Origin of the sequence: Bradyrhizobium sp. CIAT3101, from assembly GCF_029714945.1 — a bacterium.
In the GTDB taxonomy this organism is placed as follows: Bacteria; Pseudomonadota; Alphaproteobacteria; order Rhizobiales; family Xanthobacteraceae; genus Bradyrhizobium.
Genome location: NZ_CP121634.1, coordinates 1,075,001 through 1,132,671, shown reverse-complemented (window position 1 = coordinate 1,132,671; position 57,671 = coordinate 1,075,001). Strand labels below are relative to the sequence as shown.

The following is a 57,671-nucleotide window of genomic DNA, read 5'->3' as shown; positions in this document are numbered from 1 at the left end:
AAAAATACCGTGGTCGACCTGGATGACTACACAGCTTTCGTGGGCCCGAACGGCGCAGGTAAATCTACCGTTCTCTGCGCGCTGAACATCTTTTTTCGTCAGACGGAGGAAGCTCCGACAAATCTCATCGAGCTTGACGTTGAGGATTTCCACAACGGCAACGTAAAAGAGCCGATCGAGATTACATTGACTTTTCACGATCTTGAGCCTGAGGCGCAAGCAGATTTCGCCGAATACTACCGGTCAGGTATCCTGGTCGTGTCAGCGGTTGCGGAATTCAGCGAAACGACGCGCAGGGCTACGGTTCGCCAGTTCGCCAAACGCAGCGCAATGAAGGAGTTCAGCGAGTTCTTCCGAAGATTCAACGACGGAGCTCCTGCGGGTGAATTGGCGGGGATCTATGAGGAGATACGAGAGACTCACCCCGAATTCGGTCTTCCCAAAAAAGGCAGCAAAGAAGCCAATCGCCAAGCTCTTCGATCATACGAGGAAGACCACCCGGAACGATGCGTTCTGATTGATAGCGAAGATCAATTCTACGGCTTCAGCAAGGGCGGCGATCGTCTGTCCCGCTATATCCAATGGGTCTACGTGCCCGCGGTCAAAGATGCGACCAAGGAGAACGTCGAAGGGCGCAACACGGCCCTGGGCAAGCTGCTCGCCCGGACAGTTCGTTCAAAGGTGAATTTTGATGGAGAGATCGCCTCACTTAGAGACACCACCCTCGATGCTTACAAGACAATCATCCAGAAGCAGCAAGCCGCGTTAGACGACCTCTCCCAAGCGCTGACCGCTAAGCTCGGCGAATGGGCCCACCCAGAGGCGGTTGCGCGGCTGGAATGGACCGAGGATCCGGTCAAGTCTGTGCAGATAGCCGATCCTGCGGCGCGGCTATTCGCGAGCGAGGGAACGTTTTCAGGTGACCTCGCCAGATTTGGGCACGGCCTTCAGCGATCCTATCTGCTGGCTCTCCTTCAAGAGCTCGCCGCGACGAACGAGACGTCGCAGCCTCGGCTGATTCTGGGATGCGAGGAGCCGGAGCTCTATCAACATCCCCCGCAAGCACGTCATTTGGCCTCTGTTTTCAAAAGGTTGAGCGAGGGAAATGCGCAGATCCTGGTTTCAACCCACAGTCCGTACTTTGTATCCGGAAGGCATTTTGAACATGTGCGTCTGGTTCGAAGGGATGAGACAAAAAGGGAGTCCAGCATACGCTGGACGACCTGCGAAAAAGTCGTCGAGAGGCTATCTGAGATCTCCGGAGAGAAGGTGACGCCGATTGAGGCAGAGCGTGCGCAGCTCCATCAAGCTCTGCAGCCACACCTCAACGAGATGTTTTTCACCCAGAAGCTGGTGCTGGTCGAGGGTTTGGAAGACACGGCTTACATCACCGCGTGGATGACATACTTGTCTCTCTGGGACGACTATCGCAAATCAGGCTGCAACATTGTTGCAGCGAATGGAAAGAGTTCGCTCATTGAGCCGCTGCTCATAGCAAAGGAACTGGGCATTCCGACCTTCGTCGTCTTTGATTCCGATGGCAACGAACAAAATCCGGGACGCCGCAATCTTCACAAACTTGATAACCTGAAAATTCTAGCCCTGCTGGGCGGTGATGTTGCCACGCCTTTCCCCGACAATCCGGTGTGGACCAGCAGCTATGCGATATGGCCGGAGAATCTCGGCTCGATCCTCAAGCAAGAGGCAGGAGCCGCGCTTTGGGAGAGTTCCTATTCAGCGGCCACCAAGGGATTGGGCAATCCGTCCGGCAGCTTTGTCAAGAACACCGTCCACATTGGGGATCATTTGGCGATCCTGAGAGAGAAAGGCGCAAAGATGCCGACGCTTGATAGCCTTTGTGCAGCGATCCTGGCGTTGACTTGAGACATTGGGGGCAACAATGGACTACGTGGAAGTGCGATCCAGCACTGTGAGCGCAGTTGGATACGATGAGGAAACAAGAGTCTTGGGCGTACAATTCCGCAATGGCAGTGAGTATCACTACTTTGCTGTACCCGAGGCGCTGTTCAAAGGCCTCAAAGCGGCCACCTCGGTGGGTAGCTACTTGAACACATTTATCAAGGATGCCGGTTTCCAATTCAAGCGAGTCAGATAGAGGAGCTGCAGCGAAGAACGGACGGTACTATGATCGAGCCAACTATCACCTGCCCAAAATGCAGCGGCGAGATAAAGCTGACCGAATCGCTCGCGGCGCCATTGCTGGAGCAGGCCCAGAAACAATTTCAGAGCCAGCTAGCAGCCAAAGAAGCCGAATTTGCAAGGAGATCCGAAGAAGTTCGGACACAGCAGGCTGAGGTTGCGAGAGCGCGGGAGCAGATCGACGAGTTGGTCGCCACCAAGTTGAAAGGTGAACGGTCGCAAATCGCAGCCAACGAAGCCAAGAAGGCTCGCGAGGCGGCCGCCCTGGAGCTCGAGAACAAGGACAGGGAAACGACTGAGCTGAAAGAGCTGTTGGCGAAAAATAACGAGAAGCTCGCCGCGGCCCAAAAGGACCAGGCAGAGCTCCTGCGCAAACAGCGCGAAATTGAGGACGCCCGGAGAGAGCTTGATCTGACCGTTCAGAAGAAGGTCCAAGAGGAGCTTGCCGGCGTGAGGACGAAGGCCAAGCAGGAGGCCGAGGACGAGCTAAAGCTCAAGGTTTCAGAAAAAGATCAACAGATCGCCGGCATGACCCGCACAATCGAGGAATTGAAGCGAAAGGCCGAGCAGACCTCACAGCAGGCTCAGGGGGAGGTCCTGGAGCTTGAACTGGAAGACGTACTCAGGGCGCGCTTTCCGACGGACGTAATTGAGCCAGTGGCGAAGGGCGAACTCGGCGCCGATGTTATCCAGCGTGTTAACGGCGCCATCGGGGTGGCTGCGGGCGTGATCTTGTGGGAATCAAAACGCACCAAGAACTGGTCCGACGGTTGGCTGCCCAAGTTACGGGGTGATCAAAGACGCTGCGGCGCCGATGTTGCGTTGGTCATCTCGAACGCCCTTCCAAAGGACATCGAAAACTTCGATTTGGTGGACGGCATTTGGATAGCTCATCCGCGCTGCGCGGTCCCGGTGGCGGTAGCCCTCCGGCAGTCCCTTGTAGCCGTCAACAGCGCGCGTACCATGCAGCAGGGCCAGCTGAGCAAGGCTGAGGAAGTTTATCAGTATCTAACCGGAAAGAGATTCCGGCAACGTCTAGAGGCTATCGTTGAACGCTTCAATGACATGCGCGAGGATCTGGATAAAGAACGCAAGTTTATGACACGCGTTTGGGCAAAGCGCGAAAGTCAATTAACGAGCGTGATTGAGTCCACGATCGGAATGTATGGAGATTTGCAAGGCATCGCTGGGAAAGCCATGCCTGAAATAGAGAGCCTCGACACGCCATTGCTGGACGGCCCTGGAGCCGAGGCATAGTGACGCTAGATCACTGTCACACGACGCTTTCGGCGTGTGGCGCGAACTAAGCGCGAATCGGATAAAATCCGAGTTCGTCACCAGCAATCCCCTGCGACCGGCCTATCGGCCGGGCTCCTGAACCGGGGACTCGGCGTTCCGCGAGTCCGAGCTGGCGGGCTGTAACCCGCTCAAGCAGAAAGGGAGGCGGCCATGGCAAATCATGGCGGCCAGCCAAAGTCTGTTTACGTCAATGCCTACTTGCGTTGGCGTTTCGGCAAGTTAGAGCATGTGTGCTCCCACTTCCGGTCCCTTCCGGGACAACTTGACTTCGGCTTTTGACGATTTGGGCATGGCTCAGATCGGCCAGTGACGACGCCGGGGATACGTCCCCCGGTGAGTGTTGCGTAGCGAGACCTGACCTCTCGGTCCGGTCTCGTTTCGCAGCTCTGAGAAGTGCTTTTCGTCGTCGGCTTGTTGCCAACTTCATGCGAACTTGGACCAAACGGAATCCGTAACGGCAGGTTAAAGTGGATTAGTTAGCGATGACGTATCCTCTGCATCTTCTCGGCTGGAAGGCTTTTCAAGATCTTTGCATTGCGCTTGCCGAGGAATGCCTGCGTCGTCCTGTCCAGAATTTTCTGCCTGGCAATGACGCCGGTCGCGATGGCGCGTTTATTGGTCGATGGGACGGGGACGATCCGGCTGCAGGTGCGTCAACGATCCAGTGTAAATTCACGTCGAAGCCCTCGAATCTGACGATGAGTATTCTCGGTGATGAGCTGGAGAAGGCAAGAAGGCTTGCGAAGCGGCGATTGGCAGCCGACTACATCATCCTGACAAATCATTCCGTATCAGGCGCAAGCGAACTAAAGATCAAGGAAGCCTTCGAGAAGCAAGGGGTGGGACGCTGCCGCGTGTTTGGCTATGATTGGATTGTAAGGCAGGTCCGGTCGTCTCCGCGGCTGCGGATGATGGCTCCGCGGCTGTACGGTCTGGGCGATCTCAACGAATTCCTCGATGAGCGCGCCTACGCGCAGGCGCAGTTGATCCTGTCGGCCATGGGTAACGATCTCCAACGCTTGGTCGTCACGGAAGCACATCGCAAGAGCGTGCGAGCCATCAGTGCGCATAACCTGGTGCTCCTGCTGGGGGCGCCTGCCGCTGGCAAGTCCACAATCGGAGCAAGTTTGGGAATTGGTGCTGCTGACATCTGGCAGTGCGCCACTGTCAAGGTTACTTCGCCCCAAGAGCTTCAAGAGCGCCTGGCTCCAGGCGGTCGACAATTCTTCTGGATTGATGATGCGTGGGGAACACCCAGTATCAGCGGCAGACGTCCGAAGCCTGGAACCAAGTATTCCCGCTCATGCAAGCGGCAGTCGCCTCGGGCGCGAGATTCTTGATGACCTCCAGAGACTATATCTGGCAAGCAGCAAGAAGCGACTTGAAGTTTCAGGCGCTGCCGATCTTGAGCAAGAGTCAGGTCGTCATCAACGTGCATGAGCTATCCACGCAGGAAAAGGCTCAAATCCTTTACAATCATGTCAAGCTTGGCGATCAGTCGCCGACTTTCCGCGCACAGATCAAGCCTGCCTTGCCAGAGATAGCCGAGCGGAAAGATTTTCTGCCCGAGACAGCGCGCCGGCTGGGGTCGAGCTTCTTTGCGGGGTCCATGAATACATCGAGAGACTCGTTGCTGAAGTTCTTTGCGGAGCCCGAACAATTCTTGTTGGAGAAGATCACCAACTTATCCACTGACTGTCGAGCTGCCATTGCGGTGGTATTCATGAATGGCGATCAGGTGAGATCGCCTGTCTCCGAGAAGGACATTGCGCCGGCAGCGACAGCATTCGGCGTGACGATCGGTTCTGTGCGTGAGCAGCTCGTCGCACTGAATGGCAGCCTGCTTCTGCTGTCCGCCGACGATCATGGACAATTTTGGACGTACAAGCATCCGACGGTCGGCGATGCATTCGCCCATTATGTTGCTCAAAACGCTGAGCTCGTGGACATCTACCTAAGAGGGGCAAAGCCTGATTCAATTGCAAGGGAAGTCGTTTGTGCGGGATGTGTCGTCGCAGGCGCCCCGGTGATCGTGCCCGACAGCTTGCATGACCTTCTGGCGAAACGTCTCTCCTCGCTCGAGGATTACCAAATTGCAAGCTTTCTCTCCTACCGCTCAAACAAGAGCTTTTCACTGCTGATGCTTGAAAAACGTCCAGATGTCCTGGATCGACTTCGCCACTATCACGTGCCAATTAAGGATGACACTGACGCCGATCTTGCAATCAAACTGCACGATCAGGGCTTGCTTCCCTCCGAGCATCTTCAGAAACTCAAAAGCGCTTTGGAGAACGCCGCAATTGAATATGCGGACGCAAGTCTTCTCCAAGAGCCTCGACTGGGTGCGCTTTTCACAGAGGATGAGCGCGAGGCTCTCATGGACCGGATCGAGACGGAGCTCTTTCAAAGCGTTGATGATCAAATACGCCGCTTACGAGGAGAGTGGGACGCCGATACCCCGCCTGACGAATATTTTGATCTCTTTGAGTCCGCATTGAAAATCTTCGTAAGCGCATTGTCTTGTAGAGGGGATTATAGCGGCGTTCTCCGCGCTGCGTCGGACGGGATAAGCCGCGCACTCGGCGACATGTATGACGATTATCAGCCGAGTCCGTCAACGACAGCGCCGACGAGTTCCTCAACTCCTCAGCATGCAGCTCTCTCTTCCCTTTTCCGCGACATTGACGAGTGAGCGTTCTGGTCTGGGCGACTCGCGCATCTGTGCCTGACGTAAAGTCTGCAGGTAACGCGCAGCACTGCCCATATCGTGAGTGATTGCACTTAAATTCTAGTTCGCGCACCGAAGCCGGCTTCGAACGGCATCCAACCTTAGGAGTTGCTTGGGGCGCGGGAACACCGGATCTCAGCTATTGATCCCGAGAAGGAAGCCGCTCTGCTCGGGCTGAAACGTACACGTCAGGATGTTGTCCGCCTGCGCCTCCACATCAGGTGACCTGGTTCGCTCGCTTCTCGATACTTGTGCGGCGTTGCATCAAATGATCGAAGAGTTCGGCCTCATCGAGCAGAAGGCTGTCTTCGACCATGCGTTGGTAGTCCTGCTCCAAGACGGTTCGTGCCTCTCCTTCGGAACCAGCTCCAATGCGCCGCGAACTGCCTTGTGATAGTCGATTGCCGTGCCGAAGTGTCTTTTTCAGAGAAGTACCAGGTCTTGTGCTCGGCCGCGCCATACGGCTTCGGTGGCGAATGGCTTCGTCTTCTTCATCTGAAAATTCGTCGTCTGCCCAAAATTTTTTCAGGCGAGGTCCTCCCGCCTAGAAGCATTTTCCCTAGCCGATTACGTCACGGCCGCCGCGACAGCCGCCACCAGGCCACGATGCCCCTGACTACGATCAGGAGCATCGCCAGAAATCGCTCGATGATCCGCCGCCGCCGGCCGCCGGCCTTTCGGCCGCAGCGTTCTATCAGTTTTATCGGCTCAGCTGTAACCAGATTGGCGGCAGCGGTCCGAGGAAGGAAGTGGCGGCTGATTGCAGGCCAGGTCGCGGCTGCAGACAGCGCTTACGTCACCGCGATTAAATACCAGGGTAAGCGAAGGAACACTCACTAAAACTCAAAAGTGGCACAGCGACGAACATCGGGTACGAGAGGAGTGGTGAACCAAAGCATCGCCGGAGGCAGGCAATGAATGACGATCTTCGTTGGGATATTGGACGGACTCATGAAAGAGCATGGCGTCGATAGTGGAGCGTCGTTTGAGCCCAACTTTTATGGGCCCGAGGGAAATCTCACCCACATCCTAACGAGATCCTCAACGGCCAAAACCGATTGACCAGCTAGCGCCGTGAACCTAATGCACTTAAGCGCTCAAAGCCGCGGCCTGAGAACAAGCGCTTACCATCGCGTCATGTCCCTACCGCGTCAAGATGCGCAGATCTCCTCGCCATTTCCGAGGATCTACACGTTTTCGTCCCAAGAGCTCAAACTCTAGTCTCATGCGAGCTCTGGTCGTGCCCCCGGTGGTGGTGTAGCTCGGTAGAGCAAAGCCGCCCGGACGCGCGCCTCAACTAGCGCCGTAGCGGGCGGGCGGCTTTACGGTGGTCACCGGCAGTTCTCCGGTAGGATCGGGTTGCGACACGCCAACGCAACCGAGGAACCACCGATGACCGACGATATGATGAACCTGCGCACGCTCGTGGAGAAGACCCCTGATGCCGATCTCTTGCGCGAGATGATCGGCTTTGCCGCCCAGCGGCTGATGGAGCTGGAAGTCGAAGGCCAAACCGGTGCAGCCTACGGCGAGAAGAACCCCGAGCGTCTGGCCCAGCGCAACGGCTACCGCGACCGGACCTGGGAGACCCGGGCCGGCACAGTCGAGCTGCGCATCCCCAAGCTGCGCAAAGGCTCCTATTTCCCGGGCTTCCTGGAGCCACGCCGGATGGCCGAGAAGGCGCTCACTGCCGTGGTTCAGGAAGCCTATGTGCAAGGCGTTTCGACCCGCTCGGTCGACGATCTGGTGCAGGCGATGGGGATGAGCGGCATCTCCAAGAGCCAGGTAAGCCGGCTCTGCGCGGAGATCGACGACAAGGTGAAGGCCTTTCTCGCCCGTCCGATCGAGGGCGACTGGCCGTATCTGTGGATCGATGCCACCTACGTGAAGGTGCGCCAGAACGGGCGCATCGTCTCGGTCGCGGTGATCATCGCGGTCGGCGTCAACAGCGATGGCCGGCGCGAGGTGCTCGGCATGGATATCGGCCCGTCCGAGGCCGAGACGTTCTGGACCGCGTTCCTGCGCAAACTCGCCCGCCGGGGCCTGCGCGGCGTCAAGCTGGTCGTCTCCGATGCCCATGAGGGCATCAAGGCCACCGTGACCAAGGTGCTCAATGCCAGCTGGCAACGCTGCCGCGTGCACTTCATGCGCAATGCATTGGCCCATGCCGGCAAGAGCGGCCGCCGCGTCGTCTCCGCCTTCATTGCCACGGCATTCGCCCAGGACGATGCCGAGGCCGCACAAGTACAGTGGCGGAAGGTCGCCGACCAGCTTCGCCCCAAGCTTCCCAAGCTTGCCGGTTTCCTCGACGAGGCCGAGACCGATGTGCTCGCCTATATGACGTTCCCGCCGCAACACCGGACCAAGCTGCACTCGACCAACCCGATCGAGCGCCTCAACGGCGAGATCAAGCGCCGCACCGAGGTCGTCGGCATCTTCCCCAATGAAGACGCCATCGTCCGCCTCATCGGCGCGATCCTGCTCGAGCAAAATGATGAATGGGCCGTCCAGCGCGCCCGCTATATGACGCTGGAAACCATCGCGCCGTTGAGCGATGATCCCACTGTCAGCCTTCCGGCGATCGCCAGCTGACCTGCCCGGCTCTTGCCGGCGAACGCGGTCTCCCGCCGCCAGCTACACCACGCAACGGGACACGATCCGAGCTCTCTCTAGTCGATGGTCTGAGTGCAGTAAGCCCGCCAGCCGATCTGGTCAGTTCCTGGACACCCAGATCGCCGAACAAAAACTGATCGAATTCTTCCTGTTGTGCAGCGATGTTCGCGAGATGCTTGCGGGCCTTAACCGTTAAGAACAACTGCATGACACGTGCATCCTGAGCGCTAGATTTGCGCCGCAGGAATCCTTTTTTTCCAGCAGTTTCGATTGTATCGTTATGAACGACGGGTCAGCCGTCAGCAATTTCGCAATCGCGCTGCCCGGAACGCCTTTGTCCCTGTCCAGTCAGTCAGAGCCATCAAGATCATCAATTGTGGCCCGGTAATTCCGAGTGCACTGCCCCAGAAATGGCGAATATCTTCGAGACATACATTAATCGATCTAATCTCACACGCGAATCGCCGCACCATCTCCTGACTCTCAGTAGAGCCATTTCCGGATTGTGTTGCTAACTTAGGCAAATTCGGCGCCATTCAAGGCAAGATCGCTGTCGGAACAATCCAAGAAAGTGCCACTGTTGCTCGCTTGCACTTGGCCCGATGTCACGCCCTCACCCAATCCGGGGCGACGACCGGTTCATGGCCTGAAGCGTTCCGACAACGCACGACCATGTGAAATAGATTCGCACGGGCACTGTGGGGAAATCCGTCAAAAATGGTCGCTCTTCCGTGAAAATCCAGCGCACCGGCGCGCAGTGCGAGCAAATAGCAGACTCGCAGATCGACTCCGCATCCGGTAGGTGGCCACTGAACATCCGCTTACTCGGGTCGGCGCTCGGCCGCCTAGGCGAGCCGATGCGGGGACACGGGCGCTAACCGGGCTCGACGCTCTCCGCCCTTGGCGCGATCCAGCGCGATCCAGCGCGATCCCACGCATCTGCGCTTTATTTCGCTGCCGAAAGCGAGAAAAGTGCAGCGAAAGTAACCTGGAGATGTACCAAGGTACATGATCTAAGTTGCTGATTTAAGCGAACGCTGTTGGGGCTTTGATATGAAGAGAATTCTGTCACTTTTGCTGCTCGCCCAATTCTTCTTTCTTTCCGGCGAGGCCATGGCGCAGGGGCTTCCTGCTCCGTCATACTGGAAAAACGAACGGGGTTCGGAACTGTTTGTTTGGTCCGCCAATGGCGGGGCACTACAAGGGACTTTCACGAACCATGCTCAAGGGTTTGCGTGCCAGGGCATTCCTTATCCTGCATCGGGCGCCGTTCGTCGAACCGGCTTGTATTTTGTTGTTACTTTTGCCCAGTGCAATTCTTTCACCCGTTGGATTGGAAAAATTAACGGGTCTCAAATGCCGACGTCATGGACGCTGCTCTACGTTGATAAGAACGGTAAGCCTAGCAAGTTGAAGGGCGCCGATACATTTACGCGGATATGGTAGTTTTCAATCTTCTTGCAACGTCGCGACTTTAGATTGGAAACTCGCTCGCGCAAGTTTTGGCGTGGCTCTCGTTGAGCCATGTAAGCTCTGCTTGCAAAGCTCTGGGCTGTCCAGGATCAGTCAAGCTCGGTGTTTGACAGCCCGAAGACCCTGCCGGAACGGCCCTGGAGTAGCATCAAAAGGCCCCTCCCAGATCCGAAAGGACAGTCTAAGCTTGCATCCAAATTGCGGGACGATCCGTGCATTAGCATTCCTTTTCAGAGTCTTTTTGAAGCCAAGCGCGGGTTCAAGCAGGTGCCGTTAGCATGTGCGGCGTTCGTGTTGGTGCCTTTGGTTGGCGGATGTGAGTTTTCAGCTCTCGATACTAAAGATTCTCGCCGGCCAACCGGAGGGCCGAGGCAGTCTCGCTGTCCTGAAGGATTACCTGGCGGTGTTCTACACCAGCGGTCCGGAGTGGACGGCTCGTATGAAGCGATTGGCAGATCGGGCGCCGGATCTCGATATTTTCGGACAGAAGCCGGTAGCGCGAGAATCCGGGCAATGGATCATAACGGAGGGGGGCCGGGACTTTCTTGCTTCGCTGGAGCAGGCGGCCTTACCGGCCACTCAGGAGCGAGCGCTCGACAAAACGACTGAGAAGCCTCACGCAAGTAAGCTTCCCATGCTGCCTGTGGCGCCGCAACGCCGCAGCGCCAGTCGACGCATCGCCCCCGGCAGCAGCCGATGGTGCAAGGCCGGTCGGCCTAGCCATTCTGCGAAGCTAGGGTCAGGCCCCATAAACCGAGTGAAAGCGTCAGATGACCGCTGCTCGTCCATAGCGGCCAGCGATCTTGAGGTGGTAGTCAATCGCGAGCCGCCCGAATCATGTGGCATCGGAGTGCGACTCTTAACGCGCGTCTACCTTTCGCGCCGAGACCAGGAGCATCATTGGCCGCTCCAGCTCTTCGGCCAGTTCGGGCAACTGCTCGATCTGTTCGCGCACCGGGGCGAATTCCTCGACCCGGCGCAACTCGAAGCCCACACCGATCAACGTGTTGAGCGTCGTGCCGAGAGTCCGGTGGTACTTCACCACACCTTTGGCGAACCAATCCGTCCGGCGTTCGCCCTCGACCGAATAGCCATTGACCGGCCAGGTCATGCGACCGTCTTCATCGGCAACCCAATGCGGATGCGCTGCCGCCATGAAGATCGGATGCTCGATCGTGAAGATCAGATCTCCTCCGAGAACCAGCGCGTTTTGGATCATGCGCGCAAAGCGCCCGAAATCTCGAATGTAATGAGATGTCAGGGAGCTGTAGACGAGGTTGAAGGCCGCCTTGGCCAGTTCGATCGTCTCGAGGTCTGCGATCTTGTATTCGATGGCCAGGTCCGAGGTATCGGCCTTGGCGCGAGCGATCATGTTCTGCGAAAGATCGACTCCGAGCACCGAGGCCGCCCCCTGGATTCTCATCCAGCGCGAAGCCCAGCCGAAGCCGCAGCCCAGATCGGCAACGCGTTTGCCGGGCAGTTCGGGCAGCATGGCCCGGATTGCCGGCCATTCCGGTGCGCCGTCCAGCCCGTGCACCTGTCGGGACAATTGACTGTAACAAGCGAAGAAATCAGGATTGTCGTAGATGTTTTGTGCCATGTTCATCTCCTCCTTGAAGGGAGGACGAGGCACGTTTCCAAGCGGAAAGACCTCGTCCGCGAGGGCGAGGCCAGGGTTGGCGATCCGCGTGTTCAGTTTGCGTGGTCGACATCCCGGCACCCCGCCTTGGGGATGCCGGCCAACCGGGCGACAATATGAATGTCCTTCTCAACCATGGCCAATATCTCGGCGAATCCTCAGGCGAAGTCAAGCTCGCGGCATTGCCATGATGGCTGCCTTATCCGCACAGCCGCTTTGGCAGGGCAGGATTCCATCTCATGTCGCATCGTGATTCAGGTGCGGAAGGAGGACCTGCCGATGTCTGATAAATTCTGGCTCACCATGGCTCAGCACAAGCGCATTGAGCTATATTTCCCAAAGTCGTGCGGCGCCCGCGCGTGGACGACCGGCGTGCACGAGCGCGCTTGTAGATCCGCGAATTCGGCTGTCAATCGGCGTCCGAAATGGCATTTTGATTCCACTCGAGGGCTATCGTGTCGCGCTGTTCGATCACGAAGCTAAAGCTTGTCGCCAAGATTGGGCCACGATCATCGCGAACTTCAACTGCCATTCGATGTTGCGGCCTGCCTCTGGCCCATTCGCGGGCTATCTCCGAAAGCGCAGCGGTCGCCTCCTGCCGCGCAGACTCGATGTCCGGCAGCTCTAGACCTTCATCGTCACGGATGAATTGGCTGCCGTCGCGGATATCAAAATAGTATCTCTTCATTGCAACCGACTCACGAGGGACCATCGAACATCTCTTGCAGTTCCAGATGATCTGCCTGTGTCCTTGGGCTCGGCTGCATGGCCGAGCGCCAACCATTTCCTGCAGCGTGAAAGGCAGTCAGTATGTTGGCTTTAGATCAAGGCAAAGGCGAGCAGGCTAGAGCAAGCAGCGCAACGCCAGCCGCAGTCAGTGCCAGGAGACTTCCCGAGATAAGGTCGTGATTGGGCATGCAACGCTCTCGATTACATCACAGAGTGAGAGCAGCACTCGCTGCCGTCGCCGCTTGCCGGCCAACCATAGATTACTATTTGAATCGAGTGCACTATTCCTGCTGTTACTATGAGTAAACGCATTTTTCCCGCACGATCGCGACGCCGCTCGCCGCCTTGCGGCGAAGAAGACGCATAGGACTATAGGACTGATGCTTGAGCTGCTGCGTTTTTCAGGCAGCCTAACCTTGGGTCTGAATGCTGGACATTGCGCGCCAATTCCCTGAGCTTACCCGACTTCTCGATCAGTCATCCGAGATTTGCCATGGCAGTTCGTTCGCAAGTTGAATTAAGGGCGCGACGCGGTATCCAAAGGGCGAAGCCAGTGGCTCGGCACGCAAACTTCGGCGATATCTCTACCGTCTCCCGACGGGGAAGTCGGATCACGTAGGTGAAGCCAATAACGATTAGCGACCGACTGTCGCTCGTCATCTCATGCTCCGTCGAAGCCACCGATGCCGTGTCGCGTGGTCATCCTGAGTGCGCTCCTCGCCCTTTTTCGGACTTCACGCGAGGTCCGGATTCGCGGCCGAACATGCGGATCAAAGCGTAAGTCCGCCAATCACTCTGGATTCATAAGTTCATATTTCTGATTCTGTGGCTTGGGATCTACGGGTTGAGAACGTTTGCCATTTCGTCGATATGGGCGTCGATCCGGGTGAGGACCTGCTTAGGCACGACGTCGCGTTCTGGAAGAACCAACCACTTGTCTCGCACGGCCGCCGCAGTCTCGGCCACGGCTGTTATAACGGCCCCCTCCGGAAGACGGCTGCGGTTTGCGAAATTGCGCCAGCGCTCTGGAGTTAGCGCCTTGAACGACTTTTCGCCTGCGAGGCTCAGGGCTAGTCCGTCTTTCGGGATGTAGGGAATTGTTGAAAGTACGTCGTAGACGGGCGATAGCGTTGGGGTTCGGCCATCACCGAGATAGAGCAGCGACCAATTCTTGAGATGCATATCGCCGTTTCCGGTAATCGCGGTGAGCGCGAGGCGTCGAACAAAATCAATTGCTGAATCGAAGGAGACGCCGCTGGTCAACGCTGCGGCGATATTGTGATACGCTGCACCCGTGTATTTCTCGGAGGGATAGCGGCCGAAGACTTGCGCAAAGTCTTCCATATGCACACGCGCACCGTCAGCGCCGCGGTCGAAGCGGCGGACAAGCAGCACCTTGCCTGTGGACGTGGTGTTGAATTCTTCCGGAATGCCAGCGAACTCCGACTTGTCGACGAGTTCGCGGTCCGGCACTTCCATCCCGAGGGCTTCCGCCAAGGCCAGGATTGCGAATTCGTTTTCCGAGAGCCCGATGTGTGTGAGGGAGGGAAATTTCGCGATGTACTGCCCTTGTTCGTCGTCGACGGCGAGTGTGATGCCCCCCTCCTTTCCGGAATTTTTTATAACGGAAAGCTTCATTTGGACGCCGGCGAGCGAGAAACGCGCCTTCTTCTTACCCTCGGCCTCGGGACCGGCTGGAACGGGGATGCCATCACTTGGTAGGGCGCGCACCGCTCCTGGTAGGTTGGTACCCAGCGCAGCCAACAGATCGAAGTCATTTCCGGGTCTTACTGACGTCGCGTGGTGTTTTTCCATCGCTTCGCGGAGTTTCTCTTCGGGCAGCAGGTTCGCAAAGAATGGCGGCAGCGCGCCGCGTATAGGTTTGGGATCCCGGCGGAGGCCGCCATCCGCTGAGCGAAGCGACAGGCTGAAGATTGGCGGGTCACTCAAGCTCCGATAAGCGGGTAAAAGATTGAACGCGTTGTAGTCACCCGGCGTTCGGACGAGCGTGCCGACTGCAAGACCGTCCAATGAAATATCGAGGGATTGGATCCGTTCAGCCGCGAGGACAGCCCGATTCATGATCCTTCCTCCTCTTCGACGTCTGACGTGAAGGCGGGACGATCATCGTCGGCATTGGCTGGCTGCAGCATCGACTGTATGGCGGGCACCATTGCCTGCGGGATCAACATCATTTCCATGCCAAGGGCCCGAGCAACGTTGACGAGGGTCGTTGCGCGGGCGGCGGCGGCGCCCGTTTCAATGTCGCGATAGCGGGGTCTGCTGATATTCGCCCGAAGGGCGATTTGCTCTTGGGACAAGCCAGCAGCCTTGCGCGCTTTTCGAAAGCGCAGACCGAGTTCCTTGAGAAGGGGGTCGGGGGCGACGGAAGGCATGATATGCTCTCGGATCATGTTTAGCCAAAATGATATGTATACAGATCAAATTCGTATCGTCAAGAAGAAGCGTATGCAGATCTTTCCAGCCAAAGATGATCTGCAAACATATCATTTCCGAACGTAATGCCATCACGCCGGGCCGGGACCCGGCGATCCAATATTCTAGCGACGGCGGCGGTCGAACCGAGCCGTGGAGTACCGGTCCCCGGGTAAGCCCAGGCATGACAACGGAATATTGGGCTGGTGTCGTCCACTATTTCTTCTTCGGCGTCGCCTTCGCGGATCTCAGCGCCTGCGGGTCTAAGCCGACATAGAAGATGTAGGAATCGGCAATCGCGGCCGATGGTGCCTGATAGACCACGTCATCCGCGACGAAGCTGAAGGGCACGCCGCCGTACTCCGACCTGGCGACCGTCGTCCGATAGGCTCCGACGCGATCACCTTCTCGCCGATGCCGCCCTGCACCACACCGATACGCAGGCGGATGGCCGAGCACGCGCTCGACCTTGAGGCGCGGCCTGCCGGCGAGACCGTTCTTGAACAATCGGAAGATCTCGACGGATCGACCATGCAGATAATCAGGCTTGGAGGCGGCAGCGAGACGGTTGGCCGGTCGAAGCGGTGCATTCACTGCGGTCAGGCTGGCCCCGACGGCCGTTGCGATCCTCAGAGAAAATGCCGTCGGGCAACAGGGCTTGAGGGCAAGTGTCCCTGAACCGGGTGGTCGCATGGCCGCGGCGCGCCGCCAAGCGTGGCCGTCCCTTCCGCTGTCTAACACGTCTTCGTGCGCAGAAAGCGCAGAGCCTCGGTGACGACTTGGAGAAGGTTGTGACCATCTACGACGACGGCTCCCGTACTGTCTCCGGCCATCGAAAGGCCTGCCATCATCCTGCCTGCCAATGCGGGAGGTCGCTCATACACCTCGGCTGCTTCGAGGCCCCTTTTGCTGGTGGTTTTCACGTGCTTGAATGCGTTGGCAGCCTCACTTGCCAATCGAAATTGCTCGTTTTCTTCCCTAAACTGCCTTCGAAGGGCCGCACGCTTATCGCGATGGTCCTTTCCATCCCACAGGGCACGGTCTCCAGGGAACGCCAAATAGTCGACAGAATGATCTATTGCTACGCAGGTCAGGAAGCCGGTCCTCACACTTGAGGGCTTTGAGCGAAAATCGTTCACTGTCGGCTCAACGATTTCATTGAGATAGCGTTCAAGGTCTTCCATCGTGCCTCCGTCTCTTAGGCCGTCCACTCGTTGGCGTGAATTAACCTTTCTTTCCCGGCCTTTTACGCGGGCAAATTCAGGAGCACCTTGAACGTCCCCTCTCCTTCTACTCGCGCCGTCGCCGGAGTTGCGGCAATTGGTGCATCAAGAGCTGGATTGCCCGAAGAGAAACCGCGCACGAGTTGGTATCTGTAGTCGAATGCGAGCACCCCAACAAATGTGGCCCCGTCTACATAGCCGGTCGCATAGGTTGATACGGTGAACTTAAATCCGGGGACAGGAATCGGCGGCAGTCCAGGCAGCAACTGGGCTTTCTGACCCGGTGGAAGTTCGCCGTTCACCACGTTCTGCAAGATCGTAGGTCCTTCGGCGTTTCTGGAAATAAATTCGTCCGCACAAAAGAAATTGAAATCCTCAAGCCCCGCGAGCTTGTTCAAGGCCGCAAGCTGCTGATAGGGGCTCCTTACGCTCACTGAAGCCAGAAGCCGTCCATCTTCGTTCCGCTTGACGTGACCGCCCGTAACTCCTCCCACTAACCCCTTCAACACGTTCGTTTGAAACAGAGGATGGTCGGAGTAGTGCTCGCCGTACAATACCTCCCCGCCAACAATCTTTACTTCGGAGGGAAGGCCAAACCCGAGAGGCTTATTGACGTCGGGGCGGTTTATCTCGGTCAGCCTTCGTATAGCGTCGTGACCCACGACGTTGAAGAGGTTCATTATTTTCTGTTCCGTTTCTTCGAACGTCCAAGTCAAATAGGGCTGTGTCAATTGCGCTGTAGCGTATAGCCTAAACTCCCTCCCGTTAGTCAGTAGGAAGTATGCCGCACTAATCTCTGGGTGAGCACAGTAGGTGTGAGCCTGCTCAACATCATCTTGAGTGAGCGAGTGCGAAGGCGCTTTAACTTCCACAGTCCAGCGCCCGTAGGACGTCGCATCGCAGATGTAGTCTGCTCGACCAGCCAAGGGAGGGTCTTTCTTCGGCTGCTTCCGTCCCAGGAAAGCCCTGTCGTAGCGTAGCGGGACTTCGGTACGGATATTAGCAACCGTTCCATGTGCGTAGCCCAGTCGGTGCAAAAGCGGACGCACGATGATTTCGCGCACGTCTGTCTCGTTCATCGCATCGAAGTTCGGGGTCATTGGTCATTTCTTTTCGCGTGGATGCGCCTGCCGCTGTGGCCTCACTGCGGAAACGAATCGTTATGTTGGCAGGATACCCGATCGCCTAAAGAAGCAAGCACCTATGCAATTCCGAATTCCCACGATTCCAGATGTTGAGCGATGTACACATGACGGCTTTCGGCCGTGGCACAGGGAAATTCATCTCCTACCTGCGGGTCTCGACCAACAAGCAGGGTCGTAGCGGCCATGGGATCGATGCCCAGCGCGAAGCGGTCACGAGCTACCACAACGGCGGGCCGTGGACGTTGGTGGCTGAGTACGCCGAGACGGAGAGCGGTTGCAAGTCCGATAGAGTCCCTCCCCTTGTTCGAGAGAGCCGCGCGTTGCCACCGGCTTCGTGCGAGCGCTCCATCGTTCTCAAAGCGAATGAAGGCTGCGACGCCGGAGCCAAGGGCGAAACCGGCGGCTGTTTGGCATTCGCTCGTAGGGCTATGCGGATTCCCGACGCGGAAGTCGGATCACATTGGAGCCGCTCGCAACGTATCGACCCCAAGCGTCCATCAACTGTCGTCGCTTCTTCAACGCATTGCCACGCCGATAGGCTTGTTCCGTTTCATCGCCAACCTTGTGGGCCAAGGCCATTTCCGCAATTTCGCGCTCGAAACGCGTTTCGTCACCTGCCCAATCGCGGAAGCTTGATCGGCACCCGTGCGTCGTCATCGCCGGATAGACACTCTTCAGTGCGTGGAGCACGGCGTTCATGCCGAGCGGCTTCGTATGGTCGTTTGACCATTGGCCGGCGAACACGTAGGCGTCGCGCGCGGCCCCCTTCGGGATGACCGCTTTCAAGATCTCAATTGCGCGGTCGCAGAGTGGCACTTCGAAATCTTTGCCTTCTGGATGATCTTCTGTCTTCATCCGGTCCGCCGGGATGGTCCAAAGCCGCTCTGCGAAGTTCACCTCGCGGACGCGCATCAAGAGAGCCTCGCCGGTTCGCACCGCCGTCAAGATGATGTATTCAGCGGCGAGGTTGACGGTCGTGTCCGCGGCTTCGTGCTTGGCCTGAAGCGCCTGGACAACGCCGGGGATGTCCTTGTAGGGCGCGGCCTTATGATGGCGCTTCGACCGTTTCGACTTCGGCAAGAGCGGCTTCAAGGTCTTCCACATCGCGGGGTTCTTCCCGAACCGAAGTCCCTTCGCCTCTGCGGCATCGAGCACGCGCTCAATCCGGCTTCGCGTTTCCCGGGCCGTGCGATTGATCGTCATCCAGATGGGCGACAGAATCCCCAACACGTCGTTCACGGTGATGTTGGCAAGGTCCATGCCTCGAATGGGTTTGCATCGCACCTTCAGGTCGCGCGTCCAGTCGGCGAGCGTATTCTTGCCTTTGAAGCCGGCCTTGATCGATGCCAGAAAGTCGTCCGCGAATTCTCCGAACTTCGTGGCTGCCACTATTTCAGCGCGCCGGTCCGCCGCTAGGTCCTTGCCCTCGGCCAATCTCTTCCGCGCATCCGCAGCCTTCAGCCGGGCGTCAGCGAGCGAGATCCCGTCTTTGCCTTTGCTCTTGGCGGGACCCAGCCCCATTTCTCTGCGCTTGCTGGTGCCACGCACGCGATACAGGAAAATCCATTGGCGCCGCGCGTGCGCACCCGTCTCAATCGCGAGGTAAAGCCCACCGCCGTCACTGTGACGCCCAGGCTCAGCGATGGTCTCCGCTTCCCGAGCCGAGAGCTTGTGCAACTGTCTTTTGGCCATCTCCGCCCCACTATCCGCCCCACCATTGAACACGGTTTGCAGCGGATTGCGGCGAACATCCGTGAACAGCTGCGGATTTTCAGTGGCACGATTATATCATATCTTACAGCGAGTTAGAAGCCTTCCGCGAACGATCGAGGACAAGCACGAAATTCCACCACGAACGTGGTGATGCCAGTCGCGCCTTACTTTTTTCTCGCGTTCGCTTGCCCGCAGTCTATTTGGCCTTCCCCGCAAGCCAGTCCCGCCCCTCGCCATAGAGCTTCTCGACCTCGGGGCCGATCAGGCCGGGCATGTCGCGCTTGACCTTGTAGCCAATCAACTCCTGCATGTAGGCGAGGTGACGGTAGCCTTCGGGCAGCGCGGCGAGCGCCTGCTGGTCGAGGCGAAGCATCGCGGCAGGATCGACGGGGTCGATCCGATCCTTTTCGTAGATCGGCTGGCGGCGGACGATGCCCCACTTGCCTTGCCGGTTCTCCAGGAAATCGTAGAACCGCCCGGTGCAGACGACGTCGCACAGCACGTCGTGGACCAGAGCCCGCTGCGAGATCGTCATCTTGGTTTGCGTAATGGCCCGCTCGCCCGCAAGGTCGATGCTGGTGCCGCCGAGGAAATGCAGGATGCGCACGCCCTTGGCAAAACCCTCCTGGCTGACGCGCATGAAATCCCGCGCCGGCCCCTGAAACCAGGTCGCCGACATCCAGCCCTCTTCATGCCAGACGGTGGCAAACCGCTCCCAGTCGCCAGCGTCGCGCCACACCGCCCAGTTCTCGACGAGGTCGCGGATGGCGAGGCGGTCGAGCAGTTGCTGGTCCATGGGCACGTCTCCGGTGGCTTGAAGCGGCGATGGGTGTCATCGCGGCGAGATACCAAGGGGGCAAGAAGATTGCCGTCAAGCGGTGATGTTTCGCGATAGCTCGAATAGCCCACAATGACGAGAACGCAATACGAGCGCCATGGCTTGCAATCAACCGTAACGCGATTAGTATCTGCACCGATGCAGATGAGATTCCCTTTGCTGGCTGCGTTTTTCGGATTGCTGTTGATCCCGTCGCCGCTGGTATCTGCGCGGCAGACCAGCTCAAATTCTCGACAAGCTCAGCAGGAGGGACCTCGTCAGAGCCACACGGTAAAGGTTGCCGTCGCGATCGATCGCACGGGCAAGGTCATTTCCGCGACCTTGGCGGAGAGCTCCGGCTCTAAAGATTTCGATGACGCGGCTCTGGCGATGCTGAGGAAGGCCGCGCCGTTCCCAAAGCCTCCGTCCGAGATGGAAGGCGATATCCTGAATTTCACCGTGCCTGTCACCTTTACCCCGCGAGGGTCGAAAGTCCCACTCTTGTCGGACCGGAAGGCGGCTCCATCGACCCCAGACCAAGGGCGGCCTGATGCAGGCGCAAATGTACATAGCATCTGCCGCGGCTGCTGAATCCTCCCTGCCATTGCATACAAAGCCCCCTCCCCATGCAGATCAAAGTACATTTGTCAGCTGCACTCCTCGGATTGCTGTTGGCTTTTCCTGCGCTTGCGCAGACTGACACGCCGACCGAGAACGTCAGAGCCTGGCGAGCAAGGATCGCGGCACATATCGCCAGCAACAAATATTTTCCAGCTAACGGACTAGGGCAAACCGGCCATGCCAAGGTCGCATTCACCTTCGACCGGTCCGGCAAATTGATCTCGCGGGCGCTGACTGAGAGCACTGGCTCGCAGGCGCTCGACGATGCAGCACTCATGATTATCGCTCGCGCCGAACCTTTCCCGGTCCCGCCTTCGGAATTAGGGGACGAGTCGTTCTCGTTCACCGTGCCGATTAACTTCGCCGGTCGGCAATTTCACGTGCCGCCGTTCGCGCTCCTGGTGAACAAGCCGGCCCCCAATCTCACGGAATCCGATCCGACGGTCGCTTGGCGCAAGGCAGTTACCGACCATGTCTGGCACAACAGGGCGTTTCCTCCGGAGGCGGTCGGACAAAAGGCCAATGCTGGCGTAACATTCGTGGTCGACCGTTCCGGCAAACTAATCTCGAACGCTTTGGTGGAAAGCACCGGCTCCGCACCGCTGGATGCCGCAGCCCTCGCCATGGTCGAGCGATCCGCGCCGTTCCCGAAGCCACCCGAGGTGGCAAAGGATGATCTGCTGAGTGTCACCGTCCTCATGGCTTTCGATGGGACCCAGCTAAACCCCGGGCTGTCGCCGGAGCGAGAAAAATTGCTCCAATCCTGGATCGCGGACCAGGCTAAGCTGAATGCGAAATCGCCCGGGCCGAGCGATACCAAGCTGAATTCGATGCTTCACAGCATTTGCCGCAGCTGCTGAGTCGGAGCAAAGCCCCAAATGCAAAAACGGCGCGCCATAAGACGCGCCGTTTGCTCATTCGATGCGAATCTTATCAGGCCGCCGGCGCCTTCGGCGCGCGATTGCGCGAGTTGCGCTGGAAGAACAGCGCCTGGCTCGCCACCGCCGACACCATCGCGGGCTGGAACGGCTTTGAGATCAGGAACGCCGGCTCCGGACGCTCGCCGGTGAGGAAGCGCTCCGGATAGGCGGTGATGAACACCACCGGCACCTCGAAGGTGCGGAGCAATTCGTTGACGGCATCCAGGCCCGACGAGCCGTCGGCGAGCTGGATGTCGGCGAGGATGAGGCCCGGCCGCTTGTTCTTGGCCAGCGCTACCGCATCGGCGTGGGTGCGCGCGACGCCGACGACGTTGTGGCCGAGATTCTTCACCAGGCTTTCGAGGTCCATGGCGATGAAGGTCTCGTCCTCGATGATCAGGACGTCGGTCGCAATCTCGGCCGCCATCTCGCGGCCGGCGGCATCAGCCAGCCGGCGCGTCTCGGCGACGTCGGTCGCGAGAACAAAGGCGACTTCCTCTTCCGAAAATCCCTCGAGCGAGAGCAGCAGAAACGCCTGCCGCGGCAACGGCGTGATGTTGGACAGCCGCCGCTCCGGCGGCATCGGCAGCGTCGCCACCTCGGCGTCGTCATTGACCGAGACCGAATTCCAGATCTGGGTGAACAGCCGGAACAGGCCGGCGCGCGGCCCGTGGCTCTCGTCGAGCACCGACGGATCACCCAGCATGGCTTCCAACATGGCTGCGACATAGGCGTCACCGGAGGCTTGGCTGCCCGTCAGGGCGCGCGCATACCGGCGCAACAAGGGCAAGTGCTCAGCAACAAGCTGCGAACGGGACATCCCCACTCCATTCATTTCGGGCCAACCTTAAAAATAGGGAACTGCGAGGGGAGGCCCGGGTTCCCCTACTGGGGCTGATTACGCTTCAGGATAAGAAAAGTTCCCACGGCTTGGGAACTTTTTGCCGAACCTGGAATTGAACTCATCCAGGGAACGGCTCCCGGTTGAGAAAACTTCTCGATTTTGCAGTCACTTAACTCGGGGAAACGTGGAACAGGTCATGAAAGATCTCAAGTCTCAAGCCAGCAAAAGCACGACCCCCGGCAAGGGAGGCCTAACTCCGGAGATCCAATCCCGGATCGGCCATCAACTGCGCGCCATGTACGACGACGTCGTGCGGCAAGGGGTTCCGGACCGGTTCGCGGAGCTCATCAAAAAGCTTGATGCGCCGGGAGGATCCCAGAACGAGAATGGGGCTGGGGGCTCCAACGACAACAATGGGAGGGATTAATGCCTCTCACGAACTCCCTGCGTGACGACATCCTCGCGGCCGTGCCGAGCCTTCGCGCGTTCGCGATCTCGCTCAGCGGCAATGCCGACCGCGCCGACGATCTGGTGCAAGAAACGCTGTTGCGTGCACTTGCCAACATCGACTCGTTCCAGCCCGGCTCCAACCTGCCGGCATGGCTGTTCACGATCCTGCGCAACCTGTTCCGCTCCGACTATCGCAAGCGGCGGCGCGAGGTTGAGGACGCTGAGGGCAACTATGCCAAGACGCTGAAGACGCAGCCCTCGCAGAACGCCCATCTCGAGTTCGAGGAGTTCCGCGGCGCGCTCGAGAAGCTTCCGCAGGACCAGCGCGAAGCGCTGATTCTGGTCGGTGCCTCCGGCTTCTCCTATGAGGATGCGGCCTCGATCTGCGGCTGTGCGGTCGGCACCATCAAGAGCCGCGTCAACCGCGCACGCTCGAAGCTCGCTGCGCTGCTCTATGTCGACGGCGCCGAGGACTTCGGACCCGACGAGACCGTGCGCGCCGTGATCGGCGGCAGCGGCGGGTAGCGCGTCAATCGACCTCAGGCGACAACGGTGAAGGCGGCCGTCTTGCGCGGCCGTCTTCGCATGCGTGTGAGCAGGGTATTTCCGCCCGATTACTTCTCGACGAACGTCACGGTGTCGGCGACGGTTGCGCGCGAGGTGCGGTAGCTGTTGACCTTGTGCGCGTTGTCGGCATAACCGAACGAGATGCCGCAGACGACGCGACGGTCGTCGGGCAGGTTGAAGTGGCGGCGGATCAGGCCCGAATGGCGCGCAAGTGCCGCCTGCGGAATCGTGCCGAGCCCGAGCGCTTGTGCTGCGAGCATGAAATTCGACACATAGGCCCCGCAATCGATCGCGCCGTAGATGCCGAGCGGCTCATTGGTGTGAATGATCGCGACGTGCGGCGCGCCGAAGAAATTGTAATTCTCCAGCGCCTGCTTGGCGTAGCCGCTTCTGTCGCCGCGCGGGATGCCGAGCGTGTTGTAGAGCTGAAAGCCGCTCTCGCGGCGGCGTTCGAGATAGACGCCGACATATTCGCGCGGCGGGGTGAAGTCGTAATCGTCGCCGAGCCCGCCTGACGCCTCCTTGTAGATCAGTTGGCGGAAGCGCTCCTTGGCCTCGCCGCTGGCGATGATGACCTGCCAGGGCTGACTATTGCACCAGGACGCGGTGCGTTGCGCCGTCGTCAGCACATGCTCGATGGTGGCGCGGTCGACGTCCTTGGGGAGAAACGCGCGAACGGAATAGCGCTCGTTGAGGAGCTCTTCGAGCACGCCGATGCGGTCTTGGGTCTGGCTCACTTTTGCGTCCATGAATTCTTCTCTTGTAGGGTGGGCAAAGGCGCGTAGCGCCGTGCCCACCAACTTTCTCCGATCTTGAGACATGGTGGGCACGCTTCGCTTTGCCCACCCTACGAGATACCGCGGGAGGCGAGATCACCGCCCCTTGGTCGGGATCTTGTTATACGGCACGTCCTTGTCGACGCGGATGTCGCCGGGCAGCCCCAGAACCCGCTCGGCGATGATGTTGCGCAGGATCTCGTCGGTGCCGCCGGCGATGCGCATCGAGGGCGAGGACAGCAGCATCTGCTGGAACTGGCCGTGCACCGTCTCCTCGTCGCTCCCTGTAAGAACACCGGCCGCGCCCTGGAGGTCCATCGCGTAGGTCGCGATATCCTGCAGCATCATGCCCGACACCAGCTTTCCGATGGAGTTCTCCGGTCCCGGCCGCTCGCCTTTCGACAGCGCCGAGATCGCGCGGTAGCTCGTGTATTTCAGCCCGCTCGACTTCACCGCCCAGCTCGCGAGCTTCGAACGCACGGCGGGATCGTCGATGGCGAGCCCTTCCTCCAGCATCAGGTTCGAACAGAACTCAAATAGTTCGGGCACGCCGGTCGCAAGACGCGCCCCGATCGACATGCGCTCGTTCATCAGCGTGGTCAGCGACACGCTCCAGCCCTCGCCGACCGCGCCGAGCCGCTGGCTGTCAGGGATCACGACATCGGTGAAATAGACCTCGTTGAACTCCGGCATGCCGTTGGCCTGCTTGATCGGCCGCACCTCGACGCCCGGGCTCTTCATGTCCAGGAAGAACATGGTGAGGCCATTATGCTTGGGCACATTCGGATCGGTGCGCGCGATCAGGAGACCGAAGTCGGAATAATGCGCGCCCGAGGTCCAGATCTTCTGGCCATTGACGACCCAATTGTCGCCCTTCTTCTCCGCCCGCGTGCGCAGGCCCGCGACGTCGGAGCCGGCCGACGGTTCGGAGAACAGTTGGCACCAGATCTCCTCGCCCGCGGCGAGCTTCGGCAGATAACGACGCTTGGCATCCTCGCTGCCCCAGGCCATCACGGTCGGGCCGCACATGCCCTCGCCGATCTGGAACGGCTGCGTCAGCTTGCCGTAGACGCCCTCCTCCTGCTGCCAGATCACGCGCTCGATCGGCGTGGCGCCGCGACCGCCATATTCCTTCGGCCAGTGCAGGCAGGCCCAGCCGCCCTCCGCCTTCTTCTTCTGCCAGGCCTTGCCGACCTCGACCATGTCGTGCTTGGCAAGCCTGATGCGGCCGAGCGAGGATTTTGACAGCTCCTGCTCGAACTCCTTCGGCGCGTTGGCGGCGACCCATTGGCGTGCGGTCTCGCGGAACGCGGCTTCCTGCGGGGTGTCGTCGAAATTCATCTCCGAACTCTCCTCTCTCTCGCCCCGGACGCTGCGCAGCGCGAAGCGGTGCGCTGCAGAGCCGGGGCCCATTTCGGCTTTCTGGGTCCCGGCTCTGCGAAGCAGCACTACGTGCTGCATCGCGTCCGGGACACGAACTCATCTTCCCTTGGTCGGGATCTTGTTGAACGGCACGTCCTTGTCGACACGGATATCGCCGGGCAGGCCCAAGACCCGCTCCGCGATGATGTTGCGCATGATCTCGTCGGTGCCGCCTTCGACGCGCGTGCCGGGCGCGCGCAGCAGCATCGCCTGGAAACGGCCTGCGAGCTCGGCATCCTCGCCGCTGACCACGCCGCTCGCGCCCTGCAAATCCAGCGCGTAGGTCGCGACGTCCTGGATCATCGAGCCCGCCACCAGCTTGCCGATGGAATTCTCCGGTCCTGGCCGCTCGCCCTTCGACAGCGCGGAGATCGCCCGCATGCTGGTGTATTTCAGCCCGCTTGCCTTCACCGCCCAATTGGCCAGCTTCGAACGGACCGCGCGATCCTCGATCGCCGGACCGTCGTCCAGCATCAGGCTGGAGCAATATTCGAACAGCTCCGGAAAGCCGGTCGAGACGGCCGCACCGATCGCGCTGCGCTCGTTCATCAGCGTGGTCAGCGACACGTTCCAGCCGTCACCGACCTCGCCGAGGCGCTGGTGATCGGGAATCCGGACATTGGTGAAATAGACCTCGTTGAAATCGGAAGCGCCACTGGCCTGCTTGATCGGCCGTACCTCGACACCGGGGCTCTTCATGTCCAGGAAGAACATGGTGAGGCCCTTGTGCTTGGGCACGGTCGGATCGGTGCGGGTCAAGAGAATGCCGTAGTCGGAATAGTGCGCGCCCGAGGTCCAGATCTTCTGGCCGTTGATCACCCAGTCGCCGCCGTCCTTTTCCGCACGTGTGCGCAAGCCCGCAACATCCGAGCCACCGGCGGGTTCGGAGAACAGCTGGCACCAGATCTTTTCGCCGGACGCGAGCGGCGGCAGATAGGTGCGCTTATGCTCCTCGCGCGCGAACGCCATCATGGTCGGCCCGCACATGCCGTGGCCGATGATGAACATGCGGGAGAGTTGGCCGAACGGCCCCTCTTCCTGCGACCAGATCACGCGCTCGATCGGCGACGAGCCGCGCCCGCCATACTCCTTCGGCCAGTGCAGGCAGGCCCAGCCAGCATCCGCCTTCTTCTTCTGCCAGGCTTTTGCGACCTCGAGAATGTTGGCGTTCCTGAGCACGGTGCGGCCGAGCGAAGACTTTCGCAACTCGTCCTCGTACTGCTTGGGCGCGTTGGCACCGATCCAGGCGCGCGCCAGGCTGCGGAATTCGGCTTCCTGCGGGGTGTCGTCGAAGTTCATATTCGTGCCCTTCGCTTACGCCGCGTTCTTCTTGCGCATGCGGTCGATCAGCTGGTCTTCCCAGTAGGACAGGCTGCCGAGGCCGAGCGCCATGGCGTTGGCGCGGCGGTAGTACATGTGGCAGTCGAACTCCCAGGTGAAACCCATGCCGCCATGGACCTGGATGTTGTTCTTGGCGCAGTGCTGGAACGCCTGCGTCGCGCTGATGCGCGCAGCAGCGGCGGCTTCGGGCAGCTCAGCCGCGTTGGTCGAGAGCGCCCATGCGCCGTAATAGCTATTGGAGCGCGCCAGCGTCGCCGACACATACATGTCGGCGAGCATGTGCTTGACCGCCTGGAACGAGCCGATCTGGCGACCGAACGCAATACGGTCGAGCGCATAGTCGCGGCCCATCTCCAGCGTGCGGTCGGAGCCACCGACCTGCTCGAAGGCGCAAAGCACCGCAGCGCGGTCGAGCACCTGGGTCAAGATGCTCCAGCCGTCGCCGGCGGCCCCAAGCGGCTCGGCCTTGCAGTCCTTGAAGGTGATCTCGGCCTGACCGCGAGTCGGATCCAGATTGGTGAGGCTCTTCACCTCGACACCACCCGCCTTGAGATCGACCAGGAACAGCGAGATGTCGCCATCGCGCCCGCTCGAGCCCGTGCGCGCCGCAACCACCGCGAAGTCGGCGATTGCACCATCCGCCACCGGCTTCTTGACGCCGTTGAGCACGCCGTTCGCAGCCGCGAGCTTGACGTTCTTCGGCGCCGGATTGCCCTTGCCCTCGAACAGAGCCAGCGTGCCGATCGCCTCGCCCGAGGCGATCGCGGGGAGCCACTTCTTCTTCTGCGCGTCGCTTCCGGCGATCAGCAGCGCTTCGGCCGCGAGATACACGGTCGAAGAGAACGGCACCGGCGCGTTAGCCCGGCCCATCTCCTCGGCGATCACGCAGAGCTCGAGATGACCAGCACCGGCGCCGCCGAATTCCTCGGGGATCGCGACTCCCAGAAAGCCCATCTCGGCGAGACCCTTCCAGAGCTCCTTGTCGTAGGGCGCCTTACCGTCGAGCACGACGCGCACCGCCTTCGGCGAACATTTCTCGGCGAGGAATTTGCGCGCCTGGTCGCGGAGCTGCTTCTGGTCGTCGGAGAAATCGAAGTTCATGGCGGGCTACCCTGCTATTGCTGTTCTGTAGGATGGGTGGAGCGAAGCGATACCCATCAATTATCTGACGAGAGGCGATGGGTTTCGCTGCGCTCTACCCATCCTACGATCTTCATCTCAGCACGATCACGTCCTGGTCCGGCTTGTCGGCATAAAGCCGCTCCACCAGCACCGCGCGGCGCTCGAGGCCTGCGCGCTGGTTGATGTAGCCCTTGTCGGTGAGCTCGTTGCCGTCGATCGAGGGCGGCTCGGCCATCAGCATGGCGCGCGCGATGATGCGACTGCTGGCGCCTTCACATTCCCTGTTGTGCGCCTCGAGCCCGCGCTTGAAGCAGGCGATCACCTCGGGGTGCTTCACCGCGTCCTCGAAGCTGAGATCAGGATTGCCAACGAGCTGGCGGCACGCATGCAGATTGGGCCAGGCCAGCAGACCGATCGAGCACTGATCCTGCCCGGCCACGAGCGCGTCATGCACGACCGGCGTCGCAGCCGCGATCGCATCGGTCCGGAGCGAGCCGACGTGAACGAAGGTGCCGGTGGTCAGCTTGAAGTCTTCGACGACGCGCCCCGCGAAGATGATGCCTTTCACCGGATCTGCATCGTCAACGAAAATGCCGGCATCGCCGATGCAATAAAAACCCTCTTCGTCGAACATCTTCTTGGTCAGGTCCGGCTGACCGAAGTAGCCGGGCGTGACGTTGACGCCGCGCAGGCGCAGCTCGTATTTCGAGCCGCACGGCACCATCTTCAATTCGACGCCGGGGAACGGCAGGCCGATCAGGCCAACGCGCTCGGTATCCCAATAGGTGCCCGTCGAGGTCGGCGCGGTCTCGGTCGAACCCCAGCCGGTATAGAACACGATGCGTTCGCCGGTGGTCTTCACGGCGAGAGCCTGCATGCGGTCGTAGAGATCATCAGGCAACCGCGCGCCGCCATAGGCCATGATCGAGAGATTCTTGAAGAAGGAACGGCACAGCGCATCGTCCTTCTCCATCGCCGCGGCGAGCGCGGCATAACCGGCAGGCACGTTGGCGTAATAGGTCGGCGAGATCTCGCGCAGGTTCCTGATGGTTTCTTCAAGCTGGCCCGGCATCGGCCGGCCATCGTCGATATAGAGCGTGCCGCCGTCGACCAGCACCGGATGGAACGCGGCATTGCCGCCCATGGTGTGATTCCAGGGCATCCAGTCGAGCACCGTGGCGAGCGGGCCGCCCGGCGTGCGCGGCCGCACCTGCATCATCATCGCCGCATTGGCGCACATCATCTCTTGCGTGTTGATGACGGCCTTAGGCATGCCGGTCGAACCTGACGTGAACAGCAGCTTGCCGACCGTGTCAGGCGTGATCTTCGCGATCGAGGCCTCGACGTCTGCGGTCACGGGCGTCGCCGCGAGTTCGGCAAAGCTGACACTCTTCACGCCCTCGCAGGGCCGCGCGACGTGAACAACGGTGACGCCCGAGAGGTCGAGCGCCTTCAGTGCCTTCTCGAAGGTCGGGCCGTCCTGCACCATCACCACGGCCGGCTTGATCAGATCGAACAGGTACTTCAGCTTGACGTGATCATGGCTCATCAGCGAGTAGGCCGGCGACACCGGCGCTGCCGGGACGCGCGCCTGCATCGCGGCCTGCGTCATCAGCGCATGCTCGATCGAATTGCCGGAGAGGATCGTGACCGGGCGGCCATCGAGATCGAGATTAAGCAGCGCCTGCGTCAGCGCGTCGACGGTACGCTTGGCTTCACCATAGGACACCTTGCGCCATTCGCGGTTCGGACCGCCGCGTTGCGCGAGCCAGATGCGCTCGGGCGCTTCCCTGGCCCATTTCGCCAGCGAGGCCGGAAGATGCTTTTCGTAGGCCTGCAGCGGAATGCGCGACTTCAGCACCACCGTGCCGTCAGTGCGCCGCTCGACATCGATGTCGCGCGCGAGCCACTCGACCTTGCGAAAGGCGGGCTTCGCCATTACCGCCGCCGCGCTTCCACTCATTTTGCGTCTCCCGGAATTATTGTCCTTTGCGGATCTTCGTTGTTTCAGCGCTTGATATAGACAGGCTTTCGCTTCTCAAGGAAGGCCCTGATGCCTTCCGAAAATTCCTCGGAGCGGCTGCACAGGACCTGGTTGCGGTCCTCCATCGCAATCGCCGCTTCCAGCGATCCGGCATCGACGCTCATGTTGAGACATTCCTTTGACAGGCGCAGCCCAACGGGCGAGGCCGTCATCATTGCATCGACATAAGGCTCGGCCGCCGCATCGAGCTTGTCCTCGTCCACGACCTCGGAGACAAGCCCGACTGCAAGCGCGCGCTCGGCGCCGATGAAGCGCCCGGTCAGGATCAGCTCGGAGGCGACGGAGACGCCGACGAGGCGCGGCAGAAAGTAGCTGGTGCCGATATCGCAGCCGCCAAGGCCAAGCTTGATGAAGGCGCAATTCATCCGCGCCGATTTGGTCGCGATGCGGATGTCGGAGGCCAGCGCCAGCGCAAACCCGCCGCCGGCCGCGGCGCCCTGCACCAGAGAGAGGATGGGCTGCGGGCAGCGCCGCATCAGCATCACGATGTCGGCGATGCGGCGTTGCGAGTCGAGCGACTCGGTCACACCGGGCGGCTCCTGCTGCCCGGCCCTGCGCGCCATCGCGGCCTTGAGGTCGAGCCCAGCACAAAAATTCTTGCCGGCGCCGCGCAGCACGACGACGCGCGTGTCGCGATTGCGCTGCAGGCTCTGGAAATAGACGTTGAGCGCGTCAATCAGCGCGGGATCGAGCGCGTTGAGGCTCTCCGGACGATTGAGCGTCACCCGGTCGACGCCGTCATCGTGCTCGATCAGCAGCGGTTGGGACATGGGGCGCTCCTGCGTACCGCTGATTGCGGTGCCAATTGCTGCGCCCTCTCCCCTTGTGGGAGAGGGCAAGTCGCTGTGAGCCCAAAATTCGCTTGGGTGAGGGGTCTGTCTCCGCGGACGCAAACCCCTCATCCGGCGCTTCGCGCCACCTTCTCCCACAGGGGGAGAAGGGAAGAAGTGCCCTACCGCGGAGCCATGCGAATGGCACCATCGAGACGGATGGTCTCGCCGTTGAGCATCGGGTTCTCGACCATGTGCACGGCGAGCGCGCCGTATTCCTTGGCATCGCCGAGACGCGAGGGATGCGGCACCTGGGCGCCCAGGCTCTTGCGCGCTTCCTCGTTGAGGCCCATCAGCAGCGGCGTGAAGAACAGGCCAGGCGCAATGGTGTTGACGCGGATTTTCTGGCTCGCGAGGTCGCGTGCGGCAGGCAAAGTCAAACCGACGACGCCGCCCTTCGACGCCGAGTAGGCGATCTGGCCGATCTGGCCTTCGTAAGCAGCGACCGATGCAGTGTTGATGATGACGCCGCGCTCCTCACCGATCGGCTCGATCGTGACGAGACGCTCGGCGAACAGACGCAGGCAGTTGAACGTGCCGATCAGGTTGACGTTGATGATGCGCGCGAACTTTTCCAGCGGATAGACGCCGTCGCGGCCGACAATACGCTGCGAGCCACCGATGCCGGCGCAGTTCATCAGCACGCGGGCAACGCCATGCGCGGCTTCCGCCTTGGCGATCGCCGCCTTGATCTGCTCTTCGCTGGTGACGTCGGCATGGAGCGCGACGCCCTTCACTTCGGCGGCGACCTTCTCGGCATTGTCCTTGTTTTGATCGATCACGCCGATCTTGGCGCCCTTGGCGGCCATGGCGCGCGCAGTCGCTTCACCAAGACCCGAACCACCACCAGTGATGAGAACGGCTACGTCTTTCAATTCCATGACAGGCTACCTTTCCTTGGGCGTTTCTTCTCTAGACTTGAACGTCTCGGCCGGATTATCCGGCCGCGGCAGCTTCCTCGGCTTGCGTGAGGATGCCGCCGCAGATCAGCGTTTCCATGTGCTTGATGTATTGCCGGCAAACGTCATCGGTGACCGGACCGACGCCGGTCGCGCGAGACATCGCGTGCCGGCCGAAGAACAGGTGATCGCAGGCGCCGATCAGGCTGGTGTAGAACAGCACCGGATCGGTTTGCCGGAACTCGCCCCGGCTGACGCCTTCGGCAAGCAGGCGACGATGAAAGTCGAGCAGCGGCGCAACGAAGAACTTTGAGACTTCGTCAGCAGAGCCCGCGACGCTCTCGTGCAGCAGATAGTGGATCAGCCGGTTCATGTAGGGGAACCGGTGATAGGCGCGGATGATGCCGGCGATGTGCAGCTTCAGCTTCGCGGTCGAATTGATCGGCTGCGCCAGCAGATATTCGAGGTTCGACATCTCGGTCGCGGCATCGCGCGCGAGCAGCGCCAGCAGCAGCCCGTCCTTATTGCCGAAATGATATTTGACCAGCGCGGCGTTGGCGCCGGACTTCTGGGCGATGTCCGAGAGCGAGATCTCGATCGATGAGCGTTCGATCATCAGCTCGCTCGCGGCCACCAGCAATTTCTCTGCCGTGGAATTCTTCCCGCTCGGAAGCCTGTTCGGTACGCTGGTAGTCACGGAGATCCCTTGTTCTCGGCGCTGGAGCGGGCCGCAGATAAACCCAAGCAGCGCCTCCCCACAAGAGTTAATTGATCGATTGACTAAACGATATTCCGCCCCTTAAAACCCCGACAACCCAGTTCAGAACAATCCAGGGAGAGACCGAAATGGCCGAGGCTTATATCGTCGCCGCTGCGCGTACCGCGGGCGGGCGCAAGGGGGGCCGCCTCGCCGGCTGGCATCCGGCTGATCTCTCCGCAAAAGTGCTGGACGAGCTGGTCGATCGCACCAAGATCGATCCGGCGCTGGTCGAGGACGTGATCATGGGCTGCGTGATGCAGGTCGGTGAGCAGTCCAACAACGTCGCACGCAACGCGATCATGGCCTCGAAGCTGCCGGAGAGCGTGCCGGGCACCTCGATCGACCGCCAGTGCGGTTCCTCGCAGCAGGCGCTGCACTTCGCGGCACAGGCCGTGATGTCCGGCACGATGGACGTGGTGATCGCGGCCGGCGTGGAATCGATGACGCGCGTGCCGATGGGCCTGTCCTCGCAGCTCGCCGCCAAGAATGGCTTTGGTCACTACAAGAGCCCGGGCATCGAGGCGAAGTACCCGAACATCGTGTTCAGCCAATTCACCGGCGCCGAGATGATGGCCGAGAAGTACGGCCTGTCGAAGGATGATCTCGACGAATATTCCTACAACAGCCATCAGCGCGCGATCGCGGCGACGCAGGCCGGTCACTTCAAGACGGAGATCGTGCCGCTCGAGATCACCCGCGCGGACGGCAGTAAGGACACGCATCATATCGACGAGGGCATCCGCTTCGACGCCACGCTCGATGGCATCAAGGGCGTCAAGCTGATCGCCGAGAACGGCAAGCTGACTGCGGCGAGCGCCAGCCAGATCTGCGACGGCGCGTCCGGCGTGATGGTCGTGAACGAGCGCGGCCTCAAGCAGCTCGGTCTCACACCGCTCGCGCGCATCCATCACATGACCATGACAGGCGGCGATCCCGTCATCATGCTCGACGCTCCCCTGCACGCCACCAAGAAGGCGCTGGAGAAGGCCGGCATGAAGGTCGACGACATCGACCTGTTCGAGGTCAACGAGGCTTTTGCTTCGGTGCCGACCGGCTGGCTGAAGACCACCGGCGCTGATCCGGCACGTCTTAACGTCAACGGCGGCGCCATCGCGCTCGGCCATCCCCTTGGCGGCTCCGGCACCAAGCTGATGACGACGCTGGTCCACGCCCTGCACCAGCGCGGCAAGCGCTACGGCCTGCAGACCATGTGCGAAGGCGGCGGCATGGCCAACGTGACGATCGTCGAGCGGCTGTAAGCCGAGACGTCATCAAACAAACGGTGTCGTCCCGGCGAACGCCGGGACCCATAACCACAAATGTTTGTGGTCAGGGCGGGCTGGGGCGGCATAGCGTTTCAACGATTTGGTTCGGTGGTTATGGATCCCGGCTTTCGCCGGGATGACACCTTTTGTTGTTGTGAGACCAACTTTCATGACTCACCCCTCCATCTACGCTCGCACCACACCCGACAAGATCGCCTATCAGATGGCCGGGACCGGCAAGGCGATCACCTATCGCGAGCTCGACGAGCTCTCGAACCAGGGCGCAAATCTGTTCCGCTCGCTCGGCCTGAAGGCCGGCGACCACATCGCGCTGCTGATGGAAAACCGCCTCGCCTTCATGGAGATCTGCTGGGCGGCGCAACGCAGCGGGCTCTATTACACCGCGATCAGCCGCTACCTGAAGCAGGACGAGATCGACTACATCATCGGCGATTGCGGCGCCAAAGTCGTGATCACCACGCCGAAATGCGCCGACCAGATCAAGGACCTGGTCAAGGGCGCCGCCGGCGAGCCGATCTTCTACATGGTGGATGAGCCCCTGCCCGGCTTCCGCTCCTACGACAAGGAAGCAGCCGCGCAGCCGACAACGCCGATCGCGGACCAAGTCGCCGGCTACGACATGCTGTATTCCTCAGGCACCACCGGCCGGCCGAAGGGCATCAAGAAGGCGTTCGAGGGCAACCCCATCGATGTACCGAACGCCTTCCTGCGCGTGCTCTGCGCCGACATGTGCGGCATGAATGCCGAAAGTACTTATCTCTCGCCGGCGCCGCTCTATCATGCGGCCCCGCTGCGCTTCAACATGATGGCGATCGTGCTCGGCGGCACCTCGATCATCATGGAGCATTTTGACGCCGAGGACTTTCTGAAGCTGGTCGAGAAGTACGAGGTCACGCAATCGCAGCTCGTGCCGACCATGTTCGTGCGCATGCTCAAGCTGCCGGATGAGGTCCGCACCAAGTACAACGTCTCGACATTGAAAGGCGCGATCCACGCCGCCGCGCCCTGCCCGGTCGACGTCAAGGCCAAGATGATCGAGTGGTGGGGACCGATCCTGATCGAGTATTACGCGGGCTCGGAAGGCAACGGCGTCACCGTCTGCAACTCGCAGCAATGGCTGGACCATCGCGGCAGCGTCGGCCGCGCCGTGGTCGGCAAAATCAAGATTCTGGACGAGAACGACGAGGAGCAGCCGGTTGGCGAGATCGGCACGGTCTATTTCGCCGATGCACCGGCGTTCACCTATCACAACGATCCCGAAAAGACGAAGAAGGCCTACAACGCCAAGGGTTGGTCGACGCTCGGCGACGTCGGCTATCTCGACACGGACGGCTTTCTCTTCCTCACCGACCGCAAGTCCTACATGATCATCTCGGGCGGGGTGAATATCTACCCGCAGGAGACCGAGGACGTGCTGATCACCCATCCGGAGATCGCCGACGTCGCGGTGTTCGGCGTGCCGAACGAGGAGATGGGCGAAGAGGTCAAGGCGGTGGTGCAGCCACACGACATGAAGCGTGCCGGCAAGGCGCTCGAGGCGGACCTGATCGCCTACTGCAAGACGCGTCTGTCGGCGATCAAATGCCCGCGCTCAATCGACTTCGAAGCCGAACTACCGCGCACGCCCACGGGAAAGCTGGTGAAGCGGCATCTGCGCGACCGGTATTGGCTGAAGACCGCGGCGAAGATTTAGCGGACGGTCTCGTAGGGTGGGCAAAGGCGCAAAGCGCCGTGCCCACGTCTTCCTGCATTGTTGTAGAGAGATGGTGGGCACGCCTCGCTTTGCCCACCCTACGACGCCGGGGCAAGCTCCCTCAATCAAACAAGCTCGGCGTGTGGTTCACCAGCGCGCCTTCGATTTCCAGCATCTTCAGCTTGGTCACCACGCCGCCATTCGCCGAGAAGCCGCCGGGCTTGTTGCCGGCCGCGAGCACGCGGTGGCAGGGCACGACGATCGGGCACGGGTTGTGCCCAAGCGCCTGGCCGACATCGCGCGAGAGCTGAACGCCACCGAGGCGCTTGGCGATGTCGCCATAGGTCATGGTCTTGCCGGGCGGGATGGCGCGGGCGATCTCATAGACGCCGCGGTTGAAGTCGGGCACGCCGTCGAGATCGAGCGGGATATCGGTGAGGTCGTCGTGCCCGCCGGCGAGCAGCTTGACGATGCGGTCGATCACCTGCTGCACCTCAGGGGTCGGTTCGGCTTCGGTGGCATCAGCGTGGCGCTGAGCGATGCGGGTGCGGATCTTCTGCTCGCCGCCCATCGGCAGCTGGGTGCCGTTGATGCCACGCGGGCCCCACGCGATGGCGCAGAGGCCGATCTTGGTGTCGAACAGGGCAAAATGCTGGTCGGTCATGGCTAGGTTCCTGAGCTCGCGTCCTTCTCGCATGCCCCCATTGTCATCTCGGCCTAAATCTAGGCTTGGAAATAGTTGCGATCCACCCGGTTTCCGGGAATCTTGCACAGGAGTTCCACGCCCCTTTCCGCGAGCCAAGACTTCCGAGAGCCAAGAATGCAAAGCCTCCACGTCAACGGATACGACATGCCCTATCTCGACGTGGGCGAGGATAGAGACAGGCCGCCATTGGTCTGCGTGCACGGCTCGCTCTCCGACTTCCGCGTCTGGGGCTGCGTGCTCGGGCCGCTGACGCAGCGGCACCGGATGATCGTTCCGAGCCTCCGGCATTTCTTCCCGGAAAAATGGGACGGCGTCGGCGATACCTATTCGATCGCGCAGCATGTCAGCGACGTCATCGCCTTCATCGAGAAGCTCGACCTCGGCCCGGTCGATCTGATGGGCCATTCCCGCGGCGGCCACATCTGCTTCCGCGCGGCGCAGCAGCGGCCGGATCTGCTGCGACGGCTGGTGCTGGCCGAGCCCGGCGGCGAGCTCGATGCGAGTCTTGATCCTGAGTATGCCGGCGGCCCCTCGCCGTTGCTGGCACGATTCACGGCCTCGGCCGAGAAGATCAGGGACGGCGATGTCGATGGTGGCCTTGCCGTCTTCGTCGACACGCTGGAAGGCGCCGGCACCTGGCCGCGGCTGCCGGCGATGGTGAAGCAGAACCTTCGCGACAACGCCGCGACCCTGATCGGCCAGGTCCGCGACAACCGCCCGCCGTTCTCGAAGGCCGACGCGGAAGCAATCAAGATGCCGACGCTGTTCATCCTGGGCGCACGGACCAAGGGCCTGCTGCCGAAGGTGCTGCATGCGCTCGCCGCTCACGTGCCGTACTCCAAGACGGCGATCATCCCGAACGCGACGCATCCGATGTTCGAGCAGGCGCCGCAAAAATACTCCGAAGTGGTCCTGGATTTTCTGGCGAGTTGATCATGCAGAGCTTTCGCGTCAACGGTTATGACATGGCCTATCTCGAAGTCGGACAGGGCCATCCGCTCGTCTGCGTGCACGGCACGCTCGGGGATTTCCGCACCTGGTATTCAGTGCTCGGCCCGCTGTCAAAGAACCATCGGGTGATCTCGGTCAGCCTGCGGCACTTCTTTCCCGAGCATTGGGACGCCGTCGGCGACGACTATAAGATGGCGCAGCACGTCGCCGACACGATCGCTTTCATCGAGCAGATCAAGCCCGGCCCGGTCGATCTCATGGGCCATTCGCGTGGGGGCCACATCGCGTTTCGCGTCGCACAGGCTCGGCCTGATCTGCTGCGGAAACTGGTGCTGGCCGAGCCCGGCGGCGATCTCGACGCCAGCCTGCCGGTGCCCGAAGGCACGCCGGCGCATCCGCCGCTCGCCGCGAAGACGATACGCTCGGTCGAGATGATCCGCGCCGGCGACATCGAGGGCGCGCTGCAGAATTTCTACGAGGGCATCGAGGGCGACGGCTCGTGGCGGCGCGTGCCGGCGGCAGCCAAGCAACAGCTGCGCGACAACACCCTGACCTTCCTCGGCCAGATCAACGAGCAGCGTAGGCCCTATACGCTGGCGGATGCGCAGGCGATCAAGACGCCGACGCTGCTGATCGGCGGCGGCGCCACCACCGGCAGCCTGTCGGTGATGTGGCGCGTGCTCGCCGGGCACATTGCGGGCAGCAAGACGGCGGTGATCCCGAACGCCGGCCACTGGATGTTCGAACAGGCGCCGCTGGAGTACAGCGAGGTCGTGAGCAGGTTTTTGGCGGAGTAGCTCTCTCCCCGCTGACGGGGAGAGAGAAAGAAGGTCTCACACCTTCCACACGCCGACCGGCATCTTGATCGTCGCGTTAAGCCGGTTCCAGACGTTGATCGTCGCGATCGAGAGGATCAGGGTTGCGAGTTCGCGCTCGTCGAAGTGCTTGGCGGCCTGGTTCCAGATTGCATCCGGCACCGGGTCTTCGCGATCGGCAACGCGCGTGACGGCTTCGGTCAGCGCCAGCGCGGCGCGCTCGGCGTCGGTGAAATAAGGCGCCTCCCGCCAGGCGGAGACGGCGAACAGGCGCTCGTCGGTCTCGCCCAGCTTGCGGGCGATTTTCGGATGCATGTCGACACAGACGCTGCAGCCGTTGATCTGGCTGGCGCGCAGGTGCACCAGTTCCAGGAGCTTTTCCGGCAGGCCCTGCTTGGTCAGGCTGGCGAGGGCTTGAAGGTGGTTCATGGCCTCGGGCAGGACCATCACCGGGTGATTCATGCGGGCGTGCATCATTTGCGTCTCCATCTATCGGATTTCGAAGGTTCCGGTCACATCGGCCGGATTGGCTTCGTCATGGGCATGACGGATCGCGACGAGGGAATGTGACCGATGACCCAAGAAAACTTCGAAGAGAATTTTCTGAGCCGGCAGTTCGAGGCCAACCGGGACCACTTACGCGCTGTCGCCTACCGGATGCTGGGCGCGAGCGGCGAGGTCGACGATGCCGTGCAGGAGGCCTGGCTGCGGCTGAGCCGGAGCGACACGTCCGACGTGGCGAACCTGCGGGGCTGGCTGACCACCGTGGTCGCGCGGATCTGCCTCGACATGCTGCGCGCGCGGAAATCGCGCAAGGAAGACCCGATGGGCCCGCACGTGCCCGAGCCGGTCGACGAGACGCGGGAGCGCGAGGCGGAGATGGCCGATTCCGTCGGGGCGGCGCTGCTGATCGTGCTCGAGACCTTGCAGCCGGCGGAGCGGCTCGCCTTCGTGCTGCACGACATGTTCGCAGTCCCCTTCGAGGAGATCGCGCCGATCGTCGGCCGCACGGTCGATGCCTCGCGGCAACTGGCGAGCCGCGCGCGGCGGCGCGTGCAGGGCGCGCCGGTGCCGGAAGCGGATCTGTCGCGCCAGCGCGCGATCGTCGATGCGTTCCTCAAGGCGTCTCGCGAGGGCAATTTCGAGGGGCTGCTGGCGGTGCTCGATCCCGACGTCGTGTTCCGCGCCGACGACGCCGCGGTACGGCTCGGCACGCTGCCGGAGATCCGCGGCGCGGATGCGGTCGCGCAGCTCTACAAGGGTCGCGCCCAGGCGGCACGCACGGCGCTGGTCGATGGCGAGATGGGTGTTGCCGTCATCCTCGGCGGACAATTGCGCATCGCGCTGCGCATCACCTTCAGCGGCGACCGCATCGCCGTGATCGACGCCATGGCCGATGCGGAGCAGGTGGCGGCGCTGGACGTCGAGGTGCTGGAGGGCTGAAGCGGGTCATTGTCGCGAAAACAACCCCATGCACAGTAGCCGGCCCAAGCAATATCAATAGCTTAGCTGGCTCGAATCGTTGCACCGCGACGGTATTCAGGTAGCGCTTGACGTCCCCGGCACGGAGCCGTAGCTTCGAATACGGAATTCCGTATTCCCTTTTCGGAGCCGCCGGCGTGATCCCTCTCGACCCGCTCCCGAACCTGATCGATCAGGTCTATGCCCGGATCCTGGAGGCGATCTCCGATCGCACGCTGCAGCCCGGCCAGCGCATCCGGCAGAACGAGCTCGCCGACAAGCTCGGCGTCTCGCGCCAGCCGGTGTCGCATGCGCTGCATCTGTTGCACCGTCAGGGTCTCGTCGCCGAAAGCGGCAAGCGCGGCTTTGAAGTCACCCAGCTCGATCCCGCCCGCATCCGCCAGCTCTACGAAGTGCGCGGCGCCATCGACGCGCTCGCCGCCCGACTTGCCGCCCAGCGTGCCGCAACCGATGCAGCCGGGCGCGCGCGGCTCGAGACAGCGCTCGCCGCGGGACGCCGCATCGATCGCAAGACTGTGCTCGCCGAGTTGATCGCGCTCGACGTCGAATTTCATCGCGCCATCTACCAGCTCGCCGGCAATCCGGTGATCGAGGAGACGATCACGCCGCAATGGCCGCATATGCGCCGCTCGATGGCGACCGTGCTCTCCGAGCTCGATTATCGCGGCAGCGCCTGGGCCGAGCATGCCGATATCGCCAAGCACATTCTCGCAGGTGACGCGAAGGCGGCCGAACGCGCGGCGCTGGCGCATGCGCAGACGGCCGGGCGGATGACCGAGGAGAGATTGAAGGCGACGGACGAGGTAGCGGCGTAGCGACGCACACCGTCACGCCCGGCCTTGTGCCGGGCATCCACGTTCTTCGAGCGTGGAGCAAAGACGTGGATGGCCGGGTCAAGCCCGGCCATGACGAAGAGAGAACAAATAATCAAGACCAAGGAGGACGACCCATGAAACTGTCTCAGGAGCAATTGGAGTTCTTCCACCGCGAGGGTTGGCTGTTCCTGCCCGAGCTGTTCAACCAGGAAGAGGTCGACCTTCTCGCGCGCGAAGCGGTCGGCATTTACGACGCCAACCGGCCGGAGGTCTGGCGCGAGAAGAGCGGCGCACCACGGACCGCCTTTGCCGCGCATCTCTACAACGAAGCTTTCGGCGTTCTGGGCGCGCATCCGCGCATGATCGATCCGGTCGAGCAGGTGTTCGGCGAGCCGGTTTACATGCACCAGTTCAAGATCAACGCGAAATCGGCCTTCACCGGCGACGTCTGGCAATGGCACCAGGATTACGGCACCTGGAAGCGCGACGACGGCATGCCGGAGCCGCGCGCGATGAACATCGCGATCTTCCTCGACGAGGTGATGCCGATCAACGGCCCCTTGATGCTGGTGCCACGCAGCCAGAATGCCGGCGATCTGCAGGCCTCGCATGATCTCTCCACCACGTCGTATCCGTTGTGGACTCTGGACGAAGACACGGTGACGCGGCTGGTCAAGCAGGGCGGCATCGTGGCGCCGACCGGCAAGCCCGGCGGCATGCTGATGTTCCACGGCAATCTCGTGCACGGCTCGAGCGGCAACATCACGCCCTATCCGCGCAAGATCGTGTACCTGACCTTGAACGCGGTCTCGAACTACATCCGCACCCCGACGCGGGCGGACTACATCGCGCATCGCGATTTCACGCCGATCAAGACGGTGGATGACGACGCGCTGGTGCGGCTGGCGCGGGCACCGCGGCAGGCGGCGGAGTAAGGTCGGAGCCACGGGCGAGATTCACCTCTCCCTTTGGGAGAGGTCGGCGCGAAGCGCCGGGTGAGGGGTTAAGGCCTCTCGTCGGAGCTGCGGCCCCTCACCCGGTTTGCTGCACAAACCGACCTCTCCCCTCCGGGGAGAGGTGAACTGAGCGCAGCTGCATCAGCAACGCTGAACATCGGAATTCCCATGAACCTCTTCCGCATCCTCCAGGCCCGCGCGTCCGCCGGAATGCCTGTTCGTGTCGCGCTGATCGGCGCCGGTAAATTCGGCTCGATGTTTCTGGCGCAGGTCCCACACACGCCCGGCCTGGAAGTGCCTGTTATCGTCGACATCGACCGCGACCGCGCACGCGAGGCCTGCCGCACCGTCGGCTGGAGCGCCGAGCGGATCGCCGCCACCGTGTTCACCGATGACGGCGCACGCGCCATCGCCGGCGGTGCGATGGATGTGGTGGTGGAGGCGACCGGCAATCCCGCCGTCGGCATCAAGCACGCGCGCGCCGCGATCGCGGCGGGCAAGCATGTCGTGATGGTGAATGTCGAAGCCGACGTGCTGGCCGGCCCCCTGCTCGCCGAGGAAGCGCGCAAGGCAGGCGTGGTCTATTCGCTCGCCTATGGCGACCAGCCGGCGCTGACCGCCGAAATGGTCGACTGGGCTCGCGCCACCGGCTTCCGCGTCGTCGCCGCCGGCAAGGGCACAAAATATCTGCCGGCCTACCACGACGTGACGCCGGATGGCGTCTGGCAGCACTATGGTCTGACCGCCGGCGAAGCGCAGTCGGCCGGCATGAATCCGCAAATGTTCAACTCCTTCCTCGACGGCACCAAGTCGGCGATCGAGATGGCCGCGATCGCGAACGCCTGCGGGCTCGACGTGCCCAAGGGCGGCCTGCTGTTTCCGCCCTGCGGCGTCGACGATCTCCCGCACATCATGCGGCCCAGCGACAAGGGCGGCGTGCTGGAGCGGTCGGGCGTCGTCGAAGTCGTCTCGTCGCTCGAGCGCGACGGCCGGCCGGTGTTTCGCGATCTGCGCTGGGGCGTCTATGTCGTGCTGGAGGCGCCGAACGACTATGCCGCGGATTGCTTCAAGCAATACGGCCTGAAGACCGATGCGAGCGGACGTTTCGCCGCGATGTACAAGCCCTATCACCTGATCGGGCTCGAGCTGAACATCTCGGTGCTGTCGGCGGCACTGCGGGGCGAACCGACCGGGCAGCCTTACGGCTTCCGCGGCGACGTCGCATCGGTTGCCAAGCGCAATTTGCGCGCCGGCGAGATGCTGGACGGCGAAGGCGGCTACACCGTGTGGGGCAAGCTGGTGCCGGCGGACGCGAGCCTCAAGGCCGGCGCCCTGCCGATCGGCCTCGCGCATCGCCTCAAGTTGAAGCACGACGTCGCGCACGGCGAGATCGTGCGCTGGAGCGATGTCGAGTTCGATGCGAACAACGAGACGATCAGGACCAGGAAGGCGATGGAGGCCGCGTTCGCGAGATAGCGACCTTGCAGCGATTCCTTTATGCGGCTCGCCATGGCGTCAACCGCGGAATCCAGCGCGGCACACTAGTCCGAAAGCTCTCGTACTCCGCGCCGAATGTTTGCTTGAGCGTCGGTTCTTCGTACATCACCACAAAGCCATGGAAAAAGAGCCAGAGTAGCGCGCCGTACCAGAGGAGACGCCAGTCACCAAACAAAAGGGCCTGACCAAAAATGACTGCGACGACCGCGATGTAGATCGGATTTCGCACGTAGCGATAAAGGCCAGTCACTACCAGCTTTTGTGTCGGCGCGATCGGGGCGGGCGTCCCCAGCCCCTGCAGCGCAAAACGGGAGAATGAATCCACAAGTCCGGGCACGCCGACGAGGATCAACATACTGCCGAGGATACGGGTTAGACCGACGCCGAGAAAAGCTGGCCGAAACTCCCACTGCGTGACCCACCAGGGAACGAAGCCTGCCAGCACCAACGGCGCAACGACGAAGAACAGAGCGGAGCCCAGGACGGCAATTGCTTTGGACATTGCGTGCTCCCACGACCCAACAAGAATAACTTCGCAAATCACTTTCTGCTACGAGCATTGAACGCGGCTCCATGGCGGATCTGCCCAAGGTCAGAACCGCCCTGGATGTACTCAGGCAAGAGTTCGCTGATCTGAGGAAGCGCTAGGGCACGAAGAGGCCCTAAACAGAGACGCCAACAATCCCATGAAGTTGTGCGGCAAACGGCGTGCGGGGGCGATCTCTGTCGCGACAGAGCGCGGTGGGCTAGCTAAGCCAAGCCGATTTGGAAACGCCTTCTCAGGGGAGCGGGCGGCGGAAAATAGGAACCTTAGGAACGCCCGGTCAGGCGCTCGGTTGTCGGCCGCAATCGGGAGGCGGCACGATGACCAAGCGTAAACGCATCAAGCAGACTGAATCCCTCGAAAAACGATTGTCCAAAGAAGCCCAGCGCTTGCACGCCAAAGCAAAATTGCTTCGACCCGGAGCCGTGCGGGATTCTGTAATCCGCAAAGCCCGGCAGGCTGAAACAGGCGTGCAGATAAGCGAATGGTTGAAGCCGCCGGGACTGCAATTGCCCAAATCGCCACAAAGTTGACGCCTATGGCCCAGTTGCGAGCAACCCGCGAGACTTTGCTCTTCGCCGCCTCTGTCGCTTGGTGCGCCGTATTGGCCGGCAGCCTCGTCTATATCATTCTGACCATGACGATGTAACGCCGCCCGGCGTTGCAACCGCTAGGATCAACATTTGGGCTTCCTCAGGAAGTCGAGAATGGCCGGCGCCTGCGAACCCGGCGACGAAATCCAATCATCAATACCTGCTGCAGTTTCGCTCTGTCTGGCCTTTTGCAACAAATGTTCGCGCGCGGGCCCTGCAGGTAGCGTCGCTGCCTCCTCGCGCGCCTTTTGCGCGGTTTTGAGAAGGCGGTCCTTGAAGGAAATCTCATGCCTGACCCGATGGCGCCGGACGATCGGCTTGCTTTCGGGAGCCGCCGGCTGTTCCTCTACGCCAGCCAGCAATTCGGGAGGAAGAACGCCTTGCTTGATGCGGTCCGTTTCGGACAAGAAGCGTTCAAGGCTTTCGACGAACTGAAAGCTGCGCGCCAGGTGCCGCCAGCTCTGCGCCAGCTTTTCATGGTCTGAACGGGTCGCGGGATCAGTCGACTGCAGAGCGCGCTGCTCCGCATCGGAGGCACGCTCGAGGCATTTCAGGATATGCGCATTAAGCTTGAAAAGCACGGCCGTCTATCCCGTCCTGTGCCCGATTGTAACCTCCAGAGCGGCCGGATGGACACTAGCAAAATGTCGGAGCGGGGGTCTGCGCCATCAAAAATGCGACAGGCCTGCGGTCCCAATCGTACCGCCCTAGTTGCCGAGGGTTCCATCAATATGAAGTTCCCTCCCCATCTGTGAAACGCGCGGCGATCTCCTCGGTGCGACGGATCGAATCGTGGATCACCCTGGCTTCCGCTTCGAACTCGACCGCCTTGGCCGCCCACGACTCGGCAATCCTGGTCTGGCCGCTCGCGCTCGCCTGCGCCTCCAGCTTTCTGGCAAGGGCCGTGCGTTCGGCAAGCGCCCGCAACGCGCTGCCGAACGCCCGCTTCAAATTCTCGTCGAGCGCGACGCTCATGATTTCGGCCGTATAGGCATGGCCGACATGGCATCGGTACCGCACGAGTTCGCCCTGGTTGATTTCCCACATGATGCCGTGACAGTCCGGACAGGCGAGTACCGACCGGTTTCCGATGCGATCCATTTCATTCATGCTGCCGCGTCCACCGCTTGCGACGTTGACTTCATATTCGAGGCTGCTTGCAACCGGCCTCGTTTCACCTGCCGGCTGCCGCGCCAGTTTTTCGAACAGCGCTGGCATCCCTGCGAGGCTCACGACATGGTCGGGTTGCGAACGCAGCAGCGCCGTGGCCGGCATCTCCGAAAAAGCCGCATCGCTTGGGTCTTGCACCACAGTAACGCCGCCGGACTGCTTCAGCGCCTGCAGGCCAGCAGCGCCGTCTCCTAGCGTCCCGGTGAGGACAGCGCCAACGCTCCGCGGGCCGCAGCACAGGGCGGCTGACCGAAACAGCGGATCGAGCGCCGGCCGGGCGTTGTTTTCGCGCGGCCCCGATCCCAACCGCAACTTCCCGTTCTCCACGATGAGATGGCGCTCGGTTGGCGCAATATAAATGTGACTTCTCTTCAGCTTCTCGCCATCGGCTGCAAAACTGGCCGGCAGCGGACCCGCTTGGGTCAGGATCGCGTCGAGCTCCGAACGGAACTGGTTCGACAGGTGAATGGTCACCACCACGGCGGCGGGAAAATCCGGCGAGAACTCGCGAGCGAGGAAGCGCAATGCGTCGAAGCCGCCGGCGGAGGTCCCGATGGCCAGAATATCCCGATTAGTCATCGCACGTGCCTCCCGGCTTCCGTAGGGGAACCCCCCGGACCGCCATTCGTTCCGAATTTGGCATGTCGCTGTATTTCCTTGCCGAAATCCCGATAATTGAGCCAAATGCTGTCCATGACCGAATACGCGACCGATAAGAAAGTGAGCCTGCGCAATGGCTGAAGCCGGCGACCAAGAGCGCAACGAGGAAACGGAGCCCGGCCGCCCCAAAACCATCGTGGTCGGCATCGGCGCCTCTGCCGGCGGTGTCCGCGCGCTGCAGCAGCTATTCGCTGCGCTGCCTGAAAAAACCGGCGCGGCCTACGTCGTGGTCGTGCATCTCGATCCGGACATGCGCAGCGAGATGTCGAATATCCTGGCCGCGCGCACCCGGATGCCCGTGCTGCAGGTCGGCAATCCCGTGCCACTGCAACCTGATCATGTCTACGTCATTCCGCCCGACCGCCGTCTGCACATCACCGACGACGAGATCGCCACCGCGGAATTCGACGAGCCCCGCGGCAAGCGCTCGCCGATCGACCTGTTCTTCCGCTCGCTGGCAGAACAGCACGGCGACGGTTGCGCCGTAATCCTGACCGGCGCCGGCTCCGACGGCGCGGTCGGCGTCAAAGCCGTCAAGGAGTCCGGCGGCATCATTCTGGTGCAGGATCCCGCCGAAGCGGAATTTCCCTCGATGCCACGCGCCGCCATCGCAACCGGCATCGCGGACTTCATCCTGCCGGTACGCGAGATCGCGCAGCGGTTGATCGAACTGGTACGCGAGAAAAGCAACGGCGGTCTGTCGGGCCTGCGCGGGTTGAACCCTGACCTGCTGCGGCGCATCCTCGCGCATGTCCGGGTCCGGACCGGGCATGATTTCTCCAAATACAAGCGGGCAACAATCCTGCGCCGGATTGCGCGGCGCATGCAGGTGACGAGGTCGGACAGCCCAAACGCTTATTACGACGTGCTTCGCGACAATCCCGACGAGGCACAGGCGCTGCTCGGCGACCTCCTGATTTCAGTGACCTCATTCTTCCGGGACAAGGAAGCGTTCCAGACACTCGAACTGCAGGTCATACCGCAACTGTTTCATGGTAAATTTTCCGATCGCACGGTCCGCGTCTGGGTGCCCGGCTGTGCCACCGGTGAGGAAGTCTATTCGGTCGCGATGCTGCTGCTGGAGCAGGCCTCCCGACAGGATATCCGGCCGACGATCCAGGTGTTCGGCTCGGACATCGACACCAAGGCGCTCGCAATGGCGCGAGAGGGCCAGTACCCCGCGGCCATCGAAGCCGACCTCAGCGAAGAACGCTTGCGGCGCTTTTTCTTGAAGGAGGGAGATCATTATCGCGTTCGCCAGGAATTGCGCGACCTCGTGCTGTTCGCGAGCCACAGCCTGCTCAAGGATCCGCCGTTCTCGCGACTCGATCTCATCGCCTGCCGTAACCTGCTGATCTATCTGGATCGCGACCTTCAGGAGATGGCGTGCAACACGTTTCACTATGCGCTCAACCCCGACGGCTTCCTGATGCTCGGCACATCGGAAAGCGCCGATAATCCGGACGGGCAGTTCCGTACGTTCGACCGCAAGGCGCGCATCTACCAATCCTCGGCGGCGCCGGGCGAGTTGCGTCTGCTGCCGCGCCTGCTCGGCGGCGTAGCCGTCATGCACGAGCATGCCGCACAACCGATGAGACCGCCCAGCACCAGCGCGCTTCTGAGCGAGGCTGCCGCGCACCGCCAGGCGCTCGAAACACTTGCGCCGCCCAGCATCCTGGTCGACCAGTCGCATCGCGTTCTGCACATGTCCGAAAATGCCGGACGCTTCCTGCAGCCCTCCGGCGGCCCCCTCAGCGGCAATGTCGTCGATCTGGTCCGGCCCGAACTGCGGTTCGAACTACGGTCGGCCCTGCACAGGGCCTTCGAAAGCTCGCAACCCCGGCTTAGCATGCCCATTCCGGTTCGTTTCAATGGCGCAGCGCATCGGGTGCTGATGCACGTCAAGCCCACCGACAACCATGGTGAGATCGGCGAAGCCCGGGTCGTCGTGCTGTTTATCGAAGGTGGCGCGGTCGAACAGCTTCCCGAAGGTCAGTGGGTCGAGAATGACCAGGGTAACGAAATCATCAACCGGCTGCGTGAAGAGTTGCAGCAGACCCAAATTCGACTGCGAACGACTCGCGAAGAATCCGAGAGCGCCAATGAGGAATTGCGCGCAGCCAACGAGGAACTGCAATCGATCAACGAGGAATACCGCTCGACCTCCGAGGAGCTAGAAACCAGCAAGGAAGAGCTGCAGTCGATCAATGAAGAACTGCAGACCGTCAACAGCGAACTCAAGCTGAAGCTGGAAGCAGTCTCGCGCGCTCACAGCGACCTTCAGAACCTGATGGCGGCGACCGATTTCGGGACGCTGTTCCTTGATTCCAGCCTGCGTATCAAGCGATTCACGCAACAGGTCACCGAGCTGTTCAGCATCACGCCGAGCGACGAGGGACGCCCGATCTCGGATTTCGCCCACCGGCTGGAATATGACGGTTTGATTGGCGACGCCCGCAAGGTGCTCGCCAACCTCACGCCCATCAGCCACGAAATCCGCAGCCGCGACGATCGCTGGTTCGATGTTCGCTTGCGACCCTACCGCACCGTCGATGACAAGATCGACGGCGTCGTTCTCACCTTTGTCGACATGACGGAACGGCGGCACACGGAAGAAGCGCTCAGGGCGAGCGAACTCAGGATCCGTCAGCAAACACAGCTGGTGGAGCTTGCGCGCGATCCGATCTTCATCTGGGAGTTCAGCGGCACGATTTTGGAGTGGAACCGGGGCAGCGAGCAGCTCTACGGTTACAGCCGCGATGAAGCGGTAGGCAAGAAGAAGAACCAGTTGCTGGGCACGATCGTGCCTGGAAGCTCATTTGCCGATCTGCGAGTCAAGTTGCATGAGGAAGGCAGCTGGAGCGGCGAATTAAAGCACAGGACCAAGGACGGCCGGGAATTGACAGTCGAGAGCCGCATCATCCTCGAGACGGTCGGAGGACAACAGCTTGCGCTCGAGAGCACGCGGGATGTGAGCGAGCGCAAGGCCTGGGAAACGCAGCAGTCGTTGTTGCTCCGCGAACTCACCCACCGCGTCAAGAATACGCTGACGGTCGTGCAGTCTATCGCGCACCAGACACGGCGCTTCAGCAAGTCCTACGAGGAATTCACCGACCGCCTGGATGGCCGCCTCGCCGCGCTCGCCGCGGCCCATTCGTTGCTGGTAGAGTCCGAATGGAAGGGCGCCGATCTCGCGACGCTGGTGCGCAAGCAATTGGAGGCTCACGTCAGCGGCGATCCCGGCCGCGTCAGGCTTGCGGGCGAGCCGGTGTTCCTGCCCGCCGACCTGGCAACGCCGTTTGGGCTGGTGTTCCACGAGCTGGCGACCAACGCTGCAAAATACGGCTCGTTCTCGCAGCGGACCGGCACCGTGGACATGGATTGGCGCTTGCAGACTCAAAATGGCCAGCCGGTTCTTAACGTGGTGTGGCGGGAACGCGGCGGCCCGAAGACGGCGGAGCCGAAGACGAAGGGTTTCGGAAGCGAGCTGATTGAAAGAGCAATTCCGAACGCGACGGTGCGGCGAGAGTTCACCGCGGGCGGGGTGATCTGCACGATCGACGTGCAACTGCCGAAGAGTTGGAGCGCGGGTCTAAAAAGTACGTGAGCCTGCAGGACGATTTAGCCGCCGGGCGAGTCCGCTTTGCCCGGCGATGGGCCGTCGAGACCGCTTGTAGGCGCCATCGCCCGGTGCAGTGCACCATCCAGTTCGTCAAGCTGGTAGGGTTTCGTCAGCGCCGGCACGTGCCGAAAACGATCGGCAATGCCCTGTGCGCCGTAGCCTGTCGCAAACACGAATGGAATTTGACGCTCGCTTAGAATGTCAGCCGCGGGATAGGTGTCCTGGCCATTCAGATTCACATCGAGCAAGGCAGCATCGATGGCGGCATCCCGGGCCATTGCGAGCGCCCGATCCAGCGTGCTGGCCACTCCCACGACGTCCCATCCAAGGTCCGCCAGAAAATCCTCGATCATCATCGCAATCATCATTTCGTCCTCGACGATCAGAATGCGACGCGCAGTCACAGGCAATCCTCACTTGAAATGGTATCGAAAGAAAACGTTGGTGCCCCTAATAGAGCCGGTCATCAAATGAACCGCCCGAGATTTACCAATCCTCACAAGAGAGATTCACTGAAACGCCCTTAAGAAGCCTGAGTTCCCTTCACTAGGCAAGTCAGCGCGGTCCCGATCGCCCACGTTCATTAGCTCACGTCGCGGCAGAGCGCATCGGGCTAGCGAGCTCGTCTGGGCATCAGGTCTATCAAGCCCAGATCCACGAGCGTGCGATGGAAGCGGCGTTCCCGAAGGCGGAATGAGCGTGGATGCATCATGACGTCGCTTCAGCTATGTCCGCTTACCGATGCTTTGCCAGCGCAATCGGATATGGCCTATTGGAACGAACTGAGTGCGCGCCTCACATGCGATTGCGCCCGGTGCTTTGCGGACTCGAACCGGACATGGCAGCAGGTCCGTTGAGGGCCACCTCCAGACGCATGCAGCGCAGCAAATAGAACGCTCGGCAGCCCCACCTCGTCGATGGGCAAAGCGGCGTTGTTGCAGGTGAGAGCCGAGAGGCGCTGAAGCCCGGCCGGGAACCCTGCCGTGCAAGTCTGGATTCCCGCGATGGTTGGGATAAGCTTACGTTGCCTGCGCAGAAAAATTGCAAAACGACATTTGGGAGGACGTAATGCTCGACACCACCCTAAGCGCGCGCGTCCAGGCTTTCCTCGACAAGTTTGATGCCGCGCTTGCGGCGGGCGATCTCGACGCCGCCGTCGGAATGTTCGCGCCGGAATGCTACTGGCGCGACCTCGTTGCCTTCACCTGGAACATCAAGACCATGGAAGGCCGCGATCAGGTTCGCGACATGCTCGCGCATTGCCTCGCGCATGTGAAGCCACGCAACTGGAAAATCGCCGAAGGTGAAACGCCGACCGAGGCTGACGGCGTGACGGAGTCCTGGATCTCATTCGAGACCGAGGTCGCGCGTGGATATGGACTCCTGCGCTTGCAGAACGGCCAGATCTGGACGCTTTTGACCACGATCGTCGAACTCAAGGGCCATGAGGAAAAGGCGGGCTTCACCCGGCCGCTTGGCGCCAGGCACGGCGTCAATCCCGGCTCCAAGAGTTGGAAGGAGCTGCGCGACGAGGAGGTTGAAGAACTCGGATTCAAGACCCAGCCCTACGTGCTTGTCATTGGCGGCGGACAGGGCGGCATTGCGCTCGGGGCGCGGCTGCGCCAGCTCGGTGTACCCTCGATCATCGTCGAAAAGAACGCACGCGCCGGCGACTCCTGGCGCAACCGCTACAAGTCGCTCTGCCTGCACGACCCCGTCTGGTACGATCACTTGCCCTACATCGATTTCCCGAAGAACTGGCCCGTGTTCTCGCCCAAGGACAAGATCGGCGACTGGCTGGAAATGTACACCAAGGTCATGGAGCTGAACTACTGGACGAACACCACGGCCAAACGCGCCAGTTGGGACGACGCCAAGAAGGAATGGACCGTCATCGTCGAACGCGACGGCAAGGAGATCACTCTGCGGCCCAAGCAGCTTGTGTTCGCGACCGGCATGTCGGCCAAGCCAAACATGCCGAAGATCAAAGGCATGGAAGCGTTCAAAGGCGAGCAGCACCATTCCTCGCGCCATCCCGGCTCCGGCGGCTACAAAGGCAAGAAGGTGGTGGTGATCGGCTCGAACAATTCGGCCCACGACATCTGCGCCGCGTTGTACGAGGCCGGCGTCGACGTCACGATGGTCCAGCGCTCGACCACTCACATTGTGCGCTCGGACTCGCTGATGGCGACCCTCGGTGATCTCTATTCCGAACGTGCCGTCCGCGGCGGAATGACCACGGCAAAGGCCGATCTGATCTTCGCTTCACTGCCCTACCGGATCTTGAATCAGTTTCAGAAGCCGGTCTACGACAAGATCCGCCAGGATGACGCCGCTTTCTATGCCGGGCTGGAAAAGGCCGGCTTCAGGCTCGACTTCGGTGACGACGAATCCGGGCTGTTCATGAAGTATCTGCGCCGCGGTTCGGGCTATTACATCGACGTCGGCGCCTCACAGCTCATCATCGACGGCAAGATCAAACTGTTCGCGGGACAGGTGGAGGAAATCACGCCCAACGGCGTCAGGCTCGACAGTGGCAAGGAATTGCCGGCGGACGTGATCGTCTATGCCACCGGCTATAGTTCGATGAACGGCTTCGTCGCCGATCTCGTGAGTCCAGAGACGGCCGACAAGGTTGGCAAAGTCTGGGGCCTCGGCTCGAATACGACGAAGGACCCCGGCCCATGGGAAGGTGAGCAGCGTAACATGTGGAAGCCGACACAGCAGGAAGGCCTGTGGTTCCACGGCGGCAACCTGCATCAGTCGCGCCATTACTCGCAATTCCTTGCCCTGCAGCTGAAGGCGCGCCAAGAAGGCATCCCGACGCCGGTCTACGGCCTGCAGACTGTCCATCACAAGGCCTGACATTGCCGAGCGCACGACGGGGCTCGCGGATTGCGGGCCCCATGCTATTTCCGGATCGCGACGGGGCGTCGCGGCGATATTCGTCCATGGGTCCGTTCGTGCCTCGAAAGCCGACGTCAGGGCGTTGAAACAGATAGTCAGCTTCGGGTCCAACAACGGAAGTCGCACTTCTCATTCGATGACCTGATCAGCACGAAGGACCAACGCGGCCGGAACTTCGTGGCCAATTGCTTGTGCCGTCTTGAGATTGATTACTAGCTCGAAATTGGTCGGCTGTTCGACCGGAATGTCAGCTGGTTTGACGCCACGAAGAACTTTGACAACCATCCGTGCTCCTTGACGGAAGATGCTGGAAGCGCGAGCGCCATATCCTATTAAGCCTCCCTCCTCCGCCATTTCAGGCCACTCGAAGATGGTCGGTAGCCGTAAAACGGCGGACCGTTCGATAATAAGGCGGCGATTGGCAAACAGCAGAGGCGATCCCAACACGTTAATCGCTGCAACGTTGGACGTTTTGATTTCGTTCATCACCGTCAGGATGTCCTCGGTCATGCGCACCGTGAAGATGACCAGCTCAATGCCACGGGCGCTGGTTGCATCTCGAAGTGAGTCGAGTTGCGACGGGGTGGTGGCGTTCCCGTCTGCCAGGGCTGCCATCCGGCGGGCCCCGGGCACCGCGTCAATGAGAATATCCTGCCGCTTGCTGTCGAGTTCAGGCGAGAGAAGGCTGATGCCAGTGATGTTGCCGCCGGGACTTGCGAGCGACTTTACCAGCCCGGTCGCAACCATGTCAGTGGTGAGGCCGACAATTGGAACATCGCGGACTGCTGCATGCGTTACGCGCATCTGGGCCTCTGTGGAACACCAAATCACGTCGGGAGGAGATTTGGCTATCGCTGCAACGATTTCTGGAAGCTGTTCGTTTCGCGGACCATAAGCGCCACCATCAACCTTCAGATTTTTTCCTTCGATAAAACCGGACATCTGAAGCTCGTCGAAGAATGCTACGATGGGCGGCTCACCCTTTTTCAGCGATGCTGTCATTATGCCGAGACGGTAGATACGACCTCGTTCCTGCGCGTGCGAAGCAAGCGACCAGGCCGCTGCCCCGCCAATCAGCCCTATAAACTGACGCCGCTGCATATGACCACCGAGAACTTGTCGCGCCCAGTTTCTGAACCATAGCAGCTTTGATCGGACTGGGTCAGGGCGCTGAGGCGATGATTGATAGGGATTGTTCACGTGGGCTAGGGGTCGAACTGCGAAGGATTCAGGTTGAGCAGATCGGGTCTGCTCCGCGCAATGAACGGACCTCCTCGGACGAGGTGCAACGACGCCGATCGGCTATGACCAGAAGCCCCCGTGCCACGTCGCGGCGGGTGCTCCGAGCTAGCGCGCCTGCCTGGCGTTTGGCATCAGGTCGATCAGGCCGAGATCCACCAGCGTGCGATGGAAGCGACGTTTCCGTTCGGAAGACGACGCGAAATAGGCTTCCCTGCAATCATCAAGCAGGCTCGCGCGCGTGGCGAATATCGGGTCGAGCGCAATACCCGCCCGTTGCAAGGCGACAGTTCCGAGAAAGGCGATGTCGAGGTCGGCGCCCCTTCCGGGGCTGAAATGGGGGATGTTCAGGGCTTCTATCGCATAGAACGTGCCAAACGGGCGCCGCCCGTCACACGGTCGTTTCAGATGTCGATCGATCTGCTTCGTCAACACGGGTTGATGATCCCCGTAATGCACGATGAGAACAGGCCGTTCAGGGAAACTGCTTGCGAGCTTCGCTCTGAGCGTTTGCCAGGCAGACGCGGTCTCCGCCAGTCGCGTGTAGTACTCGACGTATCCGGCATCGGGGAGGCTCGCCATGGCAAAGGCGCGCTCCCTCTCGAATTGACCTGATGGCACGAGCTGCCGATCATGCGGACCGTGATTGAAGTTGGTCAGCGCATAGAGAAATCTCGGTGTCGGGTCGCTGGCGATCCCCCTGGCATGCGCATCGATGACCGCATCCAGGAACATCGCATCGGAATTTGTCGCCTCGAAGCGCCCGGCATCGAACGGCGGCGGAAGCTCGTCGACGAAGATGCGCTCGTCGATACCGATCGAGCCGTAGAATTTGTCGTAACTGAGAAACCCGCGGCGACAGCTGGATATGAGCGTCGTCTTGTAGCCGAGCGACGCCAACGAACGCGGCAGGCTGCTGTGAAACCGGCCGGCGCCCTTCTTGAAGAGATAGTAGGCGCTCGAGCCGAAGCTCGCACTTGAAAGACCGGTGAGCAGGCTGAATTCGGATTGCCACGAACCTCCACCAAAGATGTCGACGTTCAGGCGCCCAAACTCGCCATCTGGCGGAGACAGGAAGGCTTCGACGGCCGGCTCGACTGGCAACCCGAAAATGCGCGGGTCGAACACAGACTCGTGCTGGATGACGATGATGTCGGGAGAACAGGCCGAGCGCGCGGGCGTGGCCTCCCTCAATGGCAGCGGTTCGTTGGCGATATCGCTCAGAGCCAACCCGCCGAACTGTCGCCAGCAAGCGGGATCAACCAGCGAGGCCATGAAGGTCGCGTAGAAGCACCGCCCCTGCGTCAGCGTCTGCCGCAAAAGGGTGGCGCCCTTCGACACGGAAGCCATTGCAAAGCCAACCAGCGCCAAGGCGAACAAGAGAATTCGAAACGCGATCGACACGGGAGATCCAGCCGCATAGAGCAGAACCGCGCTCGCAGCAAAGGCGAACAGCGCGCTTCCCGCCAGAACACCCAGCATCATGCGCGGATATTGCAGCACGAAGAACGGGACTGTGCCGGCAAACGCCAGCGGCAGATCGGAAACGGTCAGCTTGAGCGCGCTGTGATTGAATTTGACGATTGAGATGCCGGCGATCGCCACCGCCAGCATGCCGGACAGCAGGACCGCGCGCTCGAGATCGGCAAGAATCACCAGCAGCAGCGCAGCGTTGAGGAGAAGCGCTGCGACCGCAAACGGCAGATGCTCAACGCTCCGTTCCATCAGGGCAATCGCGGCGATGGCCGCCACAAGGATCAAAATTGAAATCATGGGCCGAGCATGCCCCGGGCATTGGATTTTTTCAATTTGGGCCCCGGGCAGCCCGAGCAGCGCAGGCCGGCAGCGGCATCAGCCGATTCTGCAGCGCAACAAGAATGAGAGGCCGACGAAATCGGTAAGGCCGACATCGCGATTGGTGATGTTGAAGGCTTCGCTACGCGCCAATTCGGCCTGCCCCCGGTGGGCTCACTGCCCTTGGGTCAATTGCTGCAGGATCTGTTGGAACATTTGGGCCTGGTCGCTTTGTGCTCTGTCGTTTCTGCACACGGCCTCGAGTGCGCCCTTGATCCCGCCGCTCACGCAGTCGAGCTCGCGCTCGCCAAGAACGTCGCTCTGCGCATTGATCTGATCCCTCATATTGATTGCATCAGTCATCACACGTCTCCTTGAGTTGGCGCGATTGTCCGACACCGATGCGACCACATTTCGCATCACCGCTCTCATCTGTATGTGACGGCCATCACAAAGTGTCTGATTTGGGGGGCGCCCGCCCATAAGCGCGTGGGAGGAGAGAGCGCGCCACCTTCGCGGCAATCGCTCGAACGTCACTCACGGCAACAGCCGCTCCTGCTTCGCCTGCCTGAACCACTTCCGGAACATGTCTTCCGTATCCATCATCTCGGTGAAGCCGGCGCGGTTGATCTTGACGGTCGAGACGATCGAAGGCGGGCCTGACGCGGTCTGGCCGTAGCGCAGGCTGTAGTCGGCGTACTGGAACGAGAGGCCGACGAATTCGGCAAGGCTTGGCGACACAAGATTGTGCTGGCGCCTGAGCGCGTCCCACGGCGCGACCCAATTCGGAAACTCCTTCGCCAGCGACAGCGGCACCGGCTCGCCGGGTTTCATCTCCAGCGCGTCGGCGACCGCGGGCCAGATGTTCTCCCAGGTGAAGACGTCGCCATTGGTGACGTTGAAGGCTTCGTTCCGCGCCGACCTCGCCTCGCCGGACCATGCGATCGCGCGTGCGAGGAGATCGACGTCAACGGCCTGCGACACCCGCGCGGCGCCGCCGGGGAAATCGAGTGGCTTGCCCTGCTCGCGCAGCATCGCGGCGTAGACGCCGAGCGGCGGGATCAGATCCATGGCGCCGCCCATGGCGAGGCCGACGATCAGGACGGGGCGCAAGATGCTCCAGTGCCAGGCCTTCGCCTTTTGAGCCTTGCCCATTTGGAGTTCGCGCAGAAAGTTTTCCTGCGCCCAATAGAAATTCGGCTGCTCGTACATTTCCGAGCGGCCTTCGCGGGCCGGCACCGTCAGGGGACGGACGTGGACGCCATAGGCCTTGGTGCCCTGCAACAGGGCAACGTGCCTGAGATCAGGCGCGACCGGTTCGAGCGCGCCCATCAGATTGCGCAGCATCAGATCATTGGTCCGGATCTGCTCCGGATCGCGCCAGCCGTCGACGAGCTGCGGCGCCTCGTAAAGCGCGGCATAGACGAGATGGGTGGCGCCTTGCAGCTCGGCCGCGGCATGCCTGCAGTCGGCTTCACTGGTCAGATCGACGGGCACGTGGCGCGCACCGTAGAGATCGCGCGGCTTACGCCGCGACAAGGCAACGACCTCGCAAGGCTCGGCTGTGCCGAAGTGTCGCAAGGCGGCGTTGCCGACGAGACCCGTTGCGCCGGCGACCACGACTTTCTTGCCCGCCATGCTCGTTCTCCCCTTTTGTTATTGCCTATTCGCGTAGCAGACGCTCCAGGCTGCGACTTGCGTCAGGCCCGTGTTCGCAGATGCGAGCGAGGCATGAGGCTTGATTATCGCCGGGCGGCCGGTCATCCTCGCCTCGGGAACCGCAATGATCGGAATTCCAACAACAAGAGCCCCAGAGGGGCCATTTCGGAAGCGCTCACAAGTCTCAAACAAACAACGTCGGGCTCGGCGAAGAAAAAACGACAACAAGATCGTTCCCTGGTCGAAGCATCGGCATCACGGAGGGTACGCATGCAACGTCGTGAATTCCTGAAAGTCACGGGCGTCGGCCTGGCTGCGAGCACAGCGGTCGCCGCGCCCGCGATCGCACAGTCCTCGCCCGAAGTCAGGTGGCGTTACGCCACGAGCTGGCCGAAGGCGCTCGATACGCTCTATGGCGGCTGCGAATATTTCTGCAAGAAGGTCGCCGACATCACCGACAACAAATTCCAGATCCAGCCCTTCGCTGCAGGCGAAATCGTTCCGGGCTTGCAGGTGCTGGATGCCGTCTCCAACGGCACCGTCGAGATCGGCAATACCGCGCTCTATTATTATTGGGGCAAGAATCCCGCCTTCACGTTTGCAACGGCGCTTCCGTTCGGGCTGAACACGCGCCAGCAGATCTCGTGGTTGCTGTGGGGCGGCGGACAGGATCTCGTCAACGACCTGTTGAAGGAGCACAATGTCTACGGC

Annotated in this window: 48 protein-coding genes and 2 pseudogenes (2 of these 50 running past the window's edge); 22 read left to right on the top strand and 28 right to left on the bottom strand. The window is 61.1% G+C overall.

Annotation, left to right across the window (positions count from 1 at the left end; all coding sequences use genetic code 11):
• The 6 genes from QA645_RS05110 to QA645_RS05085 all read left to right on the top strand — a co-directional run.
• A protein-coding gene (locus QA645_RS05110; protein ID WP_283048631.1) for an AAA family ATPase crosses the window boundary here: on the top strand, window positions 1-1,884 show its 3' portion. It extends 42 nt beyond the left edge of the window; only the last 1,884 of its 1,926 coding nucleotides appear in the window; its start codon lies beyond the left edge, outside the window; its stop codon occupies window positions 1,882-1,884.
• 261 nt (window positions 1,885-2,145) lie between these two features.
• The gene (locus tag QA645_RS05105; protein ID WP_283048630.1) at window positions 2,146-3,417 is read left to right on the top strand and encodes a DUF2130 domain-containing protein; all 1,272 of its coding nucleotides are present in this window, start codon (window positions 2,146-2,148) and stop codon (window positions 3,415-3,417) included.
• A 524-nt stretch (window positions 3,418-3,941) separates the two neighbouring features.
• Window positions 3,942-4,799 (top strand): hypothetical protein, encoded by an 858-nt coding sequence (locus tag QA645_RS05100; protein WP_283048629.1) that lies wholly within the window; start codon window positions 3,942-3,944, stop codon window positions 4,797-4,799.
• Window positions 4,763-6,151 (top strand): hypothetical protein, encoded by a 1,389-nt coding sequence (locus tag QA645_RS05095; protein ID WP_349253168.1) that lies wholly within the window; start codon window positions 4,763-4,765, stop codon window positions 6,149-6,151. Before QA645_RS05100 ends, QA645_RS05095 begins: the two co-directional genes overlap by 37 nt.
• A gap of 1,428 nt (window positions 6,152-7,579) precedes the next feature.
• Entirely contained in the window at window positions 7,580-8,779 is a 1,200-nt protein-coding gene (locus QA645_RS05090) for an IS256 family transposase (protein ID WP_283046248.1), read from the top strand.
• A gap of 1,074 nt (window positions 8,780-9,853) precedes the next feature.
• The gene (locus QA645_RS05085; protein ID WP_283048626.1) at window positions 9,854-10,246 is read left to right on the top strand and encodes an avidin/streptavidin family protein; all 393 of its coding nucleotides are present in this window, start codon (window positions 9,854-9,856) and stop codon (window positions 10,244-10,246) included.
• 886 nt (window positions 10,247-11,132) lie between these two features.
• Here QA645_RS05085 and QA645_RS05080 read toward each other — a convergent pair.
• From QA645_RS05080 to QA645_RS05050, 7 genes and pseudogenes are all read right to left on the bottom strand, one after another.
• Complete coding sequence (locus QA645_RS05080) at window positions 11,133-11,873, bottom strand: class I SAM-dependent methyltransferase (protein ID WP_283048624.1); 741 nt, start codon at window positions 11,871-11,873, stop codon at window positions 11,133-11,135.
• Window positions 11,874-12,321: 448 nt separating this feature from the next.
• Complete coding sequence (locus QA645_RS05075; RefSeq protein WP_283048622.1) at window positions 12,322-12,600, bottom strand: hypothetical protein; 279 nt, start codon at window positions 12,598-12,600, stop codon at window positions 12,322-12,324.
• Window positions 12,601-13,478: 878 nt separating this feature from the next.
• Window positions 13,479-14,723 (bottom strand): type II toxin-antitoxin system HipA family toxin, encoded by a 1,245-nt coding sequence (locus QA645_RS05070; RefSeq protein ID WP_283048620.1) that lies wholly within the window; start codon window positions 14,721-14,723, stop codon window positions 13,479-13,481.
• Window positions 14,720-15,037 (bottom strand): helix-turn-helix transcriptional regulator, encoded by a 318-nt coding sequence (locus QA645_RS05065; RefSeq protein ID WP_283048618.1) that lies wholly within the window; start codon window positions 15,035-15,037, stop codon window positions 14,720-14,722. Before QA645_RS05065 ends, QA645_RS05070 begins: the two co-directional genes overlap by 4 nt.
• 256 nt (window positions 15,038-15,293) lie before the next feature.
• Window positions 15,294-15,526, bottom strand: a pseudogene (locus QA645_RS05060) (hypothetical protein); the annotation flags it as partial.
• Window positions 15,527-15,811: 285 nt separating this feature from the next.
• Window positions 15,812-16,261 (bottom strand): hypothetical protein, encoded by a 450-nt coding sequence (locus tag QA645_RS05055; protein ID WP_283048616.1) that lies wholly within the window; start codon window positions 16,259-16,261, stop codon window positions 15,812-15,814.
• Between the two features lie 62 nt (window positions 16,262-16,323).
• Window positions 16,324-17,400, bottom strand: a complete 1,077-nt coding sequence (locus tag QA645_RS05050) for a type I restriction enzyme HsdR N-terminal domain-containing protein (RefSeq protein WP_283048615.1) — start codon at window positions 17,398-17,400, stop codon at window positions 16,324-16,326.
• A 149-nt stretch (window positions 17,401-17,549) separates the two neighbouring features.
• Between QA645_RS05050 and QA645_RS05045 the strand changes: the two are divergent.
• Window positions 17,550-17,735: pseudogene (locus QA645_RS05045) on the top strand (recombinase family protein); the annotation flags it as partial.
• A gap of 136 nt (window positions 17,736-17,871) precedes the next feature.
• Here the strand turns inward: QA645_RS05045 and QA645_RS05040 are convergent.
• Both QA645_RS05040 and QA645_RS05035 read right to left on the bottom strand, forming a co-directional pair.
• The gene (locus QA645_RS05040; protein ID WP_283048614.1) at window positions 17,872-19,137 is read right to left on the bottom strand and encodes a site-specific integrase; all 1,266 of its coding nucleotides are present in this window, start codon (window positions 19,135-19,137) and stop codon (window positions 17,872-17,874) included.
• 217 nt (window positions 19,138-19,354) lie between these two features.
• Window positions 19,355-19,954, bottom strand: coding sequence for a nuclear transport factor 2 family protein (locus QA645_RS05035; protein ID WP_283048613.1), 600 nt, complete (start codon window positions 19,952-19,954; stop codon window positions 19,355-19,357).
• A gap of 647 nt (window positions 19,955-20,601) precedes the next feature.
• On the opposite strand from QA645_RS05035, the gene QA645_RS05030 reads away from it, so the two are divergent.
• Window positions 20,602-21,456, top strand: a complete 855-nt coding sequence (locus QA645_RS05030; protein WP_283048611.1) for a TonB family protein — start codon at window positions 20,602-20,604, stop codon at window positions 21,454-21,456.
• A 73-nt stretch (window positions 21,457-21,529) separates the two neighbouring features.
• On the opposite strand, the gene QA645_RS05025 is transcribed toward QA645_RS05030, so the two are convergent.
• Entirely contained in the window at window positions 21,530-22,336 is an 807-nt protein-coding gene (locus QA645_RS05025) for a response regulator (RefSeq protein WP_254134621.1), read from the bottom strand.
• 220 nt (window positions 22,337-22,556) lie between these two features.
• Between QA645_RS05025 and QA645_RS05020 the strand changes: the two genes are divergently transcribed.
• Window positions 22,557-22,787 (top strand): NepR family anti-sigma factor, encoded by a 231-nt coding sequence (locus tag QA645_RS05020; protein WP_200471650.1) that lies wholly within the window; start codon window positions 22,557-22,559, stop codon window positions 22,785-22,787.
• Entirely contained in the window at window positions 22,787-23,335 is a 549-nt protein-coding gene (locus QA645_RS05015; protein ID WP_084292346.1) for a sigma-70 family RNA polymerase sigma factor, read from the top strand. Before QA645_RS05020 ends, QA645_RS05015 begins: the two co-directional genes overlap by 1 nt.
• An 89-nt stretch (window positions 23,336-23,424) precedes the next feature.
• Here the strand turns inward: QA645_RS05015 and QA645_RS05010 are convergent, their stop codons facing one another.
• From QA645_RS05010 to QA645_RS04975, 8 genes are all read right to left on the bottom strand, one after another.
• Window positions 23,425-24,126, bottom strand: coding sequence for a nitroreductase (locus QA645_RS05010; RefSeq protein ID WP_283048606.1), 702 nt, complete (start codon window positions 24,124-24,126; stop codon window positions 23,425-23,427).
• A 123-nt stretch (window positions 24,127-24,249) separates the two neighbouring features.
• Entirely contained in the window at window positions 24,250-25,494 is a 1,245-nt protein-coding gene (locus QA645_RS05005; RefSeq protein WP_283048604.1) for an acyl-CoA dehydrogenase, read from the bottom strand.
• Window positions 25,495-25,632: 138 nt separating this feature from the next.
• Window positions 25,633-26,874 carry an acyl-CoA dehydrogenase gene (locus QA645_RS05000; RefSeq protein ID WP_283048602.1) on the bottom strand — a complete coding sequence of 414 codons (1,242 nt, stop codon included), beginning with the start codon at window positions 26,872-26,874 and terminating at the stop codon, window positions 25,633-25,635.
• Window positions 26,875-26,889: 15 nt separating this feature from the next.
• On the bottom strand, window positions 26,890-28,017 hold the full coding sequence (locus QA645_RS04995; RefSeq protein WP_283048600.1) for an acyl-CoA dehydrogenase family protein: 1,128 nt from the start codon (window positions 28,015-28,017) through the stop codon (window positions 26,890-26,892).
• Between the two features lie 112 nt (window positions 28,018-28,129).
• Window positions 28,130-30,001, bottom strand: a complete 1,872-nt coding sequence (locus QA645_RS04990) for an AMP-binding protein (protein ID WP_283048599.1) — start codon at window positions 29,999-30,001, stop codon at window positions 28,130-28,132.
• 44 nt (window positions 30,002-30,045) lie between these two features.
• A complete protein-coding gene (locus tag QA645_RS04985; protein ID WP_283048597.1) occupies window positions 30,046-30,852 on the bottom strand; it encodes an enoyl-CoA hydratase/isomerase family protein in 807 nt (268 codons plus the stop codon).
• 182 nt (window positions 30,853-31,034) lie between these two features.
• Window positions 31,035-31,793 carry an SDR family NAD(P)-dependent oxidoreductase gene (locus QA645_RS04980; RefSeq protein WP_212327383.1) on the bottom strand — a complete coding sequence of 253 codons (759 nt, stop codon included), beginning with the start codon at window positions 31,791-31,793 and terminating at the stop codon, window positions 31,035-31,037.
• A gap of 55 nt (window positions 31,794-31,848) precedes the next feature.
• Window positions 31,849-32,508 (bottom strand): TetR family transcriptional regulator, encoded by a 660-nt coding sequence (locus QA645_RS04975; protein ID WP_283048595.1) that lies wholly within the window; start codon window positions 32,506-32,508, stop codon window positions 31,849-31,851.
• Between the two features lie 149 nt (window positions 32,509-32,657).
• Between QA645_RS04975 and QA645_RS04970 the strand changes: the two genes are divergently transcribed.
• Together QA645_RS04970 and QA645_RS04965 are read left to right on the top strand one after the other, a co-directional pair.
• Window positions 32,658-33,830 carry an acetyl-CoA C-acetyltransferase gene (locus QA645_RS04970; RefSeq protein ID WP_283048593.1) on the top strand — a complete coding sequence of 391 codons (1,173 nt, stop codon included), beginning with the start codon at window positions 32,658-32,660 and terminating at the stop codon, window positions 33,828-33,830.
• A gap of 175 nt (window positions 33,831-34,005) precedes the next feature.
• On the top strand, window positions 34,006-35,550 hold the full coding sequence (locus QA645_RS04965; RefSeq protein WP_283048591.1) for an acyl-CoA synthetase: 1,545 nt from the start codon (window positions 34,006-34,008) through the stop codon (window positions 35,548-35,550).
• A gap of 121 nt (window positions 35,551-35,671) precedes the next feature.
• Here the strand turns inward: QA645_RS04965 and QA645_RS04960 are convergent, their stop codons facing one another.
• A complete protein-coding gene (locus tag QA645_RS04960; protein WP_254134631.1) occupies window positions 35,672-36,214 on the bottom strand; it encodes a methylated-DNA--[protein]-cysteine S-methyltransferase in 543 nt (180 codons plus the stop codon).
• A gap of 156 nt (window positions 36,215-36,370) precedes the next feature.
• Here QA645_RS04960 and QA645_RS04955 point away from each other — a divergent pair, with 156 nt between their 5' ends.
• Both QA645_RS04955 and QA645_RS04950 read left to right on the top strand, forming a co-directional pair.
• A complete protein-coding gene (locus QA645_RS04955; RefSeq protein ID WP_283048589.1) occupies window positions 36,371-37,189 on the top strand; it encodes an alpha/beta hydrolase in 819 nt (272 codons plus the stop codon).
• 2 nt (window positions 37,190-37,191) lie between these two features.
• Window positions 37,192-38,004 carry an alpha/beta hydrolase gene (locus QA645_RS04950; RefSeq protein WP_283048587.1) on the top strand — a complete coding sequence of 271 codons (813 nt, stop codon included), beginning with the start codon at window positions 37,192-37,194 and terminating at the stop codon, window positions 38,002-38,004.
• Between the two features lie 36 nt (window positions 38,005-38,040).
• On the opposite strand, the gene QA645_RS04945 is transcribed toward QA645_RS04950, so the two are convergent.
• Complete coding sequence (locus QA645_RS04945) at window positions 38,041-38,496, bottom strand: carboxymuconolactone decarboxylase family protein (RefSeq protein WP_283053082.1); 456 nt, start codon at window positions 38,494-38,496, stop codon at window positions 38,041-38,043.
• 99 nt (window positions 38,497-38,595) lie between these two features.
• Between QA645_RS04945 and QA645_RS04940 the strand changes: the two genes are divergently transcribed.
• The 4 genes from QA645_RS04940 to QA645_RS04925 all read left to right on the top strand — a co-directional run bounded on the left by QA645_RS04940 (window position 38,596) and on the right by QA645_RS04925 (window position 42,751).
• The gene (locus QA645_RS04940) at window positions 38,596-39,465 is read left to right on the top strand and encodes a sigma-70 family RNA polymerase sigma factor (RefSeq protein ID WP_283048585.1); all 870 of its coding nucleotides are present in this window, start codon (window positions 38,596-38,598) and stop codon (window positions 39,463-39,465) included.
• A gap of 176 nt (window positions 39,466-39,641) precedes the next feature.
• Window positions 39,642-40,319, top strand: coding sequence for a GntR family transcriptional regulator (locus QA645_RS04935; RefSeq protein ID WP_254195791.1), 678 nt, complete (start codon window positions 39,642-39,644; stop codon window positions 40,317-40,319).
• Window positions 40,320-40,453: 134 nt separating this feature from the next.
• Complete coding sequence (locus QA645_RS04930; RefSeq protein WP_283048582.1) at window positions 40,454-41,254, top strand: phytanoyl-CoA dioxygenase family protein; 801 nt, start codon at window positions 40,454-40,456, stop codon at window positions 41,252-41,254.
• A 189-nt stretch (window positions 41,255-41,443) separates the two neighbouring features.
• Complete coding sequence (locus QA645_RS04925; RefSeq protein ID WP_283048579.1) at window positions 41,444-42,751, top strand: Gfo/Idh/MocA family oxidoreductase; 1,308 nt, start codon at window positions 41,444-41,446, stop codon at window positions 42,749-42,751.
• Between the two features lie 19 nt (window positions 42,752-42,770).
• Here the strand turns inward: QA645_RS04925 and QA645_RS04920 are convergent, their stop codons facing one another.
• Window positions 42,771-43,274, bottom strand: coding sequence for an isoprenylcysteine carboxylmethyltransferase family protein (locus QA645_RS04920; protein ID WP_283048577.1), 504 nt, complete (start codon window positions 43,272-43,274; stop codon window positions 42,771-42,773).
• A gap of 362 nt (window positions 43,275-43,636) precedes the next feature.
• On the opposite strand from QA645_RS04920, the gene QA645_RS04915 reads away from it, so the two are divergent.
• Window positions 43,637-43,849: a hypothetical protein gene (locus QA645_RS04915; protein ID WP_283048575.1), complete on the top strand. Its 213-nt coding sequence runs from the start codon at window positions 43,637-43,639 to the stop codon at window positions 43,847-43,849.
• Between the two features lie 143 nt (window positions 43,850-43,992).
• Here QA645_RS04915 and QA645_RS04910 read toward each other — a convergent pair whose 3' ends face one another.
• The gene (locus tag QA645_RS04910) at window positions 43,993-44,490 is read right to left on the bottom strand and encodes a hypothetical protein (protein ID WP_283048573.1); all 498 of its coding nucleotides are present in this window, start codon (window positions 44,488-44,490) and stop codon (window positions 43,993-43,995) included.
• 145 nt (window positions 44,491-44,635) lie between these two features.
• Entirely contained in the window at window positions 44,636-45,658 is a 1,023-nt protein-coding gene (locus QA645_RS04905) for a chemotaxis protein CheB (protein ID WP_283048572.1), read from the bottom strand.
• 154 nt (window positions 45,659-45,812) lie between these two features.
• Between QA645_RS04905 and QA645_RS04900 the strand changes: the two genes are divergently transcribed.
• A complete protein-coding gene (locus QA645_RS04900) occupies window positions 45,813-49,346 on the top strand; it encodes a chemotaxis protein CheB (RefSeq protein ID WP_283048569.1) in 3,534 nt (1,177 codons plus the stop codon).
• Between the two features lie 14 nt (window positions 49,347-49,360).
• On the opposite strand, the gene QA645_RS04895 is transcribed toward QA645_RS04900, so the two are convergent.
• Window positions 49,361-49,765: a response regulator gene (locus QA645_RS04895; RefSeq protein ID WP_283048568.1), complete on the bottom strand. Its 405-nt coding sequence runs from the start codon at window positions 49,763-49,765 to the stop codon at window positions 49,361-49,363.
• 664 nt (window positions 49,766-50,429) lie between these two features.
• Here QA645_RS04895 and QA645_RS04890 point away from each other — a divergent pair.
• On the top strand, window positions 50,430-52,226 hold the full coding sequence (locus QA645_RS04890) for an NAD(P)/FAD-dependent oxidoreductase (RefSeq protein WP_283048566.1): 1,797 nt from the start codon (window positions 50,430-50,432) through the stop codon (window positions 52,224-52,226).
• Between the two features lie 171 nt (window positions 52,227-52,397).
• Here the strand turns inward: QA645_RS04890 and QA645_RS04885 are convergent, their stop codons facing one another.
• From QA645_RS04885 to QA645_RS04870, 4 genes are all read right to left on the bottom strand, one after another.
• Entirely contained in the window at window positions 52,398-53,369 is a 972-nt protein-coding gene (locus QA645_RS04885; protein WP_283048564.1) for an ABC transporter substrate-binding protein, read from the bottom strand.
• Between the two features lie 246 nt (window positions 53,370-53,615).
• Window positions 53,616-55,121, bottom strand: a complete 1,506-nt coding sequence (locus tag QA645_RS04880; protein ID WP_283048562.1) for a sulfatase-like hydrolase/transferase — start codon at window positions 55,119-55,121, stop codon at window positions 53,616-53,618.
• A 354-nt stretch (window positions 55,122-55,475) separates the two neighbouring features.
• On the bottom strand, window positions 55,476-55,664 hold the full coding sequence (locus tag QA645_RS04875) for a hypothetical protein (protein ID WP_283048560.1): 189 nt from the start codon (window positions 55,662-55,664) through the stop codon (window positions 55,476-55,478).
• A gap of 174 nt (window positions 55,665-55,838) precedes the next feature.
• A complete protein-coding gene (locus tag QA645_RS04870; protein ID WP_283048559.1) occupies window positions 55,839-56,939 on the bottom strand; it encodes an NAD-dependent epimerase/dehydratase family protein in 1,101 nt (366 codons plus the stop codon).
• 291 nt (window positions 56,940-57,230) lie between these two features.
• On the opposite strand from QA645_RS04870, the gene dctP reads away from it, so the two are divergent.
• Window positions 57,231-57,671, top strand: the 5' portion of a protein-coding gene (gene dctP / locus QA645_RS04865) for a TRAP transporter substrate-binding protein DctP (RefSeq protein ID WP_254195800.1). The gene runs 651 nt beyond the window's last position; only the first 441 of its 1,092 coding nucleotides appear in the window; it begins with the start codon at window positions 57,231-57,233; the stop codon falls past the right edge of the window.

Bases quoted from the DNA above. Each gene is read 5' to 3' on its own strand.
- QA645_RS05105 (WP_283048630.1), top strand. From the start codon at position 2,146: ATGATCGAGCCAACTATCACCTGCCCAAAATGCAGCGGCGAGATAAAG.
- QA645_RS05100 (WP_283048629.1), top strand. From the start codon at position 3,942: ATGACGTATCCTCTGCATCTTCTCGGCTGGAAGGCTTTTCAAGATCTT.
- QA645_RS05095 (WP_349253168.1), top strand. From the start codon at position 4,763: ATGCAAGCGGCAGTCGCCTCGGGCGCGAGATTCTTGATGACCTCCAGA.
- QA645_RS05090 (WP_283046248.1), top strand. From the start codon at position 7,580: ATGACCGACGATATGATGAACCTGCGCACGCTCGTGGAGAAGACCCCT.
- QA645_RS05085 (WP_283048626.1), top strand. From the start codon at position 9,854: ATGAAGAGAATTCTGTCACTTTTGCTGCTCGCCCAATTCTTCTTTCTT.
- QA645_RS05080 (WP_283048624.1), bottom strand. From the start codon at position 11,873: ATGGCACAAAACATCTACGACAATCCTGATTTCTTCGCTTGTTACAGT.
- QA645_RS05075 (WP_283048622.1), bottom strand. From the start codon at position 12,600: ATGAAGAGATACTATTTTGATATCCGCGACGGCAGCCAATTCATCCGT.
- QA645_RS05070 (WP_283048620.1), bottom strand. From the start codon at position 14,723: ATGAATCGGGCTGTCCTCGCGGCTGAACGGATCCAATCCCTCGATATT.
- QA645_RS05065 (WP_283048618.1), bottom strand. From the start codon at position 15,037: ATGCCTTCCGTCGCCCCCGACCCCCTTCTCAAGGAACTCGGTCTGCGC.
- QA645_RS05055 (WP_283048616.1), bottom strand. From the start codon at position 16,261: ATGGAAGACCTTGAACGCTATCTCAATGAAATCGTTGAGCCGACAGTG.
- QA645_RS05050 (WP_283048615.1), bottom strand. From the start codon at position 17,400: ATGACCCCGAACTTCGATGCGATGAACGAGACAGACGTGCGCGAAATC.
- QA645_RS05040 (WP_283048614.1), bottom strand. From the start codon at position 19,137: ATGGCCAAAAGACAGTTGCACAAGCTCTCGGCTCGGGAAGCGGAGACC.
- QA645_RS05035 (WP_283048613.1), bottom strand. From the start codon at position 19,954: ATGGACCAGCAACTGCTCGACCGCCTCGCCATCCGCGACCTCGTCGAG.
- QA645_RS05030 (WP_283048611.1), top strand. From the start codon at position 20,602: ATGCAGATCAAAGTACATTTGTCAGCTGCACTCCTCGGATTGCTGTTG.
- QA645_RS05025 (WP_254134621.1), bottom strand. From the start codon at position 22,336: ATGTCCCGTTCGCAGCTTGTTGCTGAGCACTTGCCCTTGTTGCGCCGG.
- QA645_RS05020 (WP_200471650.1), top strand. From the start codon at position 22,557: ATGAAAGATCTCAAGTCTCAAGCCAGCAAAAGCACGACCCCCGGCAAG.
- QA645_RS05015 (WP_084292346.1), top strand. From the start codon at position 22,787: ATGCCTCTCACGAACTCCCTGCGTGACGACATCCTCGCGGCCGTGCCG.
- QA645_RS05010 (WP_283048606.1), bottom strand. From the start codon at position 24,126: ATGGACGCAAAAGTGAGCCAGACCCAAGACCGCATCGGCGTGCTCGAA.
- QA645_RS05005 (WP_283048604.1), bottom strand. From the start codon at position 25,494: ATGAATTTCGACGACACCCCGCAGGAAGCCGCGTTCCGCGAGACCGCA.
- QA645_RS05000 (WP_283048602.1), bottom strand. From the start codon at position 26,874: ATGAACTTCGACGACACCCCGCAGGAAGCCGAATTCCGCAGCCTGGCG.
- QA645_RS04995 (WP_283048600.1), bottom strand. From the start codon at position 28,017: ATGAACTTCGATTTCTCCGACGACCAGAAGCAGCTCCGCGACCAGGCG.
- QA645_RS04990 (WP_283048599.1), bottom strand. From the start codon at position 30,001: ATGAGTGGAAGCGCGGCGGCGGTAATGGCGAAGCCCGCCTTTCGCAAG.
- QA645_RS04985 (WP_283048597.1), bottom strand. From the start codon at position 30,852: ATGTCCCAACCGCTGCTGATCGAGCACGATGACGGCGTCGACCGGGTG.
- QA645_RS04980 (WP_212327383.1), bottom strand. From the start codon at position 31,793: ATGGAATTGAAAGACGTAGCCGTTCTCATCACTGGTGGTGGTTCGGGT.
- QA645_RS04970 (WP_283048593.1), top strand. From the start codon at position 32,658: ATGGCCGAGGCTTATATCGTCGCCGCTGCGCGTACCGCGGGCGGGCGC.
- QA645_RS04965 (WP_283048591.1), top strand. From the start codon at position 34,006: ATGACTCACCCCTCCATCTACGCTCGCACCACACCCGACAAGATCGCC.
- QA645_RS04960 (WP_254134631.1), bottom strand. From the start codon at position 36,214: ATGACCGACCAGCATTTTGCCCTGTTCGACACCAAGATCGGCCTCTGC.
- QA645_RS04955 (WP_283048589.1), top strand. From the start codon at position 36,371: ATGCAAAGCCTCCACGTCAACGGATACGACATGCCCTATCTCGACGTG.
- QA645_RS04950 (WP_283048587.1), top strand. From the start codon at position 37,192: ATGCAGAGCTTTCGCGTCAACGGTTATGACATGGCCTATCTCGAAGTC.
- QA645_RS04945 (WP_283053082.1), bottom strand. From the start codon at position 38,496: ATGCACGCCCGCATGAATCACCCGGTGATGGTCCTGCCCGAGGCCATG.
- QA645_RS04940 (WP_283048585.1), top strand. From the start codon at position 38,596: ATGACCCAAGAAAACTTCGAAGAGAATTTTCTGAGCCGGCAGTTCGAG.
- QA645_RS04930 (WP_283048582.1), top strand. From the start codon at position 40,454: ATGAAACTGTCTCAGGAGCAATTGGAGTTCTTCCACCGCGAGGGTTGG.
- QA645_RS04925 (WP_283048579.1), top strand. From the start codon at position 41,444: ATGAACCTCTTCCGCATCCTCCAGGCCCGCGCGTCCGCCGGAATGCCT.
- QA645_RS04920 (WP_283048577.1), bottom strand. From the start codon at position 43,274: ATGTCCAAAGCAATTGCCGTCCTGGGCTCCGCTCTGTTCTTCGTCGTT.
- QA645_RS04915 (WP_283048575.1), top strand. From the start codon at position 43,637: ATGACCAAGCGTAAACGCATCAAGCAGACTGAATCCCTCGAAAAACGA.
- QA645_RS04905 (WP_283048572.1), bottom strand. From the start codon at position 45,658: ATGACTAATCGGGATATTCTGGCCATCGGGACCTCCGCCGGCGGCTTC.
- QA645_RS04900 (WP_283048569.1), top strand. From the start codon at position 45,813: ATGGCTGAAGCCGGCGACCAAGAGCGCAACGAGGAAACGGAGCCCGGC.
- QA645_RS04890 (WP_283048566.1), top strand. From the start codon at position 50,430: ATGCTCGACACCACCCTAAGCGCGCGCGTCCAGGCTTTCCTCGACAAG.
- QA645_RS04885 (WP_283048564.1), bottom strand. From the start codon at position 53,369: ATGCAGCGGCGTCAGTTTATAGGGCTGATTGGCGGGGCAGCGGCCTGG.
- QA645_RS04880 (WP_283048562.1), bottom strand. From the start codon at position 55,121: ATGCTGGCGGTGGCGATCGCCGGCATCTCAATCGTCAAATTCAATCAC.
- QA645_RS04875 (WP_283048560.1), bottom strand. From the start codon at position 55,664: ATGACTGATGCAATCAATATGAGGGATCAGATCAATGCGCAGAGCGAC.
- QA645_RS04870 (WP_283048559.1), bottom strand. From the start codon at position 56,939: ATGGCGGGCAAGAAAGTCGTGGTCGCCGGCGCAACGGGTCTCGTCGGC.